Source organism: Hymenobacter sediminis (assembly GCF_003231285.1).
In the GTDB taxonomy this organism is placed as follows: domain Bacteria; phylum Bacteroidota; class Bacteroidia; order Cytophagales; family Hymenobacteraceae; genus Hymenobacter; species Hymenobacter sediminis.
This window is the reverse complement of the sequence record NZ_QKNS01000001.1, coordinates 400,962-455,279: the sequence shown is the minus strand read 5'-3', so window position 1 is coordinate 455,279 and position 54,318 is coordinate 400,962. Positions and strand designations below refer to the sequence as shown.

Here is a 54,318-nt window from a genome sequence, read left to right as displayed (position 1 = left end):
CCCGGAAGCAGGCAGGCTCGCCTCCAGGCTGCTGATTGTTTGGCGGGCTATAATCTTCTCCGTGGCTGTATGGATGATTACATAGTTTTGAAGACCTTCCAAGTAGAGCACCTCCGCCAAATCAACCCGCTGCATGCGATGTTCCGTCTTGACGAACAGGTAAGGGCGAGGGGTAGCAGCCGGCGCCGGACGTAGGCGGCGCTGTGCCTTTTGGGCCGCCTGGTAGAAGCGCTCGAAAGAAATGGGCTTCAGCAAGTAATCAATTACATCGTGCTCGAAACCTGCCAGAGCGTGCTCAGGGTAAGCAGTCGTCAGTACTACCTGCGCGCGCCGGTCCAAGGCCTGCAGGAACTGCAGGCCCGTTAGCTGCGGCATCTGGATATCCAAAAAAATCAAATCGACCTGCCGCTCTCCTACCCAATTCAGGGCCTCCACTGGATTTTCGCTGCGGCCGGCTAACTGCAGGAAAGGCACCTTCGATACGTAGTCGGTTAGCAGATCGAGGGCCAGGGGTTTATCATCTACTACCAGGCATTGGATAGGATCGGTCATAAGTCGAGGTGAAGCGTAACCTGAAAGTCGGTAGGCGTATCGTTCACAGCTAGTGTGTGCCGGGATGGGTAAAGCAGCTCTAACCGGCGCCGCACATTGGCAAGCCCAATTCCGCCGAGCTGGTCCTTTTGCTGGTGGTTCTTGGCATTGTGCAGGCAAAAGTCCAGGGTGGTGGCCGTCAGGTCGAGCTGGAGGGTAACCGGCTGGGCGGGGTCGGTGAGCACCCCGTGCTTGAACGCGTTTTCGACAAACGACACCAACAAGAGTGGCGCAATCACCTGCCCGTTAAGCCTACCCCGGAGTTGGTAGTTGAAGTGTAGATTGTCTTTGGCACCTAAGCGCTGTAACTCGATTAGTCCGCCCAGGTAGTCTAGTTCACGGGTTAGCAACACCCGGTCGTGGTGCGCTTCGCGCAGCATATACCGCAGCAGCTCCGAGAGTTTCAGCAGCGCCCCCGGAGCTGCATCCGACTTCTGATATACCAGCGCATAGATATCGTTGATGGTGTTAAAGAGGAAATGCGGATTCAGTTGGGAGCGTAAGAACGTCAGCTCGGCAGTGGTGTTGGCCTGCTGAGTCTCGCGTTGCCGCCGTTCGGCCAGCAGATGATGCCGGATAAATGCGTAAAGCAGCCCGTAGAGCACGTAATCAAAGTAATACCGGACGCTGTTCTCGACAAACCACTGCGCCGTGAAGGCTTTGTTTAACTGGTAGTTGTCGAAGCCGAGAAACGGCTTGAACACATGAAACTCCAGCCCATAGCGTAGGGTCGTAATCAGCAGTAGGGTCAGCACCAATCCCATGGTTGCCCGCCCAACAAGTGGCCAACTCAGCGCGCTCCCCAGCACCGGACCGGCCACCAGCCCTACGGGTAGGTAAAAAGCCGTTGCATTGATGAGCAGGTAGCCCAGCCCGAGCAGCCAGTACGCAGTTGCTGCTGTGCCGGGCGCCAAGTACGTGGTCGGGCCGTACATGGAAACGACGTCTTTAACCAGAAGCAGCGCCCAGATCAGCAAGTGAACGGGCCATTCGGGAAAGGAGCGCGGCCGGGCAGCAGTCATTAATTTGTCGAGGCGGCGGTGGGATACTTGCGGGCCAAGTACGTTAGAATTTCGGGGAAGAACTCTCTGAAATCCTGATAGGCATGCTGGCCACTATACTTCGTCGAAATCACGTCGGCAATGTCGCCGGCATACTGAAAATCACTGACTACTTCCTGGGCGGCCTGTTTACGGGCTTCTTTCGGCAGCTGATACTGTCGGAATAAGGCAATGACAATGCCGCGCACCAGATTCTCGTCGAAGCAATGCGCCCAGTCCTGGATATTATTGCGCTTCATGCCCGCGTCAGCCCCGTTGAACAGATACGCCAGCTTACTGATATCGGCTCGGTATTGCTGCTGAAGGGCGTGCGTATATAGATGACTACCTTCGTGCCAAACCATCATCACCGATTCAGCGCCGAGGCTGAAGGTAGGCACGCTCAAATCAGTCGACTCGTGGTTAAGAAAGCCTACATTGTACACAACCCGGTCGGCGTAGCGCGGATTGAGTTTTTGGGACATAATTGCATGCGCGCCCCAGCTATTCAGCGGGTCCAGATAAATGGTCCAATGGGCGGCTTTCGTGCGGAAGCGGTACAAGGAATCAAGCTTATCGATCAGGCCTTCACGGGCTAGCCGGGCGTGTACGGGTTCGGCCCAGGCAGCATAGTCAACCTGATGCTGCTGATAAAAAGCCCAGAAATGGCTATCCTCGGAGAACTGCCTGCAGAGCCGGATGTAGGTCTGTACCGAGTCTTTGCCGTTCAGAGTGTACCAGTCCGTGTGCGACGGGTAGTGAATGCGCACAGCAGGAAAGTTATCAAGGCAGTAGCCTAATTCTGGTAAGTCAGTGTATACCTTCTTGAGTTTCCGGGCGTATTCCACTGCTGGATGATTGGCGCACGGCGCAAAATAGGTCTCTGTTTCTTTCGCGTAACGTGACTTATTAGGCAGAGGATACTTCCCCGCCAGCAGTTGCACAATCGTCAAGAGCTCTATGCCTGGGTGCACTGTAACCGTTACCCGGTTAGTGGGCGGTGGAGCAGTTGCAGCGCGGAATTGAGGTTGAGCGACCATTTCTTTAACAGTCAGTAGAACAAGCAGCAGGGTAAGAAGCCTTTTCATAAAGTGAGGGGGTAGGAATATGAAACCTCAGTGGCATCATCAATCAGATTGATGACTCGAAAGAAGCTCCTATGCTCGGGTTACCTCACTTAGATTGACCAACCCTCCATTTTCGTTGACCAACGCCTAGTTGACTGGTTAAGCAATGCTCTAGCGGCTGGACGATTGATAAGTATGCGTAAAAGCGCCTTTAACGAAGGTCATGGCTGCATAATGGAGTAATTATATACCCTCTAGCTATGCCCCGATGGACCGTACGTCAAGAAGTAGAATGAATAACTTATCACCTAGCCTTAAGTAAGATGGGGTAATACTGAAACACCAATTGGCACATATCCTCTGTGAGCATAAGTACATTGAAACACCACAGATAAACTCAGGAGGGTGCTGCTCCAAAACGCCGCCTATCTGATAGCAGGCGGCGTTTTTTGTTTATCAGCTTGCTCAATTATCAACTTTTTCCGGCTGGAGTAGTACATACCACAAGAGCTGTATTGTGTGGCTCGTGTTCCACCTTCTCTCCCTGCTTGCTATGACTACCTTCCGCTTTCCCCTCGCTTTGTTTTTCTTAGTGCTGCTTACCTTTTCGCTGAGCAGTTGTGATGCCATTGGCACCATTTTCAAAGCCGGTGCCTGGACGGGGCTGATTGGGGTATTCCTGATTGTCTTGCTGATTTGGTTTGTTGTGAACCGCTTCCGCCGCTCTTAATAGCTGCGGCAAACGTAAGAACATAAAAAAGGCCTCCCTGTGTAAGGGAGGCCTTTTCATTGCTGCTAGTTCATTTATTCCTTAACAACTCGGATGCTTTGCGTGCCTTGGGTCGTGCTAACCCGAACGATGTAGATACCGGCTGGTTGGCGCTCCAGCGTGAAGCTACCATCGGGGTTCACAACAGCGACCTGCGTGCCAAGGATGTTAAATACCTGAGCTTGCAGAACGGAAGCTTCGGTGGGCAGTAGCACGCGGAAGTTTTGTGCACCCGGGTTAGGCGTTACCTGAGCCACTGCGGCTTTGCCCATGCTCACTACAACCACTCCCGATAAAGCCTCCGTGCCATCAACATCTATCTGGCGCAGACGGTAGTAGTTCAGGCCAGCGGCAGGGGTAGCATCCGTGAACTGGTACTGCTGGCCGGTGCTGGTAGTGCCTTTACCTACTACTGTTCCTATAGCCGCGAAGTGCTGTCCCGTAGCACTCCGCTCGACTACAAAACGAGCGTTGTTCAACTCGGCAGCCGTTTGCCAGACGCACTGTACTGCGCTACCCATTGGGTTAGCCGTGAAGGCTACTAACTGCACCGGCAAAGGTGCTGCCACGCGCGAGGAAACACTGAAGGGAGAGAAAGTGGTGATACCGCTGCGGTTTGCGCGGAAGATGGCAGTTGTGTTGGTAGTAGCAGCCCCGTCACTCGATACGCGCGAAGCAGCAGTTGCTGCTCCTTTATCGAAATAGGGCTGAGCGCTATTGGTCAGGTAATGCGCAACATAAGCCTTTGAGCGGTCGAATGCAGTAGTAGCATCTCCTCTCACCTCATCCACCTCATTCCATTGCAAACCCATGGTGATGTCGGAGTTGCCTTTAACTTCCTCGCTGATCAACCAGGTTTTCTTGACGTTCTGGTTGGAAACGGCAGCACCCGCCCCGTTTTCGGCAGAATCGTAGCGGCTGTACATTCCGTCAATAACCCGAACAGCGTATACATCTTGGTTGCGGGCGGTGGTGCTGTTCGGCTGCCGCAAATAAGCAGGTGTGTAGCTACCCGCAGAAGTACCTACTGGGTACACAACGTCAACACCCGTATTAGCTACCGTTTGGCGCAGGGCTCCTTTTCCGTTGGTTACAACGAAGGCTGAAGCTGTAGTTCCTTGTACCGTGCCCCCGCGCTGGATCGTAAGGCTATAATCGCCTAAGAATAGATTGGACAAACTAGACGATGCACCGGCGAACAATAGGTTGCCATTCACCAGGGTATTGCCCGACAGGAACTTGTTGCCTCCACCACTTAGCTGCAAATTTCCATAAGCAACTGGTGCCACACGGATCTGAGCAGTTGGAGTATAGTACTCCACAGTACTGGCGTTATCCAGCTGGCCTAACGTGAATGTGTAATTAGGCTGCTCAATGGCTAGGGCTGCATTGCTGCTAAGATCAACTCGGCCAACAATATTGTCGTTGCCAGCGATATACAGCCGACTTGCCATAGTAGCACCGGGTAGGCCTACAACTATCCGGGAATTCAAGCCATTCACTGTCCAGACGGCATCATCAGTGGCTGAACCTATGCGGCTGGCTGCATTATCTCCAGTAGTAGTGGTGTTGCCTTGCACGTAGTACGTTGCGTTGGGCAGAGAGAAGCTGAAGTCGCCTGGTAATGAGCCGGTGCCGTCACTACTGGAACTCCAGTTTGCTACGTCATCTAGGTTACCGGTAGCCCTGGAATAGAAGACGTTTGTAAATGGAGCAATTACAACATCATCAATGGAAAGGCCATTGCCGTTGGTGGTGTTATTCAGGACATAGCTCCACCGAATCATAATTTCCTCGCCTGGAGCCAGGTCAATCCCACTGAGAGTAGTTTGCCGCACCCGACGGTTAGAAGTGGAGTTGCCATCACGGCTGGCAATAACCGTAGCGGTGGAAGGCGCATCAACCCCCAAATCAGTGATAATCGTCCAATTCCCGGCGGTACTGAGCAAACTGTTTGACTCAACCCCTACTGGCGTTTTTCGATATGCCACATCTACACGGGCCTTGTCGACCTTTCCTGAGTTGTACCAATGCTCCATAGCATACACAACATCCAGGCTACGGATTACAGAGTTGCTACCATTTTTAAGCCGAATTCCGACGTGGCCTATTCCGTCGCCGGTGGTGGTGGCAGCAATACCTCCGAAAGAACGGTCCGACGCCATATCACCAGTAGCATCACCGAAATGATAGTAGCTAGCCGTGGTGGTAGAGCCATTATTCGCATAAAATATGCCGGGGGTATAAGGGCCCGTTGCAAATTCTGCTTGGGCATAGACGCCAGGCAGCGTAGCATTGTTGCTAAAGGCCTGATTTCCGGTAAGCGTATTAAAGTCTTGAACGTATGGAGCCAGATCAGCATCTGTAAACACATGCTGGGCTACACTAGGCACAGAACAAAATGAAGCCAGCACTATGCTGGCTAGAGCAGGGTAGGATTTTCTCATAGCGGGACGAAAGGAAGGAACTACGAACACTTCAGCTTCAACCCACTCTACCTATAGTACAAATGGATGTGGCTGATTTGGAAAGTTAGTTCGCCACCTTCCCTATGCAAGGCAAATCATTTCCTATTTCGGTACAAGCCGCAATTAGACATGATTTATCCAAATCAATCCTGCTTATATCTTAAAAAACTAATGAATTGAACTAGCTTTTATAATGCAAAAAGGCTCGTCAGGGAACAGACGAGCCTTTCTAAAATTGGGATTACGTTGTCTTAAGCAGACTTTTTAGGTGTCTTGCTAGGCATGGTACCTACAATGTGGTCCCAGAGGGTAGTACTCACCCCGAAGGCAATTTCATCTTGGCGGTAGTGGTGCTGGGCGTGGTGGTGCCACCAGAACTTCAGGAAGTTCTTTGGTGGGGCATATACGTGAATGGCATAGTGTACAAACAGGTACAGGGCATACCCAAACACGAAACCCGCCAGAACACCCAAGCCAGCGTAGCCAAACGTGAAGCGGAAGATGAAAAACAGCAGCGAAGTCACGAACACCGTCAGGATGGGAGGCATAGCCAACCGGGTTTCGTCCTTCGGAAACTCGTGGTGCACTCCGTGCATGGTGTATTGAAACTTGGCCTTCCGGGGCGTATCCGTATCCATGTGATACACGAAGCGGTGCATCAGATACTCGGCCAGGGTAAAGAGCAGCCAACCGAACAGAAACAGACCGAACGCCGAAAGGCCCGTCATGAGGCCGCGGCTAAGGCCGTAGTACAGGCTAACAGCCGCTACGGAGAAGAATATAGTCAGCGGGGCTGCAATGTGTGTGTGGGTAAGCCGCTCCAGTACAGGATTCTCGAACAGGCGGGCCGAGCCCTTATGTTTGGGCTTAATGGCATCGGGGGTTTTAGCAGGTGTTACTACACTGCTGATTTCCGGGGCTTCGGGGGTAGTATTCATACCAATACAGGAATGATGAAGGCGCAAAAGTACGTAGGGCAGCGCAAATGCCGGACCAATACTAGCTTATGCTGTAGCATTGTAGCGCGCCACCAACTGCTGCACAGCCTCCAAAGAGCAGGTAGGCGCTGTGCAGCGCAGCGGCGCGCGGTCGTAAAACTGTTGGCGGGCCGCTAAGGTTTCGTGCAGGCGTGTTTCAAGGGCTTTGGCATCCAGATGGCCCGCCAGCAGTGGCCTGCTTGCGGCGGCAACCATCAGGCGCCGTACTAATTCCTCCACCGGTACAGCCAAGTACAGCGTCAGGCCGGCTGCGAGCAGCACTTCCAGGTTGTGATGAAAGCAGGGAGTACCACCGCCGGTTGCGAGTACCAGTTGGGGGTAGGCGGCTACTACCTCCCGTAGCACATCGGCTTCGCGCTGCCGAAAGTATTCCTCACCGTCCTGGGCAAAGATTTCGGATACGCTCCGCTGCTCGCGCCGCACAATTTCCTCGTCCAGATCAAGAAACGGGACCTGATACGCTGCAGCCAGCCCCCGACCCAGGGTAGTTTTGCCCGCTCCTGGCATGCCGATGAGGTAAAGACGCATAATAAGTGGTGGGAGGCATGTTGTGGATGCCACCGGGGCAAAGGTGCAACATGTTGCGCTAGCACCACATGAGCAAGATCAGCAGCAGGCCGCTGGCGCTTGCTACCCCAGCTTCACGCGTGGGTCAAGCACGGCGTAGAGCACATCGACTACAATGTTGACGAGTACAAACAAGGCCGCAATAAAAATGGTAGCACCCATGACCACGGGAAAATCGAGGTTCTCGACGGCCCGCAGCGTAACGGTGCCCAGGCCCTTCCAGTTGAAAATGTACTCGATAAAAAATGCCCCCGCCATCAGGGAAGCCAGCCAGCCCGACACGGCCGTAATTACCGGGTTCAAGGCGTTTTTGAGAGCATGGCCTACCACCGTGCGGTAGCCCGAAAGCCCTTTGGCGCGGGCCGTCCGGATATAATCTTGGCTCATCACATCGAGCATCGAGGAGCGGGTAAGCTGCACAATAACAGCCAGGGGCCGAATGCCCAGGGCTAAGGCTGGTAACAACAGGTTTTTCAGCACCAGATGACGCCCTGAGAAAGGGTCCGTTTCGTAGAGCTGCCCCGTCAGGTTAAGACCCGTCCAGGAGCTCCAGTAGAACCCGAACGTCATAGCAATGAGGATGGCCGCTACGAAGGAAGGGACCGAAATGCCCAGTACCGAAGTAGACACTAACGCCCGATCAAGCCAAGAGTGCGGCTTGAGGGCAGCTACTACCCCCAGCCCAATACCCAACACCGCCGCCAGCAGCATAGCGGCCAGGGCCAGCCAGAGCGTGCCGGTAAAGTGGTCGAGCAGAATACTCAGCACCTCTTTGTTGCTTTGGAAGGAGCGCCGCAGGTAGGGAGTTTTCAGCACCAGGCCTTGCTTACTTCCGAGGGGTAGTACCTGCACGCCGCCGTATTTCGCTACCCCCGCTGAGTCGCGCGGGTGCACGCCCACCGGCGACACATCGTTGAGGTAGCCCAGCAGCTGGCCCGGCAGGGGCTGGTCAAGGCCTAAGTCGGCGGCAATGGCGGCGCGGGTAGCGGCGTCGGAGCGCTGGCCGGCCAGCAAAGCCACCGGGTCGCCGGGCAGCACCTGAAACAGGAAGAATACCGTGAGGGCTACCCCTACCAGTACCAGCACACCCTGCCACAAACGGCTCAGAATAAAACCTAGCATCTTGTTCAGTTGCCAATTGCCGGTTACCGGTTGTCAGTGAGCAACAGAACAAGCTGGCCCCTGGCAACCGGCAACCGGCAACTGATTTATAGCAGCGTTTCGAGCTTGCTGGCGTCGGGAATGTCGTGGTAGTGGAACTTGCCTTTTACTACCCCGTTCTGCAATACAATAAAGCCGGGGTTCGAGCGAATCATTGACTTCAGCACGGTAGCATCGGCGAAGTAGTAGGTACCCGGCAGGTTTACATCGTGGCGGAAAGCGTCGAAATCCTGCGGGCTGCTGCTCGTGATGATAAGCGGCCGGATTTGCTTGCGCGACTTGGCGGCGTCCTCCATCAGTTGCGTGATGTCCTTGAACCGGTCCCGGTCGGCGGTGGTGGCGCTCTGCACAATCAGCAGCAGCTTGTTACCCGTCAGCACCTCCTGGGTATGGTCTTTTCCTTCAGCATCGAAAATGGCAAAGTCCGTAATGACAGGCTTAGACGTCAGGGGGTTTAGCACCTCCATGCTCTTGTACTTCCAGGTCGAGTCAGTAGGGTACTCCGTGAAGGTCTTGGTTTCGCCGTTGCGCTCCATCACGTACTGATACTTGGCCTGCTCCTGGGGCTTCATCAGCTTGGCAATGTCGTTGCCCTCCTTGTAAGGCAGGAAATCGAAGTAGGGCAGGTGGCCCAGGGCGCGTACCCCAATGCCAATAGCCACGGCCGAAGCCAGCGTAATGTACATCACGCCCAGCGTGCCCTTGGCAAACACCCGGCGCAGGTAGCGCTGGTTATAAAACACCACGGCCCAGAGTAGCAGCAGGAACAGGTCCTTGGCAAACGAGGTCCAGGGCGTGAGCTTGATGAAGTCGCCGAAGCAGCCGCAGTCGGTTACCTTGTTGAAGGCGGCCGAGTAAAAGGTCAGGAACCCGAAGAACACCAGCAGGGCCAGCAGTACCCACAGGGTTTGCCGCAGCATCCAGCGCAACAGCACGGCTACCCCCAGCACTACCTCCAAGGAACTCAGAAAGATGCTCAGCGTGCGGGAATACGGGATAAAGATTTCAAAGAAAGAGCCGAAGTCCTTCGAGAAAACCTCGAAATATTCTTCCAGCTTCAGGGCCGTCCCAACGGGGTCGTTGAGCTTGACCAGCCCCGAGAAGATAAACACGACGCCCAGCAGCAGCCAGCAAATACGGGTAAGTTGTTTCATGAACTACGGGGAGTAGCAGAGTAAGTGAGTAGCGAAGTAACCGCGCTACCGCTGATGCAGTTGCTTTGCAAGCAAGGTTTCAACACAAGCGGCTGAGGCTGATACGCAAATGTAGGCTCAGGAGCTGTTTACCCAACTATTCTGCTACCCCATCAGCCTCAGCAAACCCCATCTTAATTAGCACAAACACGGCGTAGTTCAGCATGTCGCGGTAGTTGGCCTCCACGCCTTCCGATACGCGGGTCAGGCCACCCAGGTCCTCAATCTGCTTGGTGCGGTGCAGCTTCATCAGAATAATGTCGGTAATGCTTTCAATGCGCATCTGGCGCCAGGCTTCGCCGTAGTCGTGGTTTTTAGCGAACAGCAAGCGGCGGTTTTCGGCTACCTGCTCATCGTAGGCCAGGGCCACGGCGGCCGGTTCCAGTTCCAGCGGAGCTTCAGCGGGCAGCCCAAGCTGCATGAGGGCAATGATACAGTAGTTGATGATGGCCACGAACTCCTCCTCTACCCCATCGGCAACCAGCTGCGTGCCTTTTTCCTGAATGCTGCGAATGCGCTGGGCCTTAATATAGATTTGGTCGGTAACGGAGGGTAGGCGCATAATGCGCCAGGCCGTGCCATAGTCGTGAGTTTTAGCCAGAAACAGCTTGCGGCACCGCGCAATGACCCGGTCGTATTCGTGCTGGGTTTGATTCTCCAAGTTTTTCAGCCTATTTTGTTGCAATCCGCCCATTGTCATGCTGACAGAGAAAGCCGCTCGCGGGAAGGTGTTCAACGCCTTGCTCCGGCAGCTCGCGCCGGGCCTCGGCCGCGCAGGTACTACCGTCAGCATGACGCCCTCTTTCCGCTCCCACCATGCTCCTCCAGGCCCCGCAAGATACGTGCTTTTCCCCGAGGCTAACCCTGCGCTGCCCCGGTGGGCGGGTGCTGGATCTGCGCCAGCCCCATGTCATGGGCATCCTGAACCTAACGCCCGATTCGTTCTTTGCGGGCAACCGCATGGGTAGCGAAGACGAACTGTTGCGCCGGGCCGGGCAGATGCTGCAAGCCGGAGCTGTTGTGCTGGATTTAGGCGGTTACTCCTCCCGCCCCGGTGCGGAGCATATTTCCGCCGACGAGGAAAAGCGCCGCCTGCTGCCCGCCATAGAGGCCGTGCGCCGGGAGTTTCCGGAAGCCTTTCTCTCTGTGGACACCTTCCGAGCCGACGTAGCCACCGAGGCCGTAGCTGCCGGCGCCGACATCCTCAACGACATCAGCGGGGGCTCCCTCGACGAGGATATGCTGCCCACCGCCGGCCGTCTGGGCGTACCCTACATCCTGATGCACATGCGCGGCACCCCCCAGACTATGACTCAGCTCACCCATTATGAGGGCGATATTGTGCTGGAGCTGGTGCGCTACTTCCGCGACAAGCTGGCCTTGCTGCGCCAGCATGGGGTAGCGGATGTGGTGCTGGACCCCGGCTTCGGGTTTGCCAAAACGGCTGCTCAAAGCCATGAACTGCTGCGTCGCCTACCGGAGCTGCAGGTGCTGGGCCTGCCCATTCTGGCCGGCCTTTCCCGGAAAAGTATGGTATATAAGCCGCTGGGCTTAACGCCTGATGCCGCGCTGGCCGGTACCATTGCCGTGAACACGCTGGCTGTGCTCAACGGGGCCCGGCTGCTGCGCGTACATGACGTAGCAGAAGCAGTCCAGACCATTCGGCTCGTTTCAAACACCTACTCCCTACCCCCTGCTTCGTGATTGGCGCTTTCACCATCGGCTTCCTGCGCATTGGCTGGATAGACGTCGTGGACGTGCTACTGGTCACGGCGTTGTTTTATCAGCTCTACAAGCTGCTGACGGGTAGCGTGGCCCTGAAAGTGTTTCTGGGCTTTATGTCGCTCTACCTGTTCTATCTGGTAGTGAAGGCCCTGGGCATGGAACTGCTCACCAGCATTCTGGGGCAGTTTATGAGCGTGGGCGTGCTGGCGGGTATTATTCTCTTTCAGCAGGAAATCAGGCGGTTTTTGCTGAATGTGGGCAAGGCTACCTCTTTTGGCAACCGCCTGCGCGTGTTTCCGTGGCGGCGCGAGCAAACCCAGGAGCGCATGAACGTCACGCCGTTTATTGAGGCGGCCAAAAGCTTGGCCGGCAAGCAGACGGGCGCCCTCATTGCCTTCAGCATGGCCTCTGACCTGAAGTTCTTCGCCGACTCCGGCGACCTGATTGACGCCACCGTGAGCAAGCGCCTGCTCATGAGCATCTTCAACAAAACTAGCCCCTTGCACGACGGGGCAGTTATCATCAGCAACGGCCGCATCAAGGCCGCCCGCTGTATTCTGCCCGTCAGCGAAAACCCCGATGTACCCGCTTCCATGGGTCTGCGCCACCGCGCTGCCATTGGCCTTACCGAGGTTACCGATGCCATTGTGCTGGTAGTCAGCGAGGAAACCAGCCAGATTTCTCTGGTACGTGGCGGCGAAGTATTCCGCAACCTCGCCCCCGCCGACCTGCGCGCCCGCCTCAATGAGTTTCTGTTTGACGCCGCTCCCCGCCCTACCCCCTCGGCTGGGTCAAAGGCTGAGGTAGCGGCGTAATTTTTGCTTACCCAGACATGTCTCGCACTGCGCCTGAGCAATGTCCAGTATGTAAAGGTGAGTTGGAGGTGCGCCTATGTGCTCCTTGTGATGAATGCGGCGGTGATGTTCCAACGGAATTGGAACATATGCGAGCGGGTAGACACAACTATATTACCTATTCTATCTACCAAGGGCTACACCTCACCCTGTGCGATTTTTGCACAGTAGATTTCGGCAGTCACGCTCCTGAATACTTTGGCTTGCAGAAAGGGGAAAAGCTATATCCTAGCAGCTTTAGCTATATAGCAAGGATTGAGCAGCCAGTTGCCACCCTCGACAAGTTTTGTTTAAGCTGTAACCTTAAGCTGAAATTTCTCCGATTCGTGCAAGCTATTCGAGTACTCAATCAATAGCAACAGGGCCCGCACTCATCGGTACGGGCCCTGTTGCGGCTACTCTCTTTCTAATAATTACGGCGTGTTCTGCACTACTTGGCCGGCTTCCGGCTGCTGAGCCGAGGGCTCCTTAATGGTGCCTAGCTCGCGGCCTACCTCAATGAAAGCGTTGATGGCCTTGTCGAGATGTTCGCGGGTGTGGGCGGCGGAGAGCTGCACCCGGATGCGGGCCTGACCCTGAGGAACCACAGGGTAGTAGAAACCTACCACGTAAATGCCTTTTTCCAGCATTTTAGCCGCAAATTCCTGGCTGAGCTTGGCATCGTATAGCATAACGGGCACGATGGGGTGCTCACCGGGCTTGATGTCGAAGCCGGCTTCCGTCATGCGCTGGCGGAAGTATTTAGTGTTTTCCTCCAGCCGGTCGCGCAGCTCGGTGCTTTCCGTGAGCAGTTCCAGTACCCGTAGCGAGGCGCCTACAATGGCCGGGGCCAGAGTGTTGCTGAACAGGTAAGGGCGGCTGCGCTGACGCAGCATATCAATGATTTCTTTGCGGCCCGAGGTAAAGCCACCCATGGCGCCGCCGAGGGCTTTGCCGAGCGTGCCGGTAATGATATCAACGCGGCCCATGGCATTGCGGTACTCGTGGGTGCCGCGGCCGGTTTTGCCGAGGAAGCCCATGGAGTGGCACTCGTCAATCATCACCAGGGCCTCGTACTTATCGGCCAGGTCGCAGATTTTGTCGAGCTGGGCGATGGTGCCGTCCATGCTGAACGAGCCATCGGTAACAATGATGCGGTGACGGGTGCCTTTAGCTACAGCGTCCTGGAGCTGCTTTTCCAAGTCCTGCATGTCGTTGTGGGCGTAGCGGTAGCGCTGAGCCTTGCACAGGCGTACGCCATCAATAATGGAAGCGTGGTTCAGAGCATCGGAAATAATGGCATCCTGCTCGTTGAACAGGGGCTCGAATACGCCGCCGTTGGCATCAAAAGCCGCTGCGTACAGGATGGTATCCTCGGTGCCCAGAAACTCGGCCAGCTTCTGCTCCAGTTGCTTGTGGATATCTTGAGTGCCGCAGATAAAGCGCACCGATGACATGCCGTAACCGTGGGTATCAATGGCCTCTTTGGCTGCCTGTACTACCTCCGGGTGCGACGACAAGCCCAGGTAGTTGTTGGCGCAGAAGTTCAGCACTTCGCCGGCCTCAGTGGTTTCAATTTCGGCGCCCTGGGGCGAGGTAATCACGCGCTCCTTCTTGTAGAGGCCCGCATCCTTAATTTCCTGAAGCTGCTTTTCGAGGTCCGGCTGGAGGGTGGTGTACATCGGTGAATGAGTAAGTGAATGACTGCGTGAGTGGGATTTGCTATACGAGCGAGGGTAGCAAAGGTAAGCGTTTGCCAGGCAGGGAAGCTGCCCGGCTTGCTGCCAATATCTGCTTTCCAAAGCATGCTGCTCTTTACTTCTTCCGCTCGAAAAACGCTTGTGCTCCCACCCTCCCACTTTCCATCAACTGCTGCTTCTGCGCCTCCGACATTCGCTTGATTTTCGGGTTGAAGCCGAGCGTATTGATGCTGATGGTGCGGGGCCAGTCGGCGGGTTGGGTGGGGTTCAGGTTTTCCAGCGCCAGCGTGTACAGGGCTCCCACGTAGGATCCGAAGTCGCGGATGGGGTAGGGCGCCAGCTGCTGACGGCCGCCGGGCTGAGTGTCGTAGGCAATCTGCTCGGCCCGGTCGAGGCGCAAGCCCAGGGTTTCGGGGTTCACGAACGGAGTGGGGGTAGCGCCCATAGCGGCTGTGGCTGCGCCAGCCGCTAGGTAGCGTGGGTGATCAAACAAATCAATAGGGTAATTCGCCAGCAGCCCCCCATCTACCAGCACCTCTACCTCTTGGCCTTTGGCGGGGCGACGCACTATGTGGCCCTGCTTATCGAGCAGTACGGCCCGGAAGTAGAGCGGTATACTCATGCTGATGCGCACGGCATCGGCTACGCGCAGATCAGGATGGGTTTCGTAGCTAAACACCTGCACGCGCTGCGTAGTCAGGTTAGTGCCGGTGGTGTACAAGTCGCGGTAGCGGGTAGGCTCCTGCTGGGTTAGGGCGTGCAGCTGGCCCAGCGTGAGGTCGGGCCGCTGGGTTTTCCGGCCAATTAGCTCGCTTAGGTAGCGCGCAAACTCGTCGCCGCGGTACCAGCCAAACTGCTTGATCAGGCGGGTGCTGCCCCCGAAAAACATCAGTCGTCCATCATTCAGGCGCTGCACCGGCGTGTTATTCACTATCTCCCTGATTTCCTGAGCCGAGTAACCTACCGCCAGCAGGGCCGCCTGAATGGCCCCGGCCGAGGTGCCGCCTACCCGCTGTAGCCCCGCCAACACGCCGCGTTGCTCCAGCTCCTGCAGCGCCCCACCGTACGCAATGCCCCGAATACCGCCCCCCTCCATCACCAGATTGCGGTACACGACGGGGGTAGGCGACTGGGCCCAGGCAGCCGAAACCAGGATCAGGCAGAGCAAAACAGTAAGCAGAAGGCAGCGGCGCATAACCAGAAGAGGAGTTGGGCAGAAGATACTGAAAGTGGCCAGCGGGTTGTATGGGCTACTTTCCTTGCCGCACCATCGATAACCGTCCGGCTCAGTTATCTTTGTAGCCCCATCCACCCCTAGCCTTCAATCACCCCCGAATGGACACATCCAGCACTTCGGCTGCTACCCCCAGCGGCGACACCATCCTAGTTATCGGCGCCGGCGGACAGCTGGGCCTGGAGCTTACCCACGAGCTGCGTCAGATCTATGGCGCCTCCAACGTAGTAGCCGCCGATGTGCGGCCGCCCCAGGATGCAGAAACCTCTGAGGGTGGCCCGTTTGAGCTGCTGGATGTGCTGGATAAAAACCGACTGGAAGAAGTAATTCGGCAGTACAAGCCCAAGCAGGTGTACCACCTGGCGGCCCTGCTGTCGGCTACGGCCGAGAAAAACCCCAAGTTTGGCTGGCAGCTAAACATGGACGGTCTGTTTCATGTGTTGGACGCGGCCGTGGATTTGGGCGTGCAGCAGGTGTACTGGCCAAGCTCCATTGCCGTGTTCGGGCCCGATACGCCCCGCCAGAACACGCCTCAGCTTACCGTCATGAACCCCAACACGGTATACGGCATCAGCAAGCTGGCCGGCGAGCAGTGGTGCGAGTGGTATTTCCGCAAGCATGGCCTGGATGTGCGCAGCTTGCGCTACCCCGGCCTCATCGGCTATAAGAGCCTGCCCGGCGGCGGTACTACTGATTATGCCGTGGACATCTACCACAAAGCCGTGGCGGGTCAGCACTACGAGTGCTTCCTTTCCGAGGAAACCTATCTGCCCATGATGTACATGCCCGACGCGCTGAAGGCTACCCTCGACCTGATGCACGCCCCCGCCGAGGCCATCAAAGTGCGCAGCTCCTATAATCTGGGCGCCATGAGCTTCTGCCCCCGGGAAATAACGACCAGCATTCAGCGCCATTACCCCGAGTTCCAGGTGAGCTACCAGCCCGATGCTCGCCAGCAAATAGCCGATTCCTGGCCCGCCAGCATCGACGATGCCAAGGCTCGCCAGGATTGGGGCTGGCAGCCTCAGTTCGACTTGCACCGCATGACCGACGACATGCTCCTGCACCTGAAAGAAGCCTTGGTGCTGAAGTAAACCTGTATGTTTCTGAGCATCGGCGCCGTATTTGGCTCAGTGGTTTCACTGGCTCTCAATGCTGGAGCATTATATATATTTTACTGGTTCGTACGCACAATCATCCGGCGCTATTATGGCAGTCTGCGGTCTGCTAATCCGTTCCAGGCAGGCTGGTCACAGCTACGTGACCAATATGATAGTTCGCATGGAGTACTGCGCATGACTCAGTTTTCGGCCCGCATCGGAGGGATATGGTACCGCGACGTGCTGCAAATCGGCTTCGACGCACAGGATGTAGTCATCCGCAACAACATGGGCTTTTCTTCCTTAGTTAGAATTCCTTACAACCACATCGAACTACTTCAGCAACCAGAATCATTCCAGGCGACGCGCATGAGCGAAACGGAATACACTCCTGCATTATTTAGGGCAGGTGGCGTTGAAATTGGGTTGGATACGCACTGGTCGGCCCAATTCCTGCAGCACATGGCGGCTAACTCATTAGCTACCTCGTGAAAGACCAGAACTTAGCAAGCAAAACGCCTTACCTCTCCCGGTAAGGCGTTTTGCTTGCTACCCCTGTAAGAAGCCACCAACCTGCGCGCCTACCCTACGTTTCTCTTCGGAAACCCCGGTAGCCTCATGATTGTAAACCACGTTCCAGCCGGCTGGCAAATTATCTACCAGCAAGCTCATGCCCTGCTAGCGGCCCAACTGCTACACCAGTGGCCCGCCTTCCTACCCTGCGACCAGTGGGTAGGGCTGCTAGCCGCCGCGGCCCAGCACGATGACGAGCAGCAAAGCTGGGACGGGCACTACGGCCTTACCCCTGCCGGGGCGCCGGCCAACTTCACCATGAAGGAATTCTCGCTGGAGCAGGCTACTGGCGTCATGAAAGCGGCCCGCTTCCAGGGGCGGTGGCGCAGCCTACTCACCAGCATGCACCTGAGTACCCTGTACGAGAGCCTACGAGGGCAAAAACCAGAGTTAGATGCGTTTCTGGATGAGCAGCAGGCCTGCCAGAAGCGCTGGCTGCGGGAGTTAAAGGTCAAAAAGGCCGATGCCCAACGAGCGTATACCCTCCTGCACTGGTGTGACCGGCTCAGCCTGATTCTGTGCCGCCATGAGTTACCAGAAATGGGTCGGGCTCTGGAAATATATCAGGGGCCTGATGGAGAAAACTATCAGGTGCTACGGCCGGAGCCAGAAGGACCAGTTCGAGTACAGCCTTGGCCTTTCCGCGACAAGCATTTCAGTGTCAGTGTGGAAGCCAGTGTACTTCATCAGCTACAGTTTAAGGACGACGCGGAGCTAGCCACAGCCCTGCGGGAAGCTCCCATTGAGATGTTGGCCTGGGAACTCGTGAAGGGGTAAAAACTACTTTTCAGAAACTGAAGAACGGCCGAAAATCAAGCACAGCACTCGATAATTCGATTGGAAATACTGGGTAACCCGAACGCAGCCCCTACCCGGCGCGTACTACCTGCAGCTTTTTCCTTCCGAAACCTCCGCCTCATGGCCACGCACTACCGTCTCTCCGACATTCTTAATATCCTCAAGACCACGGCCAGCGAGTTCATGGTGAACAACTCGTTCCGGCACGCGGCGGCGCTATCATACTACACTATCTTCTCCCTGCCGCCGCTGCTTCTGATCGTTATTACGGTAGCCAGCTCTATTTATGGGGCTGAGGCCGTAACAGGCCAGATTTACGGACAAATGCGCGGGTTTCTGGGCGCCGATTCGGCCAAGTTCCTGCAGGATTCTATTGCTGAGTTCACCAAACAGCAGAAGACCGGCGTGGCATCCATCATTGGCATTGGTACGCTGGTGTTTGCGGCTACCACTTTCTTCGTGACCCTGCAGGAGAGCATCAACGACATCTGGAACCTCAAGGTGAAGCCGCGCAATGGCATCTGGCAGTTTGTCCGCGACCGGCTATTGTCATTTGGTCTGATTCTTAGTGTGGCCTTGCTCCTGCTTATTTCCTTCGTGATTAGCGCCCTGCTTAGCGTATTCACCGATCAGCTGCAGGAGTGGTTCCCAGAGGTGGCCGTCATCGTCATTCACGCCGTTGATTTCATTCTTTCGCTCTTCATCACCTCTCTGCTGTTTGCCCTGATCTACCGTTTTCTGCCTGACGCCATTATCCGCTGGCGCGACGTGGGCATTGGCGCAGTCATTACAGCCCTGCTGTTCCTGGTAGGAAAATATCTGATTGCCTTCTACATCGCTCAGTCGAACCCCGGTTCAGCTTTTGGGGCCGCCGGCTCAGCCATTGTGCTGCTGCTGTGGGTAAACTATTCCTCGCTCATTATCTTTTTCGGGGCTGAGTTCACTCAGGAGTTTGCCGATGCTTTCGGGCAGAAAGTGCAGCCCAAAGCCCACGCCGTGCGCATTGAAACCCGCGAAGTACCCGAGGGTGAAACCAAGGAAGAAATCAGCACTGGTCGCCCCCGCTCCGAAGGCCGCTGGAAAGGCTAAGCCAGCTGCAGCAGGCCGCTTTCCCCGCCACCACCACGACAGCTGTACCTTGTGCAGCTGTCATTTTTTATCCCGGCTTATCTTGCTACCTCCTCAGTGCAGGCCCGCTGCTGGCAGGGCAAGCAGAGAGGTGCCTACCCGAGGAAAATACGCCGAAGCTCCACCCCAGCCAAGAAATTTATTGTACTTTTCGGCCAATATGAAACGTATTATTCTTTTGTTAGTGAGCAGTTTGGGCCTGGGTACCGCTGCTCAGGCAGCCGCGCCTTTGGCCGGCGATACGCTGCGAGGGCAGCACCAGTTTATTCAGCAGGTATCGGCTACCATGTGCGAGCGGCTGCAGGCGGAAGGGCAGAAACGGCCCCTCACTTCCCTATCGGAGGTAGATGCTCAGAGCATCATGGCAGCTATGGTTGAAAGCAGCTTTCTAGGCGCATGCCGATGAGATGAGCGCCCTGATGACGGCCAATAAAGTCAGCAATCCGCACAAAGCCGGGGAAGCTCTGGGAGCAACCATGATTTTGCACTTAGTGGAGAATTGCCCGGCGGGTCAGCAGCTGATGGCGGGAGTTATTCAGTCGAAGTTCAAGTCTAAGCTGCCCATTACGGAGGCTGAGCGGCCGGTACTTATGCTGGTTACCCAGGACGTTTGCCAGCGCCTTGACGCCGAAAATGCTACACGCCCCATAAGCAGCCGCTCGCAGGCGGAACGCAGTTCCGTTATCACGGCGGCTATGCAGGGTAGCATACTCAAGCACATGGAGCCCCTGGCTAATTTCTATGGGCTCGACAAGATGAAGAACAACAAGCTGATGGAAGGCGTGGGACAGAAGATTGCTCTGCTTATTTTCCAGCAGTGCCCTTCCTACCTGCTTCAGCTTGGCATTGATGAGTACATGAAGCGCAAGTAAGCCCCTTATCTCCCGTTTCCTCTTAAAAACAGAATCGCCGCAACGAACAGGTTGCGGCGATTCTGTTTTTAAGAGGAAACGGGAGCCTACGCTACAACGTCAGCCTTTTCCTTCACGGCCAGCTGACCGCAGGCGGCGTCGATGTCTTTACCGCGGGAGCGGCGCACGTTGGTTTGTACGCCCCGGTCGGCCAGGTACTTGTGGAAGGCCATCAGCTTATCGTCGGCAGTGTTTACGTAGTCGGCGTTTTCGATGGGGTTGTACTCGATGAGGTTCACCTTGCAGGGAATCCACTTCGAAATCTGGTACAGCTCCTCGGCGTCCTGCAGGGTGTCGTTGAAGCTCTCGAACACGATGTACTCGTAGGTGACCTTGCGGCCGGTTTTCTGGTGGTAGTGCTTAAGGGCATCCTTCAACGAAGCAAGAGAGTTGGCTTCGTTGATGGGCATAATTTCGTTGCGCTTCGTGTCGTTGGGCGCGTGCAACGAGAGGGCCAGATTGGCCTTTACGTCGTCGTCGGCCAGCTTCTTGATCATCTTGGCAATGCCGGCGGTGCTGACGGTGATGCGGCGCGGAGCCATGTTCAGGCCGTCGGGGGCCGTGATGCGCTCAATGCTTTTCACTACGTTGGCGTAGTTCAGCAGGGGCTCGCCCATGCCCATGTACACGATGTTGGTGAGCGGGGTACCGTACTGCTTTTCGCACTGCTCCCGGATGCGGACTACCTGGTCATAAATTTCTGCCGCATCGAGGTTGCGCTTGCGCTCCATGTAGCCGGTAGCGCAGAACTTGCAGGTCAGGGAGCAGCCTACCTGCGAGCTGATGCAGGCTGTCATGCGCGTATCGTGCGGGATGAGCACGCCTTCCACGATGTTGCCGTCGTGCAGGCGGAAGGCCGATTTGATGGTGCCGTCGTTGGAGAGCTGGGAGTTTTGCACCTGCACGCCATTGATGACAAAGTGCCGGGCCAGCAGCTCGCGCGTAGCTAAAGAGATGTTGTTCATCTCCTCAAACGACGAAGCTGTGTTTTTCCACAGCCACTCCAGCACCTGCTTGGCGCGGAAAGGCTTCTCGCCGTGCTCCACCATAAAGGCCTTGAGCTCGTCGGGGGTAAGTTTGCGGATATCGCGCTTCGAAACTACGGGCAGGTCAATCATCATAACTGCAAAGATACAAGGCGGAAAGTCGAACCCCTAGGTCTTCTTTTCCAGAACATCCCTCAACCCGCTGAACCTGAAAAAAGTGCCGGCCAGCGAGGCGGTTAATCAGAGAAGAAGTTTTTCTTACTTGTGCATTTCGCCGCCTTACCATTTGACAATTTCCCTTACCTTGGCAGCGTAAACTTTAGGGGTGTTCTGCCGCGCAGGACTGAGAAATACCCTTTGAACCTGATCCGGGTAATGCTGGCGAAGGGAAAAGTGACTGAACCGGGCCAACCTGTGCCCGTGGCGTGCGCCCCTAAAAGTTTATTGTTTTGACACTCAACCAGCTAACCGCTTGTTGCATGACCCTTTTTGTCAACGATAAACCGCACGAAGCCCCCGACGCCCCTACCCTCTTCACCACCCTCGAAGCCCTGGCTCTCACGCCACTGCGGGGCATTGCCGTGGCCGTGAACGACGAGGTAGTAGCCCGCCCCGACTGGCCCGACTTCCAGCTCCGCCCCCAGGACCGCATCACCGTCATTCGGGCTACCCAAGGGGGGTAGGCTGGCCCTACCCCAACCAGCGGCTACCCCCTCCCTACCCTGCGAGCAGCCGCTGTTCACTTCAGCTTCCTTTCCTTCTTCTGATGAAAAAAGACCACGCCCCCCAGCAGACGCTGGTGGAACGCGCACCCCTGACCGGCTCGCGCAAGATTTACGTACCGGGCCAGCTCTACCCCAATCTGCGGGTAGCCATGCGCGAAATCACGCTCAGCGACACCCAGCGCAAGTTCGATTTCACTAACCCCACGGAGCAAAATCCGCCCGTGACGGTGTACGACACCAGCGGCCCCTACACCGATCCGGCCGTGGAAATCGACCTGAAGAAGGGACTGCCGCGCCTGCGCGAGGAGTGGATTCTGGAGCGCGGCGACGTGGAGCAGTTGCCCGGCACTTCGTCGGAATACGGGCAGCAGCGCGCCGCCGACCCGAAGCTGGACCACCTGCGCTTCGAGCACATCCGGCGGCCCTACCGCGCCAAGGCGGGCCACACCGTGACCCAGCTCCACTACGCCAAGCAGGGCATCATCACCCCGGAAATGGAATACATTGCCATCCGGGAAAACCAGCGGATTGATATGCTGGCCGCCGATGACGCTTTGAAAGTCCAGCACCAGGGCCACAGCTTCGGGGCCAACACACCCCAGGGCCGTATTACGCCGGAGTTTGTGCGCGAGGAAGTAGCGGCGGGCCGGGCGGTTATTCCGTCCAACATCAACCACCCGGAGGCCGAGCCCATGATTATCGGGCGCAACTTCCTGGTGAAAATCAACACCAATATCGGCAACTCGGCCGTCACGTCGAGCATTGAGGAGGAGGTAGATAAGGCCGTGTGGAGCTGCCGCTGGGGCGGCGATACGCTAATGGATTTGAGCACGGGCAAGAACATCCACGAAACGCGGGAGTGGATTATCCGCAACTGCCCGGTGCCGGTGGGTACGGTGCCGATTTATCAGGCCCTGGAAAAAGTGAACGGTAAGGCCGAGGACCTGACCTGGGAACTGTTCCGCGACACCCTGATTGAGCAGGCCGAGCAGGGCGTGGACTACTTCACGATTCACGCTGGGGTACGCCTGCCCTACATTCCGCTCACGGCCAAGCGCGTGACGGGCATCGTCTCACGCGGGGGCTCCATCATGGCGAAGTGGTGCTTGGCTCACCACAAGGAGAACTTCCTGTACACCCACTTCGAGGAAATCTGCCAGATCATGAAGGCCTATGACGTGGCCTTTTCCCTGGGCGACGGTCTGCGTCCCGGCTCCATTGCCGACGCCAACGACGAGGCCCAGTTCGCCGAGCTGGAAACCCTGGGCGAGCTGACCAAAATTGCCTGGGCCCACGATGTGCAGGTGATGATTGAAGGTCCTGGCCACGTACCCATGCACCTGATTAAGCAGAACATGGAGAAGCAGCTGAAGGAGTGCCACGAGGCCCCCTTCTACACCCTCGGCCCCCTGACCACCGACATTGCGCCCGGCTACGACCACATCACTTCGGCCATTGGAGCGGCCATGATTGGCTGGTTTGGCACGGCTATGCTCTGCTACGTGACGCCCAAGGAGCACCTCGGCCTACCTAATAAACAGGACGTGAAGGACGGCGTCATTGCCTACAAAATTGCCGCCCACGCCGCCGACCTCGCCAAGGGCCACCCCGGCGCCCAGTACCGCGACAACGCCCTGAGCAAGGCCCGCTTCGAGTTCCGCTGGGAAGACCAGTTCAACCTCTCACTGGACCCCGACACCGCCCGCGAGTACCACGACGAAACCCTTCCCGCCGAAGGCGCCAAGGTGGCCCACTTCTGCTCCATGTGCGGCCCGCATTTCTGCTCCATGAAAATCACCCAGGAAGTGCGCGACTTCGCTGCTAAGCAGGAAGTGCAGCCCGACGAGGCCTTGGCCCACGGCCTAGCCGAAAAAGCCCGGGAATTCGTGGAGAAAGGCAGCGAAATCTATCTGTAGACGAAACGACTGCCTGTCATCCTGAGCGTAGCGAAGGACCTCTACTGCTTCGTTGTAATCTCTAGTGAATTAGCCAGAGGTAGAGGTCCTTCGTGCTGCTCAGGATGACAAGCGTTTCTACCTCAATGTCAACCTCTGCCCCTACCCTCTAACTCGATGTCCAACCTCCGCCCTTACGCTCTGAGTATGGCCGGCTTCGACCCTAGTGGTGGGGCCGGCCTGCTGGCCGACTGCAAAACCATGGAGGCCCTGGGCGTCTACGGGCTAGGCGTGTGCACGGCCCTCACGGTGCAGAACGACGTGGAGTTTGAGCGGATCATAGGGGTAGCAACTGCCGACGTGCGGGACCAGGTGCAGGTGCTGCTACGGCGCTTCCCAGTGGAGTGGGCCAAGCTGGGACTGGTGGACAACCTACCGGAGCTACCAGGCCTGCTGGCCTGGCTGCGAGAGTTGCGCCCTACCCTGAGTTTGGTATGGGACCCGGTGCTGAAAGCCAGTGCCGGCTACGACTTCCATACCACGCCGACCCCGCAGTTGGTGTCCCAGCTGTGCCGGCAGTTGGCCTTGCTTACGCCCAACCAACCCGAGATGCTACGCCTGTGGCCCGCTGCTACTCCTGAGTTGGCGGCGGCGGCAGTCAGTATGTTTTGCCCGGTGCTGCTGAAAGGCGGCCACACCACCGGCCCCGAAGCTACCGACCTGCTGTTCAGCGACGGGCAGGAAGTAGCCCGGTTCACTACCCCTCGTCTGTCCCACGGCGAGAAACACGGCAGCGGCTGCGTGCTGTCGGCGGCCATTACGGCGGAGCTGGCAAAAGGGCAGCCGCTGCTGGAAGCCTGCCGCCGCGGGAAAGACTACACCACCCAGGTTCTGGCCAGCAACGACACGCTGCTGGGCTACCATTTTCAAGACCACTAACCTATGCGCATCAGCACCCTTCAGTTTATTACGGACTCCCCCACCCAGGCCGAGCAGGCCTGCGCCGGCGGAGTGCGCTGGGTACAGTTGCGGGTGAAAAACACGCCCCACACTGCCTGGAAGCAGCTGGCCCTGGACACCCAACAGGTCTGCCGCCGCTACGGCGCTACCCTCCTCATCAACGACAACCCGCAGATTGCGCAGGAAATCGGGGCCGAAGGGGTGCACCTGGGCCAGCAGGACATGCCGCCGGATGATGCCCGTGCTATTCTGGGTCCTGATTTCATCATCGGCGGCACGGCCAACACATTTGCGGATATCGAGCGGCTGGCCGCCGCGGGCGTGGACTACATCGGGCTAGGGCCGTTCCGGTTTACGGTTACGAAAGAACGCCTCAGCCCGATTCTGGGGCTGGAAGGCTACGCAACCATCATGGCCCAGTGCCGCGCGGCGGGCATCACGGTGCCGGTGGTGAGCATTGGCGGCATCACGCCGGCCGATGTACCCGGTTTGCTGGCCATGGGCCTGCACGGGGTAGCCGTGTCCGGGGCCATTTCGGCGGCCCCGGAGCCACAACTGGCAGCCGCCACTTTCCTCACGCTTCTTCCCACCTCACTCCCTACCCCCCAATGATGGCCCAACCCCTTGTAGTAGCAGGGCGCACCTTTACCTCGCGCCTGTTCACCGGCACCGGCAAGTTCAGCTCGGCGGCGCTGATGGAGGAAACTCTGCTGGCTTCGGGCTCGGAGCTAGTGACGGTGGCCTTGAAGCGGGTGGACGTCGGCAATGACCAGGACGATATTCTGCGCCACCTGCAGCACCCGCAGTTTAGCCTACTGCCCAACACCTCCGGGGTTCGCACGGCCCGTGAGGCGGTATTTGCCGCCCAACTCGCCCGCGAAGCCCTGGAAACCAATTGGCTCAAGCTCGAGATTCACCCCGACCCCAAGTACCTGCTGCCCGACCCCATTGAAACCCTGAAAGCCGCCGAGGAGCTGGTGAAGCTAGGGTTCGTGGTGCTGCCCTACATCCACGCCGACCCGGTGCTGTGCAAGCGCCTGGAGGAGGTAGGCGTGGCGGCCGTTATGCCCCTGGGCGCGCCCATTGGCAGCAATCAAGGCCTGCGTACCCGCGACTTCCTCGAAATCATCATTGGGCAAAGCAAGGTGCCGGTGGTGGTAGATGCCGGTCTGGGCGCGCCCTCGCACGCCGCCGAGGCCATGGAGTTGGGGGCCGATGCCGTGCTGGTCAACACGGCCCTGGCCGTGGCCGGCAACCCGGTGCAGATGGCCCACGCCTTCCGCCTGGCCGTGGAAGCCGGCCGCCTCGCCTACGAAGCCAAGCTGGCCGCCCCCGTGCGCAACGCCGCCGTAGCCAGCAGCCCGCTCACGTCTTTCTTAGGGGAGAACTGAAACTAGCAGTTGCTGCCCCAGACTATGGTCATGCAGAGGCGCAGCCGAAGCATCTGGCGTGCTTTCTAAGACCGTCATGCTGAGCATGTGGCGCATCAAGCCAGGGATCGAAGCATCTCTACTGCTTCGTTGCTATGTCAGTTGATTAGCCAGAGGTAGAGATGCTTCGATCCCTGGCTTGATGCGCCACATGCTCAGCATGACGGACTGACGTCAACCAACAGGCTAGCGACTTTCCTACCCCTACTACCACCCCCAACCCCTACCCCGCTCATGTCCTTCCGTCCTGTTTTCGAGGCCTACCCCTGGGATGAGGTGAAAGCCGGCATCTACGCCAAAACGGCCGCCGATGTGGAGCGGGCCCTGGCCGCGCCGCGCCGCACCCTCGACGACTTTCAGGCCCTGATTTCGCCGGCTGCCGCGCCCTACCTCGAGCAGATGGCTCAACTCAGCCAGCACCTGACGCGGCAGCGGTTCGGGCGTACCATGCAGTTGTTCGCCCCGCTGTACCTGAGCAACGAGTGCCAGAACATCTGCACTTACTGCGGCTTCAGCATGGACAACAAGCTGCGCCGCCGCACCCTGAGCAGCGTAGAAATTCTGCAGGAAGCGGCCGTACTCAAGGACTGGGGCTACGAACATGTGCTGCTGGTAACCGGCGAGGCCAACCAAACCGTGGGGGTAGAGTACCTGCGTAACGCCCTGCGCACCCTGCGTCCGCACTTCGCCCACTTGGCCATGGAAGTGCAGCCCCTGGACCAGACCGATTACGAGCAGCTGATTCCGGAAGGCCTGAACACGGTGCTGGTGTACCAGGAAACCTACCACCAGCACGACTACCGCAAGCACCACCCGAAGGGCCGCAAGTCGAACTTCTACTACCGCCTCGATACGCCCGACCGCCTGGGCCGCGCCGGCATTCATAAGATGGGGCTGGGCGTGCTGTTTGGCCTGGAAGACTGGCGCACCGATTCCTTTTTCACGGCCCTACACCTCGACTACCTGGAGCGTACCTACTGGCAGACCAAGTACAGCCTGTCGTTCCCGCGCCTGCGCCCCGCCGAAGGGCTGCTGCAACCCAAAGTAGAAATGACGGACCGGGAGCTGGTGCAGCTGATTTGCGCCTACCGCCTCCTGAATCAGGAAGTGGAGCTTTCCCTCTCCACCCGCGAAACGCCCTTGTTCCGCGACCATGTGAGCCAGCTGGGCATCACGACCATGAGCGCGGGCTCCAAAACCAACCCCGGTGGCTACGCCGTGGAGCCGGAATCCTTGGAGCAGTTCGAAATCAGCGACGAGCGTAGCCCCCGGGAAATAGCCGCCATGCTTCGCTGCCAGGGTTACGAGCCCGTCTGGAAAGATTGGGACTTGGCGCTCCAGAGCTGAGGTTGGCGGCTGGCTAGGGGGTAGGCGTCTGCTCCCGACTGAGGTAGTAGCCACCCAACGCGGCGCCTACCCCGGCGCACAGCATCAGAAACTCATTGGTGCCATCCTGGCCCCGGCTAGCCTGCATAGAGCCGAGCAGGAACATAGAGCCCCACCAGCCCAGAAAGGCGCAGACTAGAGTCATCGTCCTACTGGCCGTATATTCTCCCCGGTCGCTCATCTGCAAGAAGGCATACACACCCAGCCCAATGCCAAGCGGCGCACCCAGCAGCAGCAGCAGCACACCCCACAGAAACTCTCCCAAATCCTGCCCCTTAAAAGCCTCGCCCATAACTGGCGCGCTTATCAGCAGTAGCACGGGTAAGAGCGCCGAATATTTCCTTCTTGATACCATATAGCGGGCAGTAGCTTACTTCACTGTTGAGTAAATAGAACGTCATGTGATTGAATAGAACTGTCTTGTCGAGACATCTCGCGTGCTGACGCTTGGTTACTAATTCCAACGTCAGCACGCGAGATGTCTCGACAAGCTCGACATGACAACGTGCTAAGGTGGGATGACGGGCTAGGACAAATTGATGTGCTGAAACAGATGGATGTGCTGGGAAAACGCCCGAAATGTTTCGTGCGCTCTGCCTGTCAGGTTCTTGCTTGGCTTACAACTGCTTTCCGTACGCCAGATCGGCCAACTCTCTGAAGGCCGCTACCGGGTCCGGCGCTTCCCAGACGGCGCCCAGCACGGCGGCACCCGCAAAGCCGGTCTGCTGGGCCAACGGGAGCGTGCCGGCCTGGATGCCGCCCAGGGCCAGCACCCGGGCTTCGGGCACTGCTTGCAGGGTAGCAGCTACTTCTGGCAACTCGAAAGCACTGGGGTAGCCGACCTTACTGATGCTGTTAAAGATGGGGCTAAGAAACACGTAGTCGAACGCCGGGCCCAGGGCCTGTACCTCGGCCAGAGAATGCAGGGCGGTAGAAACGGTGCCGCTGGCGGGCCGAACCTGGTGCTGACCCGCCGCGCGGGCGCTGGCCGTGAAATGCACGCCGCCTACCCTGAACTCCGCCGCCAACACGTGGTGGTTATGCAGCACGAGGTGGGGTAGCCACTCTGGCGGAGCGGCGCGCAGCCAAGCGGCGGTTTCGGCTGGGGTCCAGGCGGGGCGGCGCAGGTGCAGGCGCGGGGGCGTGGGGCTGGCCATAATGGCGGCCAGCACCTTTATTTCGGCGGGATGCGGCTCCGGGGCCGTTAGCAGAACTAGCTGAAAGCCGGGGCCTGAGCTCATGCGGTTTCGCCGCGCAGGCGGGCGGTGTACTCTTCCGTGAGGGGTAGGAGCTGGCGAGTGTTGTAGTTGAAGCCGAGCATGCCGGTTTTGGCGCGGGCAATTTCGCGGCCGTCCTGGTTTTTTACCCAGTACACCAAATCGAAACCGTACTTGCTCAGGTCGGTGGCCGCCATCTGAATGTGCAGCACGTCGCCGTAAAATCCTTCGCCCTTGTACTCAATGGCCACATCAGCCATAATGTGGCCCAGGCCGGTGGCGGGGTCGAACTCGGCGTGGCCGAGGTGGCGCAGAAACTGCACCCGCGCCTCGTGCAGAATGCTCAGTAGGGCATCGTTGCCGAGGTGGGCGCCGTAGTTGAGGTCAGTGATGCGCACCGGAATTTCCGTGGTGAGCAGGTAGGTTTCGGGCAGCTGGACTTTAACGCGGGGCATGGGGTAGGCCGGTGGAGGAGCCGATAAAGTACGGCGGATTTTTGGTGCCCGCACAACCCAAGTGCGCCAACCCCGGCGTTCTGAACAGTGCCTGCCGCCCTACCCCCGGCTACCGCCGAAACCTCAAACGCAGTATATTAGCCAAGTTCTGCCCCCGCGCCGCGCGGCTTTGGTGGCAGATTTTTCTTTTTCCGCTCCCCTTCCATGTCTACACCTCACGTTGAAGTTCGCGCCACCGCCGACGGCTCCAGCACCCTGTACGTGCCGGCGCTCAACGAGCATTACCACAGCACCCACGGCGCCCTGCAGGAGGCCCGACACGTGTACCTGGCCGCCGGCCTGGAGCCAGCCCTAACCGAGGAAAACCCCGTGGTGTGGGTGCTGGAAGTAGGCTTTGGTACCGGCCTGAATGCCCTGCTGACCCTGGAGCGTAGCCTCACCGCCGGGCAGAAAATTTTCTACGATACCATCGAGAAGTTTCCGCTGCCCTGGGAGGTAGTCAGCCAGATGCACCCCGACGGCCACCTAGCCAGCCCCGAGCTGCTGGACTACCAGCACCAGCTGCACGCCGCCGCCTGGAACCGCCCCGTACCGCTGACTCCCAACTTCGAGCTGCTGAAGCGCGCCGGCGAGCTGCAAGCCACCGCCCTACCCCACAACACCTACCAGGTTATCTACTTCGACGCCTTCGCCCCGGAAAAGCAGCCCGATATGTGGACCGATGAGGTGTTCGCGCAACTCTACCACGCCGCCGCGCCTGGTGGGGTGCTGGTCAGCTACTGCGCCAAGGGCTCGTTCAAGCGCAGCCTGAAGGCCGCCGGCTGGCTGGTGGAAAAGATTCCCGGCCCGCCCGGCAAGCGCGAAATGACCCGGGCGCGGAAGCAGGACTAACTACATACATTCGCTATGAAGCTTAATCGTCGTCTGAATCAACTTACGGAAGCTGATTATCACCATCTGCTTGTTCACTACCGGCGCTATACTGATTTTAACTCGCTGGGGCTATTCCGCAGTTTACTTGAGAATGAGAAGCTGAATCTGGAGCAGCAGCTGCGCCTGCGGGATGCGGCGGCGGCAGCGTTTCCTAAGTTCTACGAGTTTCTACAGCTGAAAGACCCCAGCACCTACCTCCGTCTCAGCACCCTGGGGCAAGAGTTAACCGTGGCCGATAAGCGGGCGGTGTGGACTGAAATCCGCCGGACGCAGCAGCGCATCCTAACTGAGAAGCGCATCCGGCACCGCGGGTTTGGCACGTATTCCAAGCATAACTGCGGGTATGATAACTGCCCACTTAACGGCCTAATGATCCGGCAAGGAACACGCATTGTAGAAGATTTTATGCGCTTTGACACCGACAAGCGAATTTGCTATGGAGGTCACGTTGACCACCGCGCTGAGCAGCGTCGCCGGGAGCGGAAAGCCTGGCCCAGCCGACGGAATTATCTGGAAGAATAACTAAGCCCCTTCCCACTTCCCGCATCCTGCGTAAGTTGCCGGTATTATGAGTCGTAAGCTATTAGAAACCGACGGGCGCGAGTGGGTACAGAAGGGGATTATCTCGGAGGCGCAGCGCGAGCAGCTGCTGGACCTTTATCCTACTGATGCCACCGCCATTGGCCTACTGCCATTGCTGGGTTCCTTGCTGGTAGGCCTGAGCGCCCTGAGCGTGGTAGCGGCCAATTGGCAGGGCTTGCCCGAGGTGGTGCGCCTGGCCCTACTGCTGGGCTCTTTGTGTGGTGCCTACGCCGGTGGCGAGTATTTCCGGCGCCGCGGCAACCTCAATCTGGGCATGGGCCTGATTGCCCTGGGCCTGATCTTGTTCGGGGCCAGCATTGTGCTGACCAGCCAGCTTTACCAGCTCATCGGCTACGACCTCACGGGGCTGCTGGCCTGGGCCGTGGCCGGCATGGCCCTAACGTGGCTGTACCGCAGCCGCTTGCTGTTCCTGATGACGGCCGTTATCAGCGGCATCGTGCAGGGCTACAATACCGGGCAACTGGGCGCGTTCAGCTACCTCACGGCCATCGGCACGGCCCTGGGGTTGGGCTATTACTGGTGGCGCCGCCCCGATGCCTTGCTGGGTGGAGTGCTGGCTACCGGTCTGCTCTGGCAGGCGGCGTTGCTGATCAACCACCTGCACGTTAAAATCACGTGGTTTTTCATTCCGGCCATGCTGGTGTACGCTTTCGGCGACTGGCAACCCGACCGGCCGGCTGGTCGGGCCTTGCAGGGGCCGCCGCTGGTAGCGGCCTTCCTGTTTACGCTGGGGCTGGCTTTGTTTGGGGAGTCTGACCTCTATGCCGGCCAGCTACGGGCGCCCCTGCTGCCCTACCTGGCTTCTTTGGCCGGGGTGCTGGCGGTGTCAGTACTTGGCAAGCGGCAGCGCGGCCGCCTCGGCAGCCTCACCGACTGGCTCCTGCTGCTACCGGGCTTTTATTTCACGGGCGGCCTGCCCCTGGCCATCGCCACGCTGGTGGTGTTGTATGCCTACTCGGGTGCCGTGTTGCTTCGAGCCCACCAGGAGCAAAACCAGGACCGCGTGACGCTGGGCACGGTGCTGTTCATTATCACCACGGCCGTGGCGTACTTCAAGCTGACCTGGGGTTTCCTGGATAAGTCGTTGTTTTTCCTGCTGGGGGGCTTGCTGCTGCTGGGCCTAAGCTGGTGGCTCCGGCGCCGGGCCGCGCATACGTTTTCCTCATCAACCACGCCTAAGCCATGAGCACGCCCCTCGCTGATCCTCTGACGCCGGTTTCGGGCCCGGCCGGGGGTAGCCCCTCCACATTGCCTGAACTGCCCGAGCCCACCCGCCGACGGTGGATGCAATGGCTGGTGCTGGCACAGGTGCTGTTTGTGCTGGGGGTGGCCGCCGCCGGATATGCTACCGCCGCCCTGGGCCGCACCATCACGCTCCGCACCCGCCCCGTTGACCCGCGCGACCTGCTCTACGGCGACTACGTGAACCTACGCTACCAGGTCAGTGAGCTGCCAGGCCGGCTGTGGCGGGGTACTACCCTGCCGCGCCGTCACCAACCGGCCTACGTGCTGCTCGAGCCCCAACCTGATGGCACCTATGAGGCCGTGGCTGCTTTCCCCGAAAAGCCTGCTACCACGGGCAACCAGGCAGTGCTGCGCGGCTCAGTACAGGACGTATGGCGGCGCGGATTGCGGTTGCGCTACGGCCTGGAGCGCTACTACGTGCCCGAAGGCGCGGGCCGGCAGCTAGAGCGGCGACAGAGCCTGCGGGTGCAGGTGAGCGTGGCGCCCTGGGGCCAAGCGCGCATAACCAGCGTAGAGCCTAGTGCTGAATAGGGCGGAAAGCATAAAATATATATCTTGCTCTCACATTTTTCCCGTCCCTACCTATCCTATTGCATGATGTTTAATTTCCTACCTCTTCTATTTCATGAAAGCCAATTTATCCAACCTGGCTCAGGTGCTGGCAGCCCAGCGCCAGGCCGCTCAACCTTCTGCCAATCGTAAAAACTCTTCGGCCGCCAGCCCCAGCTCTGCCCTGCAGACGCCTGGCACTGACACTGCCAAGAAATAAAGCTCATGGGCCGCACCAGTTAGCTGATGCGGCCCATGAGCTTTTTGCTACAATAGAAAACAGGCTTACAGCTGCTGCCCCTTCAGCAATTCTTCGTCGGAACGGTTTAGCTCTACCAACGCATATTTCTTCTGGTCTGTGATGTTCATTTCATCCAAGGCGTCTACCAGATACTGGTACTTCGTGCCTGGCTGGGTTTTGATGAGCACCACGGGCGCTGGCTGCTGGCGCTGCCGCTGCAGCAATACTTGGCGTAACCCATCGGCGCTCAGGTCGGTGGTATGCAGGACAGGGCGCGGCGTGGCCGGATTGACGGCGGCCTCATTCAGGCCGAAGAAGTATCGGACTTTTCCATTTTCTCCCAGAATCAGTGTCATGGCCTGCTTTTCCGACACTTTGTTGTCTGGTTCGAGGGTAGGCTTTTTGCTGGGCATGCCAATTTCCATTACCGTGGGTTTGGCAAAGGTGGTTGTCAGCATGAAGAAGGTCAGGAGCAAAAAGGCCAGGTCCACCATGGGCGTCATGTCGAGGCGGAAGGCTTTCTTGGTGGCGCGGGGTTTACCCGAGCGAGGAGCGGAAGCAGCTTGAATTTCGGCCATAATGGGGTTGAGGTTAGGTGAATACAGGTGTATTCGGGCAACGCTATACTACCATTCTATATTGCTTACTCAACGGAAGGCAAGCTTCCTCTTGCCCCGACTTATTGTACTTTCTACCTCAAGCCCCTACTGCACATTTTATGCAACGTTATTGGTACTCACTCGCCACGGCGCTGGGCGTCTGGCTTGTGCTGTGGCTGTTGCTTGTCGGCACGCCCTTTCTCTGGCAGCCTACCCTCGATATACAGATGCATACCACTTACTTCGTTGTCGGTAGCTACCTGGGGCAACTTTCCACTTTTCTGTTCGTCCTGATTTTCGTTCTGCTGCTCGACGCTGTGCGTCGGCAGGCCGCCAAGAACTCAACGGCGGCTCTAGCTTGTGGTATTGGCAGCTTCCTCCTACTCTCCTGGAGTATAAAGCTCAACACCGCTTACTTTACTCCTTGGGCCACGCAAGATATTCTTACACCTGTTGCTTATCCTAACGCCTTGGTTAAGATTATGTGGGCGACGCAAGTGCTTCTGCTTATAGCAGTCATTTGGTCAGGAGTCACGCTTTGGCGGTTTCGCTCGACTCGTTCTCACTAATTACTTCGCCTCTGGAAACCACCACACCTGCTTGGGCGTGATGCACGCATGAAGCGGCACGTCGCCGGGCCACGCATCCTCGATGCGTAGCACTGGTGGTTCCAGGCTCAGACCGATACGCAAGGCATCAGGCCGACACTGCGCCAAAAACTGGTCGTAAAACCCTTTGCCGTAGCCTACACGGTGGCCCACTTCGTCGAAGGCCAGCAGAGGAACCAGGATGGCGTCGAGTTGGGGGGGTAGGATTTCCGCGGCTCCTACGGGCTCCGGAATGCCCCAGCGGTTATTCTCTAGCCTGGTTTCGGGTGTGAGGTGAAAGTGGCGCAGGGTATGTCCATCGGGCTGCACCACGGGCACAGCCAGTTGCAGCTCCGGCAACTCTGCCCAAAGCTGCTGAATCAGCGGCCACGTATCCGGCTCCTTCTGCCGAGCAATAGGCAGGAACAGGTGCAGCCACTGCCACTCCCGCAGCGGAAACAACTGATGCAATTGCAGCCACAACGCTTCGCTCCGGCGGGCCACTTCCTCTTCCGACAGGGCCCGGCGGCGAGCCAAGGCTTCCCGGCGCAGTTCGGCTTTCAGCATACCAAGGGGGTAGTAAAACGGCCCGCCTCAGGTGGAAGCAGGCCGTTGGGTTAATCAACAGAACTCCTGTTGCTATTACTCCTCTTCCAGCACCGTGAACTCCAGGGCCAGCGGGTCAAAGGCATCGAGGAGCTGCTGAATGAATTGAGGGTTGTTGATCAGGATGCTGAGCACGTTATCGGTGCGCTCCTGCAGATGGCCGCCGGGCATGAGCTTATCTTTAAGAGCCGTAAGCTGCGAGTAGGCCGTTTCGTGCTTGGCTTCGGCAGCTTTGCTCAGGCGCTTTTCTAGGCCCTGCACAATGCCTGTTACTTTCTGCTGCTCGGCCGCTACGGTTTTCACTAAGGTAGGGTCGAGGCGCTGGGCCAGGTCGGCAACAGCTTGGAAGGCGGCGGCTAGCTGCTGTTGCTGCTCCTGTAGGCTCACTTCTTCCTGGCCCAGCGTGGCGCCTACCTGCTTTTTCAGCTCCGGCAGCGGCCGGAAGATATCCAGGGAAGTAAGGCCCAGCTTGCGCAACTTGCCGGCGTTAGCCTTGCCCACGTATTGAGCCGAGTTGCGGGGTAGCAGAATCGGGAAGGGCACGTTATTTTCCTCGAACACGCCTTTCAACTGAAACCAGTAGGCCACTTCTGCTCCGCCGCCAATGTAGCAGAGGTTGGGCAGCAAGATTTCCTGGTACAACGGCCGTAGCACCACGTTGGGGCTGAACTGCTCGGGGTGTTGGCGGACGAGTTCCAGTAGCTCTTGCTGGCTGTGGCAGCGGCCCGTGTTGCGCACCGTAACCTGGGCGCAATCCTGGGCGGCATCGTACTCCAGCCGCTCCCGCTTGCCGGCATCAGTCAGGAAAAACAGGTTGAGCGGGCGCGAGTACACTTGAGGCTTGTAGCCGGCGGCTTCCAGCTGGGCATTGGCCTGCTGCACCGCTCGGTTCGAGGCCTGCTCCCGGATTTCCTTTTCCAGCACCGGCACCAGCGCCTGCTTAAGGGCGGGCGCATCGGCATCCAGGCTCACTAAGCCCAGCTCCCCAAACAGGTCGTGGGTGAGGCGACGGGTAGCGGCAGCCAGCGTATCAGCCTGCTCATAGGATTCGCGGAACAAGGCGGGCACATCGGCGGGCAGTTGGTCGAGCAGGGCTTCCTTCATACCATCCAGCTGCAGACGACCCACTGGCCCACCGGTTTCCGGGGCGTTCCACTCGTACTTCTTCCCGAACAGGTTAAAGTGGTTGATTTCCGCGAAATCGTGGTCTTCGGTGGCCATCCAGTACACCGGCACGAAATCAAACTCGGGGTACTTTTCCTTAAGCTGCCGGCTCAGCTTCACCGCCGATACAATCTTATAGATGAAGTACAGTGGCCCAGTAAGCAGGTTGAGCTGGTGGCCGGTGGTGATGGTGAAGGTGGTCTCCTTCTCCAATACCGCTAGGTTGGCCTCCACAGCGGGGTGCACCGTAGGCAGGGTAGCGTATTGCTCGCGTAGGGCCGCTACCAGCCGCTGCCGGGCTTCAGGCGTATAGGATGCGCGCTTTTCTTCTATTTGCTCGGCAAAGGCGTCGAGGGTAGGAAAGCGGTGATAAAACGAAGTCAGGGCGTCGTGCCGGGCCAAATAATCGGTCAGCAGAGAGGAAAACGCGCCGGTATCGGCGTAGCGTAGAGTCGTGACGGACATACGGTAAGAGAAATATTCGGCTATAACCGGCCAGCGCCTACAAAGTAACTGGCAATTTCCCGGACGTGTTGTCTGCTGAGTTTTCGCCTACCCCCTAAACGCTGTTTAAACCGCCCAGAAGCGCATTTCCAGCGAAATTCGGGTAGCCGCAGAATTTAAATTAAGCGCACCGCCGTGTAGTAGGTAGGGCGAGAAGAGCAGCACCTGTTCCGGGCCGGGGTTGGGGCGCACCAACTCCAGCGGCTCATTGCTACCTTTTAAGGCGGGCACACTGTAAGCCGTGCCGTTGTAGGTAGCCCCGCCAGCTGTGCGCTCCGTGCGGTCTTCCGGCCACCAATGGCTGCCCGGGACTAGTGTCAACGACGAATCAGGGGTGCTACCTGCTACTGGAAAGTAGATGTTTATACCGTCACGCAAGCGGTCCAGCCACACATCGCGGTGCAGAGGGTTATTATCGGTACGCCCAGGGCGCGCTAGGCGCAGGTGAAACGCCGCTGCCCGTTGTGGGGATTATGCGCGCACGGCGCGGCCACATAGTTCACTCACGCGCTGTTCCACCAATGCTATTGGCACCGGCAGATCCTAGTTGCCATTAACAACAAAGGTACCGTACTGCTACCGCTTCATACTGCCATAAAACCTCTATTATATAGTACTATCACCCATATAAAATTGTACATTATATATTCAATTCACTGAGTTGAGCAGCTTCCATCCTACCCTCTTCTATGATATGAACATAACAGCTACTCGCCCTTTCTTTCCGAACCTCGACGGCTTACGCACACTGGCTTGCGCGGGCGTATTTCTGTACCATACCCTGTTTATGTACGCCTTTCTCTGGACGCCGCACGAGGCGCCGGTGTATCATTATGGGTTACGGCTGCTGAGCTTGGGTACTATGGGTGTCAACTTCTTCTTTGTGCTCTCAGGCTTCCTGATTACCTACCTGTTGCTGCACGAAGAAGCTTATCAAGGTCACATTAACTTGCTTGGCTTTTACTGGCGACGGGTGCTACGCATCTGGCCGGTTTACTTTGCCTGCCTTGCTTTTGGCTTTTGGGTGGTGCCATGGTGGATGCACGCCGCCGGGCAACCCTGGCACGATACGGCCCGCCCTGAACTCTACCTTACGTTCCTGGCCAATCTGGATATGGTAGATCCGAAAGCATTCAGCTTGGGCGTTTTGTGGTCGGTGGCTGTTGAGGAGCAATTCTATGTACTGTGGCCACTGCTCCTCCTGCTGTTCACCCGATGGCGCCCCGGCGCGGTAATACTGGTTTTGCTGGCCTCACTGCTATTTCGCTACGCACACGCCACCGACCCAGTGGTGCTGTACCAGCACACCTTGGCCGTGGTGTCAGATATGGCGCTGGGCGGGGGAGCAGCCTGGCTAGCCTTTTCGCGGCCTAGTTTTCGCGAATGGGTAAGCCGCTGGCCTCGGGCCGTTATTGTAGTAGGGTACTTGGCAGGCTTCTGCCTGCTGGTCGGACAGAAATACTTCGCCGATGGCACCTTGGGAATTACGTTTCAGCGCTCGCTGCGCGGAATGTTTTTTGTGTTTGTGGTACTGGAACAAAATTATGCTACTCACTCGTGGTTCAAGGCGGGCCGAAGCAGGAGCCTGACGTATTGGGGCAAGTTTACGTACGGTTTTTACTGTCTGCATCCTGTCAGCATCTTTGTGGTCGTGTTTTGCTTTGATCGGCTTCATTTGCCTCACACGCTGCCTACGGTACTGGCCCTCACGGCGCTGTGCTTACCTTTTAGTCTTGCCCTTGCGTGGGTAAGCTACTATTACTGGGAACGGCCCTTCCTGCGCCTTAAATACCGATATACAGCCGAGCCTGAACCTGCTCCATCTTATAAATAAGAAACGGCGCCCCCATTTGGAGGCGCCGTTGCGCACTAATTAGCATGTAATACCGAAACTAGATCAGCTTGCCGTACAGGTCGAAGTCCGAAGCTTCTGTTACCTGTACTTGGGCGAAGTCGCCGAGGCGCACATAAGTATCTTTTGTGGCGGGCACCAGCACTTCGTTATCTACCTCAGGCGAGTCGTACTGGGTGCGACCCACGAAGTAACCGCTTTCCTTGCGGTCGAAGAGCACTTTGTAGGTTTGGCCTACGCGCTCCTCGTTCAGCTCCATCGAAATGCCCTGCTGCAGCTCCATAATCTGGTCGGCACGGTCCTGCTTTACCTCGGCGGGCACGTTGTCTTCCAGGGTGTAGGAGTGGGTATTGTCTTCGTGCGAATAAGTGAAAATGCCCAGGCGGTCGAAGCGCGTGTCCTCCACGAAGCGGTACAGTTCCTCGAAATCCTGCTGGGTTTCGCCGGGGTGGCCGGCAATCAGCGTTGTGCGCAGGGCAATGTCGGGTACGCGCTGGCGGATGGTATCTACTAGCTCTACGGTGCGGCGCTTACTGATGCCACGGCGCATGGTTTTCAACATGTTATCCGAAATATGCTGCAGGGGCATATCCAGGTACTTGCAGATGTTTTCCCGCTCGTTCATCACGTCCAGGGCATCCATGGGGAACTGCGAGGGGTAGGCATACTGCAAACGGATCCAGTCGATGCCGTTCACATCGGAGAGGTGGCGCATCAGGTCGGCCAGCTTCCGCTCACCGTAGTGCTGCAGGCCGTAGTAGGTCAGGTCCTGGGCAATCAGAATCAGTTCCTTGGTGCCCATGGAGGCCAGGCGCTTGGCTTCCTTCACCAAATCCTCAATGGGGCGGTCCTGGTGTTTGCCACGCATGAGCGGGATGGCGCAGAACGAGCAGGGGCGGTTGCAGCCCTCGGCAATCTTGAAGTAGGCGTAGTGCGCGGGGGTAGTCAGCAGCCGCTCGCCCACCAGTTCGTGCTTGTAGTCGGCTTCCAGCTTCTTCATCAGCTGGGGCAGCTCCAGGGTGCCGAAGTAAGCATCCACCTGCGGAATTTCCTGCTCCAGGTCGTCCTTGTAGCGTTGGGAAAGACAACCCGTCACATAGAGCTTTTCGAGGCGGCCGGCTTCCTTCTCGTCGGCGTAGCGCAGAATGGTATCAATGCTTTCCTGCTTGGCGTTGTCAATAAAGCCGCAAGTGTTGATGATAACGATGTTGGCGTCGCTGGTGTCGGCTTCGTGGGTTACCTGGAAGTCGTTGGCGCGGAGCTGGCCCATCATCACCTCCGAATCGACGAGGTTTTTGGAGCAGCCCAGGGTAATGACGTTGACTTTATTGGCCTGTTGGCTTCTGACTTTCATGCTGGGGTAGTAAGCAGGCGGCCGGGCAATTTCTTAGCAGTGAGAAAGTTGTCCGCTACGGCCCGCGGCGAATTGAGGACCGCAAAGGTACGAACTCGGCAACGCCTTTTCCTACTCTGAATGTTCCATTTGCCGGATACCCCTGTTCCCTACCCCTCCTATTTAGCTTAACCTGCTACAGGCCCCTACCCCCCGTGAGTAGCTCATACACCGGCGGCGCTACCCGGCGCAGCAAAGCGCCTACCCCTATGGAGAAGGCAAACATAACCAGGGGCAGCAACATGAACACCAGCAACTGCTGCCTCGGCCAGAAGTACAGCGCGGCCTCCGTGGCGTAGCTCAGCAGCGGTACGTGCACTACATAAATGATAAAGGAAAAGCTGGCAATCCAGGTAAACCACCGTTGCCGCATAGCTACCCGCACCAGACCATCGGCCCCGTACCACATCACCAGCATGCCCAGCAGTTCGGAGGCCCGGTGCAGCAACGACATCACGCTGAACGAAGGTCGCTCAAGATGAAAAGCCAGCCAGGTTTTCACAGTCACGATAACCAGCCACACTACCGCAAACAGCCACCAGTTAAACCAGCGCGGCGGCGCTTGCACTTCTATATCCCGTCGGCGCAGCCACACGCCCAGCCCGAAAAAGCACAGGCCGGTTCCTTCTATCATGGGCAGTCCCAGGCCCAACATCCACATGGCCCCGGTTACAGCAAAATACACTAACGGTGCCCGGTCAATGGCTTTGCGCAGCCACGGGTATCCGAGGTTGTAGAAGAACAGGCTTCGGATAAACCACAGCTGAAACGGCAGCGGAATCAGGAGCCACGCCGCCAGCAACTGCCCGGGCGAGTAGTTACTGACCAACGGGTTATCAACTCCGAATGGACTTAGCGCCGCCGAGAGCACCAGTTGCCGGGTAGCCGGAAATTGCTCTAAGGCCCAGGTAAGCACTAACCCCAGCGCGCTCCACACTATGTAAGGCACCAAGAGAGTACGAATCCGACGCTTTACCCGCACGCCGTGGGGCTCCCTACCCTCGTGGTGAGCGAAGAGGTAACCGGATATGGCAAACAGAATCGGAATTCGAAAGCGCAGCAGCCCATTGGCCAGGAAGTACTGCAGCCAGGTACCGCCGGCCAGCGGCTCATCTACGGGCGTCCAGGGCTGCAGGTAGCGCGGGTGCAGGTTGTAGGCGTGCACGTACACCAATAACAACATAGCCACCAACGACCAGAACCGGAGCTTCTGGCTTAGAAATGCATCGAGGCGGGCGGGTGCTGTTGATGAAATAGCCGGTGCGTCGGCGGCAAAGGGTAGCGAAGCAAGCATAAGCAGTGGCATAAGGGCAACCAAGTGCTGAATTTTGCCGGCGCATAGTCTGTGAAGCAATGCCACAAAAAGCCCGGCCCACCGAAACTACACGTTTTCGGCGGGCCGGGTTGGAATATTAAAAGAGTTATTTGTTATTTTTTAAAAAGAGAGTTCACAAATGTGTGCCGATCAAAGAGTTGCAAGTCGGTCATTTTTTCGCCTACCCCAATGTAGCGTACTGGTACCTGCAACTGGTCTGAAATACCGATAACTACACCACCCTTTGCGGTGCCGTCGAGCTTAGTGATGGCCAACGCAGACACTTCGGTAGCCTTGGTAAACTCCTTGGCCTGCAGAAATGCATTCTGCCCGGTGCTGCCATCCAGTACCAGCAGAACCTCATGGGGCGCATCTGGAATAACCTTCTGCATCACTCGCTTGATCTTGCTGAGCTCGTTCATCAGGTTCACCTTGTTGTGCAGACGGCCGGCCGTATCAATAATTACCACGTCGGCCTGCATTTCCACACCTTTCTTTACCGCGTCGTACGCCACGGAAGCGGGGTCCGTGTTCATGCCGTGTGAAATAACCGGCACGCCCACTCGCTCACCCCAAATAATGAGCTGATCCACGGCCGCTGCCCGGAAGGTATCGGCTGCACCCAGCACCACCTTCTTGCCCGCCGAGTGAAAGCGGTGAGCCAGCTTGCCAATCGTTGTGGTTTTGCCTACCCCATTCACGCCAACTACCATAATCACAAAGGGTGAACCGGTGTTGTCGGGGCGGTCGAGGATGGCGCGGGAGCCGGTGGCGCCGCTGTTGCGGTCCAGCAGGTCGGCAATTTCTTCGCGAAGAATACGGTCCAGTTCCGAAGTGCTCACATACTTGTCGCGGGCTACACGCTTCTCAATCCGGTCAATGACCTTCACAGTGGTGTCAATCCCTACGTCGGCGTGTACGAGCAACGTTTCAAGGTCGTCCAGGACGGCCTCATCCACGGTGCTTTTGCCCACTACGGCTTTACTGAGCTGGTCGAAGAAGCTGGTTTTGGTTTTCTGCAGGCCCTCATCAAGCGCCTGCTGTTGCTCCTTGCTTTCCTTATCCTTCTTGAAAAAATCGAAAAGTCCCATGCGGTCAGGATGTAGCGCGAAGCTCCAGCTTCGCGCATCGTTGCTGAGGTTGAACTCCTTTGCTTAAGCTAAGTTGCCCAACGAGGCACGAAGCTGGAGCTCCGTGCTACAACGCAAAAAAGTCCCACGGTGGCGGGACTTCTTCACTTCGGTAGGAATGCCACGGGGGCGCCGAATTACTTAACGCCGGTGGCGATGTAATCCTGCACTTTATCAACAGGCACCATCTCCTCTTTGAAGGTGTAAGCGCCGGTTTTCTCCGATTTCACCGCACGGATGACCTTAGCCCAGTCCTTGCCGGTAGCGGTTTTCAGGGTTGCTACTACTTTCTTAGCCATTGCTCAATTACTTGATTTCCTTGTGAACGGTCATCTTCTTGAGCACGGGGTTGAACTTCTTCAGCTCGATGCGCTCAGGAGTGTTCTTACGGTTCTTGGTGGTGATGTAGCGCGAGGTGCCCGGCTGCCCCGAGTTCTTATGCTCAGTGCATTCAAGGATTACCTGCACCCGGTTGCCTTTTTTAGCCATCTCGACGGGGTTTTGGGATTAAGGACTGCAAAGGTACAAGGGTTTTCGATAATGTCAAATAGAATATGGCTAATTAGTTGATGTGCTGAGGAGTTGGGGACTTTAAGCATTGTTTCAAGCGTCTTCTGTCCTGCTTTTCAGCACCCCACCCTGATTAGGACAGTTGCTTATTTCAGTTCTGGCAGCTTGAAATCATCGAGGGCACTAGGTTTCGCCATCATGCTTTCCACTTCCGCTACTGTGCGTGGCGCCTCCCGCGAGAGGTTTTCGTAGCCTTGCTGGGTAATCAAAATATCGTCTTCGATACGCACCCCAATATTCCACCACTTCTTATCGCAAGGGCTACCCTCCGGGATATAAATGCCGGGCTCCACGGTCAGCACGTTGCCAGCCTGCAACGGCGCATAGGTACCGGGGTCGTGCACATCGAGGCCAAGGTAGTGGCTGGTACCGTGGGGAAAGTAAGTGCGGACCTCCTCGGGCTTGTTAATGATTCCCAGCTTTAGCAAACCGTCGGTAATTACTTTCTGGGCGGCTTTGTGAGGTGCCTGGAATTCGTTGCCGGGCTTGCACGCTGCGAAGCCGGCATCCTGGGCAGCCAGTACCAGTTCATAAATCTGGCGCTGAGCCGGGCTGAACTTACCAGACGGCGGGATGGTACGGGTTACATCGGCGGAATAGCCGTGGTATTCGGCCCCACAATCCATGAGCAGCAGGTCGTTTTTAACCTGCGTCTTGTCGTTTTCGGTGTAGTGCAGAATGCAGGCGTTGTTGCCGGCTCCCACAATGCTGGGATAACCCTCAAACTCGGCGCCGTATTTTTTATAAACGTACTCGTGCAGGCCTTGTAGCTCCATTTCGCCCATATCGGGACGGGTAGCCTTCATTACTTCCTGCTGCCCAATGGCGCTGATACGCACAGCCCGGCGCAGTAAGGCTATTTCCTCAGGCGTTTTTACTTCGCGCAGTTGAGCCAAAGCAGCCTCCAAAGCCTGCGAATTGTAGCGGCTGACGGGTTTGTTGGCTATGGCTTTTTGCCGCTCAGCTTCTGTTTTTGCTCCCAAATACGCCTGCACGTAAGCATCCTGCGCTATAGCGGGCTGGGTTTGACTGAGCCGCAAGAGGTTGGGCTGCAAGCGCTCCGCTCCAGAGATGCCTCGTTGTTGAATAAGCTGCTGAGCCTCTGCAACAGCCGGGTTAAAATCAGAGGGAATGGCGGCCTGCTGGCGGAACGTAGCTACCAGATTGTACAAGTCGGCCGGGTCGTCGGCGTTGTCGCGCACATCAGTAGGCAAGGCTTGGAAAGCTATCTGCGAAAAGCTCGACCACTTGATGCCGGCGTCGGCAAACTCTTTGTTATCAGCCACAAACTGTAGTTGCAGCTGCTGCTTCGCTCCCTCTGTGCCTAGTCGGCGGCCGGTCCACTGCTCGGCGCGGGCATTGCGAGGCTGCACAAACAGAGCTTCTGTAACTCCGCTTTGCCCTTTAATGGTCTGGGGCTCTTTGAACAGCACCAGCACGGCTTCCGGCTCGGTGTAGCCAGTGAGGTAGTAAAAGTCGGGGCTTTGATGGTAGATAAAATCTACGTCGTTGGCGCGGTTGCGCACCGGAGCGGCAAATAGCACCGCCACCGCACCGGCCGGAAGTGCTTGGCGTATTAACTCCCGCCGTCGCTTATGGAAAGACGCAGACAGCAAATCCATCGGTCGGTCGGGACCGGCAGCACGCTGGGCTTGAGCAGCAGGTGCGGCCAAGAGGCAGCCTGCCAGGAGCAACAGGCCACTTGATTTTCTGAGCGAAGGCAGGGAGTAAGGCATAGCGCAAGAAAGACTATTTCCGGCATTCGACGTTGCAGCGGGGGTAGGGCGCTGCCTGCCCTAATCTCCCTCCAAAGCACGCTACCCTGCTTGCTGTGTACCGCCCCAAACAACAGCGCGAAGCTTCCGCTACCCACAGAACTCAGACCTCCAAACAAGAAGTTTCTGATATTCTGCGCGTGGCGGAAGCTTCGCGCTCTGGCAAAAAGGCTTGCTACCTAGCTGAAAGCTAGTAAACGATGAAGCCCTGCTCTTTAGCCTTCTTCAGGACCGACATGATGCCGTTCTTGTTGATGGTGCGGATGGTGCTGGCAGCAACTTTCAGCGTAACCCAAGCATCCTGCTCAGGGATGTAGAAACGCTTCTTCTGCAGGTTCGGGTAGAACTTGCGCTTAGTCTTGTTGTTGGCGTGCGAAACGTTGTTGCCTACGCGGGTACGCTTGCCGGTCAGATCACAAACTCGGGCCATGATATCAGGAGCTTAGAGGTTTCAATGCTAGAAAAAGGGACGCAAATATCCGAAGTATTTTGACAGAAGCAAACCCAATGCTTGAAAAATAGCAGGTTAGCCCATTTACGAGCCAGAACGGGGCTTCTTTTTGTCGCGCTCCAACTGCCAGGGACAGTGTCGGCAACCGCTGCCGCAGCAAGTGCCTCGCCGTAAATGGTACTGTTCCGTGAAAACCATGAAGCCTTCCGGGGTCAGGTAGTAGTCGCCGGGCTGAAGCGGCTGAGGGGTAATACGAGCCACAAAAAGTTGAAACGGATGAAGTGCTAAGATACCAAAGCTTCGGCGGAATCATTTCTAAAACCTGTGCGGGCCCTTGCTTGTATATAGCTGTCCTACGGTATTTCCTCGGTCTTAGCTTTTCCCTTATGCGCCCCATCCTACCCCTTCTGCTAGCTGCCTTGCTTACTGGGGTAGCACAGGCGCAACAACCCGTAGCGCCCGGCATCTCGCTGTTGGTACGGCAGTTAGCTCAGGCCCCGGAACCCCTACCTGCCCTGCCCCTGAAAGAAGCCCGCCGAACTTTACCTCAAGCTCGCCAGCGCTACCAAGGGGGCCTGCCTACCGGAGCCAGCTTTTACTTAACAGCTCGTGTACTCAACGAAGCCGCGACTCCCGAGCCGGTGGTATTAGCGGTAGATTCCTGGCAGGGCAACCACATCAGTGGCCGAATTATGCGGCCTGGGCCTAACGGATTCCCTACCCCCGGCGCAACCGTCAACCTCGACGAATCGGCGGTGTTGGACTGGATTGTGTTGCGGCCGAATGGAGCTGAGGAGGGTAATTTTCTGGGCAAGTTCCTGGACCTAGAGGAGCGGTTGGCAGTTCTGAAGGACTAAGCAGCCAGCTCCAATAGCTGCCTACTCTCCTTTCTTCGGAATATCCTTTAGATCCTGCAATGTGCCCGTGCTGTTGAAGCGCATGGTCATGTCTTTCGGGTTGTGCTGGCCAGCGGCTACCACTGCAGAGCCATTCAGCTTGTAATCGGTTTTTTTGGCTTTGAACAGGGTTTTGAAAGCTACCTTGGGTAAGCCTTTTGGCTCGAACCGGACGTGAATGGGCATCAGCTCCGTACCTTTTTTCCGAAACGAGACATCTTTCTCTTCCACCCCTTGCACCTGCATATCGTCGCTGATGCTGAAGTTATAAGAAACGCGACGCACCGTAACTGGGAAGGGGTTGTAGTTAGTCACCCGCAGGTTAACAATAGCCTCTCCGTTTTTTAGGCCTAGGTCCTTAATGTCCACATCCGCCACCTCAATTTTAGGCAGCTTCGGGATGTAAACACGCTTGGTCAGTTCCACCGGTATTTTTTGCGCTCCAGCTACTGGTAGTCGGGTGTAAAGCGTCATGGCCATCTGCACATCTACGCAGTCTTGCTGGCTATTTTTTACAGTTTCTTTCACGTTGCTCAAATCCACCGACATCGGAATCTGCAGGTGGTTTACATCATTCCCTTTCAGCACCAGCGGCTTGTCTTTGCTGCCTTCTGCCAGCAGTTTGCCATCAACGCGCGTCTGATAACTCATGCTGTCTACTTTTAGCGTTACAGGCATGTGGTTGCGCAGGTCGGCTTTCATCTGGGCCTGCAGGCGAGAAGCCGTAATGTTGTTCACGGCCAGGGAAGTATTTTCCAGAGTTGGCAACAGTTCTTTTCCCTTATCGGTTGAAAAGTAAGCCCATCCTCCCCCAATTAGCAGTAGCACTACCGCTACTGCTACAAAGGTCCAGGCAGGGTGACGACGCGCAAAAGCAGCAGCCATAGCATTAGAAGCCACTTTGGATAAGATATCAGGAATGCCGCCACGCAGTACACATGGTTGAGCTTCAATTATTTACAAAGCAGCTTCTTTTCTTTACTCCCTTATACAGCACAAGGGTTATAGCCGAGCTGCCCCCTACTGGCACTCTACCGATGGAGGCTTTTTCCGTAGTTTTGATTTAGTTGATTCGCTCCTTTCTCCAAACCACCCTCCCATTATGCACGCTCCTACCCAGCCAACTTCCGATATCTTAACCCGACCCACCCGCAGCCAAGAGCTGATGGCGTTGGAAGACCAGTACGGTGCCCATAACTACCACCCCCTACCCGTGGTGCTGAGCCGGGGAGAAGGCGTGCACCTCTGGGATGTGGAAGGCAAGCACTACTACGACTTTCTTTCGGCTTACTCGGCTGTCAACCAGGGCCACTGCCACCCGCGCATTATTGGGGCCCTAACCGAGCAGGCCCAGAAGCTGACTCTCACGAGCCGGGCTTTCTTCAACGACCAACTGGGCCTAGCCGAAAAGCAGCTTTGTGAGCTGTTCAACTACGACAAAGCCCTGCTGATGAACTCCGGGGCCGAAGCTGTGGAAACGGCCCTGAAGCTGGCTCGCAAATGGGGGTACCAGGAGAAAGGCATTGCTCCGAACCAGGCGCGCATTGTGGTGGCCGAGCACAACTTCCATGGCCGCACTACGGGCATAATCTCTTTCAGCACTGACCCTGACTCGACGGGGGGCTTCGGGCCTTATGTGCCGGGCTACCAGGTAGTACCTTACGACGACCTGGAGGCGCTGGAAGAAGCCGTGAAAGATCCGCATGTATGTGGTTTCCTGGTGGAGCCCATTCAGGGAGAAGCAGGCGTGATGGTGCCCTCGGAAGGCTATCTGGCGAAGGCGGCGGCTATTTGCAAGGCGCACAATGTGCTGTTTATAGCAGATGAGATTCAGACGGGCCTAGGCCGCACCGGCGAACTACTGGCCGTGTGCTACGAGGCTGTGCACGCTGATATTCTGATTCTGGGGAAAGCGCTGAGTGGCGGTGTGCTACCCGTGTCAGCGGTGCTAGCCCGCAACGAAATCATGCTGACCATTCAGCCGGGGCAGCACGGCTCTACGTTCGGGGGGAACCCGCTGGCCTCAGTGGTGCTAAGAGCCGCCCTCGACGTGCTGCTAGACGAAAAGCTGACCGACAATGCCCGCATTCTGGGCGAGGTATTCCGGGAACGGATGCGCCGGGTGCAACAGCAGCGCCCCGAGGTAGTGGAACTGGTGCGCGGTAAGGGCCTGCTCAACGCTGTGGTTATCAAGCCCCACCCCGACGGCCGTACCGCCTGGGACGTGTGCGTAAGCCTGATGGAGCGCGGCGTGCTGGCCAAACCTACTCACGGCGACATTATTCGTTTCGCACCGCCGCTGGTCATTACAGAGGAGCAAATCCACGAAGTTTGCGACATTATTGAACAGGTAATCCGGGAGTTTTAGACCACGTTTCCCTGTCGTTATCATCAGCGGACGGCCCCCAAGGGGAGCCGTCCGCTGGTCGTTTATTCCCCTACGTTCACCGGAGCTGAGAACCTCCCACCGACGAAACTGATAAGCTGGCAGCGCAGGCTAGAAGCTTGGTCGAGGAGACCTGTGAGGGCACGCTGGGGGTAGTAATTTTGACTCATTACTACTTCGAAATCTACTTGTTATGCGCGCTCTTCGTTTGCTCTTGATCTGTGGTGTAGTATCTGTAATGGCCAGCTGCCAGACTAGCCGCTCGGCTTTCCAGCGCCAAAATTCGGGACCGGTAATGTCGTTTTCCGCTGATACGGCTACCACGGTTCTGCTACTGCACGACTCACAAGGCCCGCAGGCTACCCGCGTGCAGATGACGGCCGCCGAAGCCGCCGCGTTCCGTCAGCAATAAGTTGTAGTACGCTTTTTCGCCCCCTGATTTTCACACACCACGCCGCCGTAGCTGCTCTTTCCTAGGAGCAGTTGCGGCGGTGGTGTTTTAGCGGTTCCTTTCGCGGAGCTTTACATGCGCGGGCTGCCTTCAGTTTGACTTACTTTGGGGCATGCAAATATTCCGATGGAGCCGCAGCTGGGCGGTGACTGGGCTGCTGCTTTGCGGCTGCCGAAGCGAAAAAATAGCCTTCCAATTTATACCGGTGCGGTCGTCGGCTCCGGTTGTAGCAGCTGCTTTACCCCCCCCATCGGCTTCTGCTCCTATGCTTCCTGCGGAGCCCATGGCCCGGCCTACCCCCTCCGTAGCAGCCAACCCAACTTTGGTAAAAAAGCCGCAGCAAGTTATTTCCAGCAGGAAGCCCCGGCAGGTTGCTTCCACTCACAGACGGCCGTTGCAAGCTCACAGGCGACAAGAAGCCGCGGCGCGGCGCGCACCCCGGCAGACCTTTAAGCGGGATACATTCCATTTGGTGCTGGGTGGGTTGCTGGTTGCGGCAGGGGTAGCAGCCGGGTTTGTGCTGGGTGGCTGGCTGGGCCTAGGAGTGGGGGCCGTCATCGTGATTTTAGGATACTACTTTCTAGTACTAGGTATGGGCGGGCAGCACGCTTGGCTGGAAATCTTCCAGGAGTTCTTCAATATGTAACTCACCTTGTAGCGGTTAGCTACCCCCAGCAGATGGCTTATCAAATGGCCTGATTGCCTTGATGAAGGAGGGTTTACTACTCTGTTTTCTTTCGGCTCAGGCCAAGCGGAGGCCTACGCTATCCGTTGTCTGAATGATAGTAGCCGCACCAATACAAAGGCCCCGCATTACCAAGTGGCAGTGCGGGGCCTTTGTGTTATTTTCTGATGACCAGCTGACTTAGGAATTAGAGCCGCCGGCCTGCGAAGTGCTATCGTTGGGCTGGTTGTTGCGGAACTCCTTATCAGAGCTGTCGGCGCCCCGTTCGTCAGAGGGAGCGGCATGGGAGCCTTGTGGGCTGTGGGTTTCCGGGTCGAACTTGCCTTTTTTGGCACCGCCACTGTGGCCTTCGCGGCTGGGCACATTTTCGCCGCGGGTGTTATCGGCGCCACCAGCTACTGGGCCTTCGTGCGGGCCCGAGGGTTGGCCACTTACTCCTGGGGCGTGCTTACCGGTTTCGGCGCTATTGGGCGAGGACTCTGTTTTCTTATTATCCATGGTGATTGGGTTAAGTTAGGTGGAGGCTTATCCGAAATGGCTGGTGCGGGTAAGCTACCCTAGTGTACGACTAGCAGTCGGAATAGGATAAGGCTCAGCTTGATAAGCCGAAGCTGGGAGGCGGTATTGCCAGACGTAGCCGGCCGTGGGCAAGGTAACCAGTCTACCTGCGCCCAGCCAGAATATACTCCCGTCCGCAACCTTACCTTTGCCGCAGTTGTTCTACCCCGTCTTACCAACTGAAAGCAATCCATGCCTATTCTGCCCACGCACCGCCCGCGCCGCAACCGTAAGTCACAGGTTATCCGCGACATGGTGCAGGAAACCCGCCTCACCACTCACGATTTTATCTACCCGATTTTTATCACCGAAGGCCAGAATCAACAGGTTGAGATTAAGTCGATGCCGGGTATCCATCGGTTTTCGGCTGACCGGGTTATCGATGAAATCGGACGTTGCGTGGAGTTGGGTATCAAGAGCTTCGCGCCTTTCCCGCAGGTGAATGAGGTGCTGAAAGACCGGCTGGCGCGCGAGTCGGCCAACATGGAAGGGCTCTACCTTAAGACGGTGGCCGACATTAAGCGGCAGTTTCCGGAGGTGGTTCTGATGACCGACGTGGCCATGGACCCCTACTCCAGCGACGGGCACGACGGCATTGTAGACCCCGATTCGGGCGAGATTCTTAACGATGCGTCTTTGGAAGTACTGGGCCAGATGGCCCTGGCCCAGGCCCGCGCCGGCGCCGACATCATCGGGCCTTCTGATATGATGGACGGCCGCGTGGCCTGGATTCGGGAGGTGCTGGATAGCAATGGCTTCTCGGGCGTGAGCATCATGAGCTACACGGCCAAGTATGCTTCGGCCTTCTACGGCCCCTTCCGCGATGCGCTGGACTCTGCCCCGAAGAAAGGCGACAAGAAAACCTATCAGATGAACTACGCCAACCGTCGCGAAGCCTTGCTGGAACTGGCTCTCGATGAGCAAGAAGGCGCTGATATGGTCATGATTAAGCCCGCCCTGAGCTACCTCGACGTCATTCGGGAAGTGCGCGACAACACCCAGCTGCCAGTAACGGCCTATAACGTGTCGGGTGAGTACGCCATGGTGAAGGCCGCCGCTCAGCAGGGCTGGCTTGATGGCGAGAAAACCATGATGGAAGTGCTGACCAGCATCAAGCGGGCCGGCGCCGACGCCATTCTGACGTACTTCGCCAAGGAAGCCGCCGAGGTGTTGCGCCGGGGTTAATTGCCGAATTGTCTCAGAAAAGCGGGATCGGCCTCGGCTGGTTCCGCTTTTTTTGTGGAGTTTTCCGACTCAAACCTCTTCTATATGGCAACCCTGCTGCGCCTTGCTACCCCTTCCGATGTTCCCGCTATTCTGGCCCTTATTCGACGGGTAGTGCCCCTGATGCAGGCCAGCGGCAACCAACAATGGAGCCTCGATTATCCGAATGAAGAAGTGTTTCAGCAGGATATAGCCAAGGGCCATTTGTGGGTAGCGGAACTGGATGGCGCGGTAGCGGCCGTGGCGGCCCTCACACACAACGACCAAGACGCCGAGTACGCCCAGGCCGACTGGGACTTCGCGGAGCCGGCCCTGGTAACCCACCGGCTGGCCGTGGACCCGGCCGCTCAGGGCCACGGCTTGGCCCAGGCACTGCTGGAGCAGGCCGAGCACTTGGCCCGTGAGCAGGGCCTGCGCATATTGCGCGTGGATACCAACTCCGAAAACCAGGCCACTCAGCGGCTATTCCCGAAGCTGGGCTACCGCTACGCCGGCGAAATCACGCTGGCGTTCCGGCCGGGGCTGCGGTTTTTCTGCTACGAGAAGCGGCTGGGGTAATGCCGCCCGCCTAGCACTGGAATCCAGCCGGGCGGATAGGGCTGTTAGCTATAGTATTAGGCCGTGTCTATCTACCATGAATGATATGAACAAGCATCTAGTACGCCTCCTACTTCTCACAGGACTGACCGCAGCCGCCTTCCGGGGCTACGGGCAGCATCCCGTTGCGGGTAGTAGCCCCGGATATGCGGTAGCCGAGCCGCTGTATCTGCTGAACTCAAATAGCATTGGGAGCAGCGGATTTCTACCCCAGCTTACTCCTGCTGATATAGCGAACATTCATATTTATAAGCGCGACACTGTACCCCCACGCTTGGCAGGGTTAGCTTTGACGGGCATTGTAGCCATCGACTACAAAAAGCAGATTCACAGCCAATCATTCGCACAGCTAAGCCGCCAGCAGGGCGTGAGCGGACCATTTCAGGTAACTATTGACGGGCGGCCGCTCAGCGCCGAGCAGGTTGCGGCTCTGCGCATTATGCCGGCGGCCATTGCGCAAGTACACGTTACGCCGGCTACTCCCGCAGTGCCCGAGGCCGTTATTACCATTGCGCTTACCAAGGCCAAGCCCGTAGAGTATCCGCCCGGCACCATCCTGATTCGGTAAGCTCCCCGAAGTAGCGCCGGTGCACGCTGTTTTGGGACCATTTACTTTTCAAATGGCCAGCGCTTCAGGCGGTGGCTCCAGAGCAAGAATACGCCTACCCCCAACACCATCATCAGCAGAGCTCCTACTTGGAAAGGCAAAAACAGCGTCACGGTTTCGGAAAGGCTGAGTTTGACCCCATCCTGAATGCTGAAAAACACCCAAAGCCACACGGCTACCGCTACTACCACGGGCAGGGGGTAGAGCGGCATCCGGAACGGCAGGCCCTGGGTACCGCGCCGGCGGCGCAGCAGCACCAGCCCCACGGCCTGGCCCACGAACTGCACCAGAATGCGCATGGCCAGAATGGCGCTGATGACTTCGCCGAGCTTAAAGAGCAAGCTGAACACAAACCCTACCCCACCCAGCAGCAGTAACGATACATGCGGGAAGTGCTTGGTAGGGTGCGTGCGGGCAAAAACGGGCAGGAACTCCCCATCAGCGGCGGCCGCGTAGGGGATGCGCGAGTAGCCCAGCAGCACGGCAAACAAGGAGGCAAAGGCTACCCAGAGCACCAGGGCCGTGGCCGCTTTGGCCGCCGTTGCACCGTAAATTCGCTCCACAAAGGTGCTAACGATAAACTCGGAGCGGCTGGCTTCGGCCCACGGAATAACAGAGCCCACGCTCCAGTTAAGCAGCAGGTAGAGGGCCATGATGCCCAGAATGCTCAGGAAAATGCTGCGCGGAATGATTTTGTGAGGCGCCTGCACCTCGCCGCCCAGATGGCACACATTGTAGTAGCCCAGGTAGCTATAGATGGTCTTAACAGTAGCCTGCCCCATTGCTGCCGACAGCAGTACGCCGGGCAAGGCTCCTACCCCTCCGGCAGGCAGCCAAGCCACCGGATGCGTGGCGTGGGTCACACCGCCCAGAATCAGCCAGCCCATCAGGCCCAGCACACCTAGCCACAGCAAGACTCCAAGCCGCCCGATGTCCTCGATTTTGCGGTAGAGCAGGGCCAGCAGCAGCAAAACCACCGTGCCGGACACCAGCTTGGGTTGCCACCACTCCGTGAGGGGCACCAGGTAGCCAAAATACTGCGCGAAGCCAATGGCTCCGGAGGCTACTACCAGCGGAGCCTGCACCAGCGTTTGCCACACGTACAGAAACGACATCAGCCGGCCCCACTTCTGCTCGCCGTAGGCCAGCTTCAGGAAGCGGTACGAGCCGCCGGCCTCGGGGTAGGCTGCGCCTAGCTCGCTCCAGATCAGGCCATCTACCAAACTCAGGGCCGCGCCTACCACCCAGGCCAGCAGAAAGTTTGGCCCCATAAACCCCATCACCAGCGGCAAGGTCACGAAGGGCCCAATGCCCACCATGTCAATCATGTTGAGAGCTGTGGCTTGCACCAGGCCCAGGCGACGTTTGAGGGGAGCAGTAGGGGTAGTAGTTGGGGTCATAGAGGCGTAAAAGCCAGATCAGGGCAGATTGTTCAGCCGGTCGTTCCAACCCCACCCTACCCCGGTGCGTACCACCAGGGTTTAACCGTTGAACTGTATGGCCGGAAGCTCTTCTAAAATTGCCATCTACGGCGCTATTGGGGCCAACGTCGCCATTGCCATCAGCAAATTTGTGGCAGCTTTCTTCACGGGTAGCTCGGCCATGCTTTCGGAGGGGATTCACTCCTTGGTAGACAGCGGCAACGGTCTGCTGATTTTGTTTGGGGTGCACCAAGCCGAAAAGCCCGCCGATGCTCGCTACCCCTTCGGGCGAAGCAAGGAGCTGTATTTCTGGTCCCTGATTGTGGCCATTCTGGTGTTTTCGGTGGGCGGCGGCATGTCGTTCTACGAGGGGGTAGAGCACCTGAAAAACCCGGCCCCTATCACCGATGCCACCTGGAACTACTGGGTGCTGGGGCTTTCGATGCTGTTTGAGGGCATTTCCTTTTTTCTGGCTTTCCGGGAGTTCAACAAGAGTCGCGGCGACGCAGGTTTCTGGGCTACCCTCCGCCGCAGCAAAGACCCCTCAGTATTCGCCATTATGATGGAAGACTTGGCCGCCCTGCTAGGCCTCGTTATTGCCCTGGCCGGCGTGTACTTCGGGCACATGTTCAACAACCCTTACTTCGATGGCGGAGCCTCCATCTGCATTGGCTTGCTGCTGGTATCGGTAGCCATCTTCTTGATTTATAAAACCAAGGGTTTGCTGGTAGGTGAGGGGGTAGACGATGAAACCCTTGATGCTCTTGAAGTACTGGCCCGGCAGCAGCGCGGGGTGGAGCAGGTGCGCCGCCCCATTACCATGTACATGGGCCCTCAGGATGTAGTGCTGGCCCTGGATGTGGAGTTTCACGACCACTTATCGGCCAACGAAGTGGAGAAAACCGTAGACGAGCTTCAGGATGCCATCCGGGCTAAGTTTCCGGAGTTTAAGCGCATCTTTATTGAGGCCAAAGGCCTATCGGGTAAGCAGCGCCAGGCCTCGGGGCCGGCTCCTGTTTCGCCCCAGATTTAACTTTATTTACGCGCCGGGCAGTTCTTACCTGGC

Annotated in this window: 60 protein-coding genes and 1 riboswitch (1 of these 61 cut by a window edge); of the genes, 30 read left to right on the top strand and 30 right to left on the bottom strand. The window is 57.5% G+C overall.

Features of this window, described 5'->3' with window-relative positions:
- The 3 genes in view from DNI29_RS01920 to DNI29_RS01910 are tightly spaced (each overlapping or abutting the next) and all read right to left on the bottom strand, a layout consistent with a single transcriptional unit that may run on beyond the window.
- Positions 1-552, bottom strand: partial view of a LytR/AlgR family response regulator transcription factor gene (locus tag DNI29_RS01920; RefSeq protein ID WP_110976378.1) — the 5' portion only. It extends 144 nt beyond the left edge of the window; 552 of the gene's 696 nt are visible here — the first part of the coding sequence; its start codon is at positions 550-552; its stop codon lies off the left edge, out of view.
- The gene (locus tag DNI29_RS01915; protein WP_110976377.1) at positions 549-1,613 is read right to left on the bottom strand and encodes a sensor histidine kinase; all 1,065 of its coding nucleotides are present in this window, start codon (positions 1,611-1,613) and stop codon (positions 549-551) included. The genes DNI29_RS01920 and DNI29_RS01915 overlap by 4 nt, the downstream gene beginning before the upstream one ends.
- The gene (locus DNI29_RS01910; RefSeq protein ID WP_110976376.1) at positions 1,613-2,719 is read right to left on the bottom strand and encodes a DUF4932 domain-containing protein; all 1,107 of its coding nucleotides are present in this window, start codon (positions 2,717-2,719) and stop codon (positions 1,613-1,615) included. The genes DNI29_RS01915 and DNI29_RS01910 overlap by 1 nt, the downstream gene beginning before the upstream one ends.
- Before the next feature lie 532 nt (positions 2,720-3,251).
- On the opposite strand from DNI29_RS01910, the gene DNI29_RS24710 reads away from it, so the two are divergent.
- The gene (locus tag DNI29_RS24710; protein ID WP_202910357.1) at positions 3,252-3,428 is read left to right on the top strand and encodes a hypothetical protein; all 177 of its coding nucleotides are present in this window, start codon (positions 3,252-3,254) and stop codon (positions 3,426-3,428) included.
- Positions 3,429-3,502: 74 nt separating this feature from the next.
- On the opposite strand, the gene DNI29_RS01905 is transcribed toward DNI29_RS24710, so the two are convergent.
- The 6 genes from DNI29_RS01905 to DNI29_RS01880 all read right to left on the bottom strand — a co-directional run bounded on the left by DNI29_RS01905 (position 3,503) and on the right by DNI29_RS01880 (position 10,515).
- Positions 3,503-5,914: a T9SS type A sorting domain-containing protein gene (locus tag DNI29_RS01905; RefSeq protein WP_110976375.1), complete on the bottom strand. Its 2,412-nt coding sequence runs from the start codon at positions 5,912-5,914 to the stop codon at positions 3,503-3,505.
- 272 nt (positions 5,915-6,186) lie between these two features.
- Positions 6,187-6,873 carry a sterol desaturase family protein gene (locus tag DNI29_RS01900; RefSeq protein WP_110976374.1) on the bottom strand — a complete coding sequence of 229 codons (687 nt, stop codon included), beginning with the start codon at positions 6,871-6,873 and terminating at the stop codon, positions 6,187-6,189.
- Between the two features lie 66 nt (positions 6,874-6,939).
- The gene (locus DNI29_RS01895) at positions 6,940-7,461 is read right to left on the bottom strand and encodes a shikimate kinase (RefSeq protein WP_110976373.1); all 522 of its coding nucleotides are present in this window, start codon (positions 7,459-7,461) and stop codon (positions 6,940-6,942) included.
- Between the two features lie 102 nt (positions 7,462-7,563).
- A complete protein-coding gene (locus DNI29_RS01890; protein WP_110976372.1) occupies positions 7,564-8,622 on the bottom strand; it encodes an ABC transporter permease in 1,059 nt (352 codons plus the stop codon).
- A gap of 86 nt (positions 8,623-8,708) precedes the next feature.
- Positions 8,709-9,815 (bottom strand): BT_3928 family protein, encoded by a 1,107-nt coding sequence (locus DNI29_RS01885; RefSeq protein ID WP_110976371.1) that lies wholly within the window; start codon positions 9,813-9,815, stop codon positions 8,709-8,711.
- A 136-nt stretch (positions 9,816-9,951) separates the two neighbouring features.
- Entirely contained in the window at positions 9,952-10,515 is a 564-nt protein-coding gene (locus tag DNI29_RS01880; RefSeq protein ID WP_110977261.1) for a DUF1599 domain-containing protein, read from the bottom strand.
- Between the two features lie 155 nt (positions 10,516-10,670).
- On the opposite strand from DNI29_RS01880, the gene folP reads away from it, so the two are divergent.
- A complete protein-coding gene (gene folP / locus DNI29_RS01875) occupies positions 10,671-11,558 on the top strand; it encodes a dihydropteroate synthase (protein WP_110976370.1) in 888 nt (295 codons plus the stop codon).
- Positions 11,555-12,394, top strand: coding sequence for a diadenylate cyclase CdaA (gene cdaA, locus DNI29_RS01870; RefSeq protein WP_110976369.1), 840 nt, complete (start codon positions 11,555-11,557; stop codon positions 12,392-12,394). Before folP ends, cdaA begins: the two co-directional genes overlap by 4 nt.
- A 452-nt stretch (positions 12,395-12,846) precedes the next feature.
- Here the strand turns inward: cdaA and kbl are convergent, their stop codons facing one another.
- Both kbl and DNI29_RS01860 read right to left on the bottom strand, forming a co-directional pair.
- Positions 12,847-14,094: a glycine C-acetyltransferase gene (gene kbl, locus DNI29_RS01865; RefSeq protein ID WP_110976368.1), complete on the bottom strand. Its 1,248-nt coding sequence runs from the start codon at positions 14,092-14,094 to the stop codon at positions 12,847-12,849.
- Between the two features lie 133 nt (positions 14,095-14,227).
- The gene (locus DNI29_RS01860) at positions 14,228-15,307 is read right to left on the bottom strand and encodes a patatin-like phospholipase family protein (RefSeq protein WP_110976367.1); all 1,080 of its coding nucleotides are present in this window, start codon (positions 15,305-15,307) and stop codon (positions 14,228-14,230) included.
- Between the two features lie 140 nt (positions 15,308-15,447).
- On the opposite strand from DNI29_RS01860, the gene DNI29_RS01855 reads away from it, so the two are divergent.
- The 6 genes from DNI29_RS01855 (at position 15,448) to DNI29_RS01830 (ending at position 19,817) form a co-directional block, all read left to right on the top strand.
- Entirely contained in the window at positions 15,448-16,440 is a 993-nt protein-coding gene (locus DNI29_RS01855) for an NAD-dependent epimerase/dehydratase family protein (protein ID WP_110976366.1), read from the top strand.
- A gap of 201 nt (positions 16,441-16,641) precedes the next feature.
- Positions 16,642-16,938, top strand: a complete 297-nt coding sequence (locus DNI29_RS24020) for a hypothetical protein (protein ID WP_123823031.1) — start codon at positions 16,642-16,644, stop codon at positions 16,936-16,938.
- A gap of 126 nt (positions 16,939-17,064) precedes the next feature.
- A complete protein-coding gene (locus DNI29_RS01845; RefSeq protein WP_110976364.1) occupies positions 17,065-17,796 on the top strand; it encodes a DUF3891 family protein in 732 nt (243 codons plus the stop codon).
- A 141-nt stretch (positions 17,797-17,937) separates the two neighbouring features.
- Entirely contained in the window at positions 17,938-18,906 is a 969-nt protein-coding gene (locus tag DNI29_RS01840; RefSeq protein ID WP_110976363.1) for a YihY/virulence factor BrkB family protein, read from the top strand.
- A 199-nt stretch (positions 18,907-19,105) separates the two neighbouring features.
- Positions 19,106-19,351 (top strand): hypothetical protein, encoded by a 246-nt coding sequence (locus DNI29_RS01835; RefSeq protein WP_123823030.1) that lies wholly within the window; start codon positions 19,106-19,108, stop codon positions 19,349-19,351.
- 1 nt (position 19,352) lies between these two features.
- Positions 19,353-19,817: a hypothetical protein gene (locus DNI29_RS01830; protein ID WP_110976361.1), complete on the top strand. Its 465-nt coding sequence runs from the start codon at positions 19,353-19,355 to the stop codon at positions 19,815-19,817.
- A gap of 86 nt (positions 19,818-19,903) precedes the next feature.
- On the opposite strand, the gene rlmN is transcribed toward DNI29_RS01830, so the two are convergent.
- The gene (rlmN, locus tag DNI29_RS01825; protein ID WP_438834625.1) at positions 19,904-20,974 is read right to left on the bottom strand and encodes a dual-specificity RNA methyltransferase RlmN; all 1,071 of its coding nucleotides are present in this window, start codon (positions 20,972-20,974) and stop codon (positions 19,904-19,906) included.
- 179 nt (positions 20,975-21,153) lie between these two features.
- Positions 21,154-21,249: riboswitch (TPP riboswitch) on the top strand.
- A gap of 72 nt (positions 21,250-21,321) precedes the next feature.
- Here rlmN and thiS point away from each other — a divergent pair.
- The 6 genes from thiS (at position 21,322) to thiH (ending at position 27,199) form a co-directional block, all read left to right on the top strand.
- On the top strand, positions 21,322-21,525 hold the full coding sequence (thiS, locus tag DNI29_RS01820; RefSeq protein WP_110976359.1) for a sulfur carrier protein ThiS: 204 nt from the start codon (positions 21,322-21,324) through the stop codon (positions 21,523-21,525).
- Positions 21,526-21,608: 83 nt separating this feature from the next.
- Complete coding sequence (thiC, locus tag DNI29_RS01815) at positions 21,609-23,483, top strand: phosphomethylpyrimidine synthase ThiC (RefSeq protein ID WP_110976358.1); 1,875 nt, start codon at positions 21,609-21,611, stop codon at positions 23,481-23,483.
- A gap of 156 nt (positions 23,484-23,639) precedes the next feature.
- Positions 23,640-24,401: a hydroxymethylpyrimidine/phosphomethylpyrimidine kinase gene (locus DNI29_RS01810; RefSeq protein WP_110976357.1), complete on the top strand. Its 762-nt coding sequence runs from the start codon at positions 23,640-23,642 to the stop codon at positions 24,399-24,401.
- A 3-nt stretch (positions 24,402-24,404) separates the two neighbouring features.
- Positions 24,405-25,034 carry a thiamine phosphate synthase gene (locus DNI29_RS01805; RefSeq protein WP_110976356.1) on the top strand — a complete coding sequence of 210 codons (630 nt, stop codon included), beginning with the start codon at positions 24,405-24,407 and terminating at the stop codon, positions 25,032-25,034.
- Positions 25,034-25,813 (top strand): thiazole synthase, encoded by a 780-nt coding sequence (locus tag DNI29_RS01800; RefSeq protein ID WP_110976355.1) that lies wholly within the window; start codon positions 25,034-25,036, stop codon positions 25,811-25,813. The genes DNI29_RS01805 and DNI29_RS01800 overlap by 1 nt, the downstream gene beginning before the upstream one ends.
- Before the next feature lie 273 nt (positions 25,814-26,086).
- Positions 26,087-27,199 carry a 2-iminoacetate synthase ThiH gene (gene thiH / locus DNI29_RS01795; protein ID WP_110976354.1) on the top strand — a complete coding sequence of 371 codons (1,113 nt, stop codon included), beginning with the start codon at positions 26,087-26,089 and terminating at the stop codon, positions 27,197-27,199.
- 13 nt (positions 27,200-27,212) lie between these two features.
- On the opposite strand, the gene DNI29_RS01790 is transcribed toward thiH, so the two are convergent.
- From DNI29_RS01790 to DNI29_RS01780, 3 genes are all read right to left on the bottom strand, one after another.
- Positions 27,213-27,557, bottom strand: a complete 345-nt coding sequence (locus DNI29_RS01790; protein ID WP_162303474.1) for a hypothetical protein — start codon at positions 27,555-27,557, stop codon at positions 27,213-27,215.
- Between the two features lie 298 nt (positions 27,558-27,855).
- The gene (locus DNI29_RS01785; RefSeq protein WP_110976352.1) at positions 27,856-28,479 is read right to left on the bottom strand and encodes a thiamine phosphate synthase; all 624 of its coding nucleotides are present in this window, start codon (positions 28,477-28,479) and stop codon (positions 27,856-27,858) included.
- Complete coding sequence (locus DNI29_RS01780) at positions 28,476-28,910, bottom strand: thioesterase family protein (protein ID WP_110976351.1); 435 nt, start codon at positions 28,908-28,910, stop codon at positions 28,476-28,478. The genes DNI29_RS01785 and DNI29_RS01780 overlap by 4 nt, the downstream gene beginning before the upstream one ends.
- 204 nt (positions 28,911-29,114) lie before the next feature.
- Between DNI29_RS01780 and mnmC2 the strand changes: the two genes are divergently transcribed.
- From mnmC2 to DNI29_RS24395, 5 genes are all read left to right on the top strand, one after another.
- Complete coding sequence (gene mnmC2, locus DNI29_RS01775) at positions 29,115-29,801, top strand: tRNA (5-methylaminomethyl-2-thiouridine)(34)-methyltransferase MnmC2 (protein ID WP_110976350.1); 687 nt, start codon at positions 29,115-29,117, stop codon at positions 29,799-29,801.
- A 15-nt stretch (positions 29,802-29,816) separates the two neighbouring features.
- The gene (locus DNI29_RS01770) at positions 29,817-30,365 is read left to right on the top strand and encodes a hypothetical protein (protein WP_110976349.1); all 549 of its coding nucleotides are present in this window, start codon (positions 29,817-29,819) and stop codon (positions 30,363-30,365) included.
- A gap of 46 nt (positions 30,366-30,411) precedes the next feature.
- On the top strand, positions 30,412-31,632 hold the full coding sequence (locus DNI29_RS01765) for a DUF2157 domain-containing protein (protein ID WP_110976348.1): 1,221 nt from the start codon (positions 30,412-30,414) through the stop codon (positions 31,630-31,632).
- Positions 31,629-32,222: a GDYXXLXY domain-containing protein gene (locus tag DNI29_RS01760; RefSeq protein ID WP_110976347.1), complete on the top strand. Its 594-nt coding sequence runs from the start codon at positions 31,629-31,631 to the stop codon at positions 32,220-32,222. Before DNI29_RS01765 ends, DNI29_RS01760 begins: the two co-directional genes overlap by 4 nt.
- Positions 32,223-32,316: 94 nt before the next feature.
- Positions 32,317-32,460, top strand: coding sequence for a hypothetical protein (locus DNI29_RS24395; protein ID WP_162303473.1), 144 nt, complete (start codon positions 32,317-32,319; stop codon positions 32,458-32,460).
- A 65-nt stretch (positions 32,461-32,525) separates the two neighbouring features.
- On the opposite strand, the gene DNI29_RS01755 is transcribed toward DNI29_RS24395, so the two are convergent.
- A complete protein-coding gene (locus tag DNI29_RS01755; protein ID WP_110976346.1) occupies positions 32,526-33,059 on the bottom strand; it encodes an ExbD/TolR family protein in 534 nt (177 codons plus the stop codon).
- A 140-nt stretch (positions 33,060-33,199) separates the two neighbouring features.
- On the opposite strand from DNI29_RS01755, the gene DNI29_RS01750 reads away from it, so the two are divergent.
- Positions 33,200-33,649, top strand: a complete 450-nt coding sequence (locus DNI29_RS01750; protein WP_110976345.1) for a hypothetical protein — start codon at positions 33,200-33,202, stop codon at positions 33,647-33,649.
- Here DNI29_RS01750 and DNI29_RS01745 read toward each other — a convergent pair whose 3' ends face one another.
- From DNI29_RS01745 to DNI29_RS01735, 3 genes are all read right to left on the bottom strand, one after another.
- Positions 33,650-34,234, bottom strand: a complete 585-nt coding sequence (locus DNI29_RS01745; RefSeq protein ID WP_110976344.1) for a 5-formyltetrahydrofolate cyclo-ligase — start codon at positions 34,232-34,234, stop codon at positions 33,650-33,652.
- 75 nt (positions 34,235-34,309) lie between these two features.
- Positions 34,310-35,902 (bottom strand): bacillithiol biosynthesis cysteine-adding enzyme BshC, encoded by a 1,593-nt coding sequence (gene bshC, locus DNI29_RS01740; protein ID WP_110976343.1) that lies wholly within the window; start codon positions 35,900-35,902, stop codon positions 34,310-34,312.
- Positions 35,903-36,007: 105 nt separating this feature from the next.
- Entirely contained in the window at positions 36,008-36,346 is a 339-nt protein-coding gene (locus DNI29_RS01735; protein ID WP_369073968.1) for a 2OG-Fe(II) oxygenase family protein, read from the bottom strand.
- A 289-nt stretch (positions 36,347-36,635) separates the two neighbouring features.
- Here DNI29_RS01735 and DNI29_RS01730 point away from each other — a divergent pair, with 289 nt between their 5' ends.
- On the top strand, positions 36,636-37,775 hold the full coding sequence (locus DNI29_RS01730) for an acyltransferase family protein (protein WP_110976341.1): 1,140 nt from the start codon (positions 36,636-36,638) through the stop codon (positions 37,773-37,775).
- Positions 37,776-37,833: 58 nt separating this feature from the next.
- Here DNI29_RS01730 and rimO read toward each other — a convergent pair whose 3' ends face one another.
- From rimO to DNI29_RS24390, 8 genes are all read right to left on the bottom strand, one after another.
- Entirely contained in the window at positions 37,834-39,147 is a 1,314-nt protein-coding gene (rimO, locus tag DNI29_RS01725) for a 30S ribosomal protein S12 methylthiotransferase RimO (RefSeq protein ID WP_110976340.1), read from the bottom strand.
- Between the two features lie 175 nt (positions 39,148-39,322).
- Positions 39,323-40,480, bottom strand: coding sequence for an acyltransferase family protein (locus DNI29_RS01720; RefSeq protein WP_162303472.1), 1,158 nt, complete (start codon positions 40,478-40,480; stop codon positions 39,323-39,325).
- A 134-nt stretch (positions 40,481-40,614) separates the two neighbouring features.
- Complete coding sequence (gene ftsY, locus DNI29_RS01715; protein WP_110976338.1) at positions 40,615-41,592, bottom strand: signal recognition particle-docking protein FtsY; 978 nt, start codon at positions 41,590-41,592, stop codon at positions 40,615-40,617.
- A gap of 176 nt (positions 41,593-41,768) precedes the next feature.
- Positions 41,769-41,930 carry a DUF4295 domain-containing protein gene (locus DNI29_RS01710; RefSeq protein WP_110976337.1) on the bottom strand — a complete coding sequence of 54 codons (162 nt, stop codon included), beginning with the start codon at positions 41,928-41,930 and terminating at the stop codon, positions 41,769-41,771.
- A gap of 7 nt (positions 41,931-41,937) precedes the next feature.
- Positions 41,938-42,120 carry a 50S ribosomal protein L33 gene (gene rpmG / locus DNI29_RS01705; protein ID WP_045689232.1) on the bottom strand — a complete coding sequence of 61 codons (183 nt, stop codon included), beginning with the start codon at positions 42,118-42,120 and terminating at the stop codon, positions 41,938-41,940.
- A gap of 167 nt (positions 42,121-42,287) precedes the next feature.
- Positions 42,288-43,937 (bottom strand): aminopeptidase P family protein, encoded by a 1,650-nt coding sequence (locus DNI29_RS01700; RefSeq protein WP_238387977.1) that lies wholly within the window; start codon positions 43,935-43,937, stop codon positions 42,288-42,290.
- A gap of 229 nt (positions 43,938-44,166) precedes the next feature.
- Positions 44,167-44,406 (bottom strand): 50S ribosomal protein L28, encoded by a 240-nt coding sequence (gene rpmB, locus DNI29_RS01695; protein WP_110976335.1) that lies wholly within the window; start codon positions 44,404-44,406, stop codon positions 44,167-44,169.
- 105 nt (positions 44,407-44,511) lie between these two features.
- The gene (locus DNI29_RS24390) at positions 44,512-44,688 is read right to left on the bottom strand and encodes a C1orf53 family protein (protein WP_238387976.1); all 177 of its coding nucleotides are present in this window, start codon (positions 44,686-44,688) and stop codon (positions 44,512-44,514) included.
- A gap of 125 nt (positions 44,689-44,813) precedes the next feature.
- Between DNI29_RS24390 and DNI29_RS01690 the strand changes: the two genes are divergently transcribed.
- Positions 44,814-45,284, top strand: coding sequence for a hypothetical protein (locus tag DNI29_RS01690; protein WP_110976334.1), 471 nt, complete (start codon positions 44,814-44,816; stop codon positions 45,282-45,284).
- A 21-nt stretch (positions 45,285-45,305) separates the two neighbouring features.
- Here DNI29_RS01690 and DNI29_RS01685 read toward each other — a convergent pair whose 3' ends face one another.
- A complete protein-coding gene (locus DNI29_RS01685; protein WP_110976333.1) occupies positions 45,306-46,208 on the bottom strand; it encodes an LEA/WHy family protein in 903 nt (300 codons plus the stop codon).
- A gap of 217 nt (positions 46,209-46,425) precedes the next feature.
- Between DNI29_RS01685 and rocD the strand changes: the two genes are divergently transcribed.
- The 3 genes from rocD to DNI29_RS01675 all read left to right on the top strand — a co-directional run bounded on the left by rocD (position 46,426) and on the right by DNI29_RS01675 (position 48,806).
- The gene (gene rocD / locus DNI29_RS01680; RefSeq protein ID WP_110976332.1) at positions 46,426-47,691 is read left to right on the top strand and encodes an ornithine--oxo-acid transaminase; all 1,266 of its coding nucleotides are present in this window, start codon (positions 46,426-46,428) and stop codon (positions 47,689-47,691) included.
- Positions 47,692-47,902: 211 nt separating this feature from the next.
- Entirely contained in the window at positions 47,903-48,121 is a 219-nt protein-coding gene (locus DNI29_RS24015; protein ID WP_123823028.1) for a hypothetical protein, read from the top strand.
- A gap of 433 nt (positions 48,122-48,554) precedes the next feature.
- Positions 48,555-48,806: a hypothetical protein gene (locus tag DNI29_RS01675; protein WP_123823027.1), complete on the top strand. Its 252-nt coding sequence runs from the start codon at positions 48,555-48,557 to the stop codon at positions 48,804-48,806.
- A gap of 219 nt (positions 48,807-49,025) precedes the next feature.
- On the opposite strand, the gene DNI29_RS01670 is transcribed toward DNI29_RS01675, so the two are convergent.
- Positions 49,026-49,343: a hypothetical protein gene (locus DNI29_RS01670; RefSeq protein ID WP_238387975.1), complete on the bottom strand. Its 318-nt coding sequence runs from the start codon at positions 49,341-49,343 to the stop codon at positions 49,026-49,028.
- 252 nt (positions 49,344-49,595) lie between these two features.
- Here DNI29_RS01670 and hemB point away from each other — a divergent pair, with 252 nt between their 5' ends.
- From hemB to DNI29_RS01655, 3 genes are all read left to right on the top strand, one after another.
- Complete coding sequence (hemB, locus tag DNI29_RS01665) at positions 49,596-50,588, top strand: porphobilinogen synthase (RefSeq protein ID WP_202910356.1); 993 nt, start codon at positions 49,596-49,598, stop codon at positions 50,586-50,588.
- Positions 50,589-50,672: 84 nt separating this feature from the next.
- Entirely contained in the window at positions 50,673-51,185 is a 513-nt protein-coding gene (locus DNI29_RS01660; protein WP_110976330.1) for a GNAT family N-acetyltransferase, read from the top strand.
- Positions 51,186-51,270: 85 nt separating this feature from the next.
- Positions 51,271-51,792, top strand: coding sequence for a hypothetical protein (locus DNI29_RS01655; protein ID WP_123823026.1), 522 nt, complete (start codon positions 51,271-51,273; stop codon positions 51,790-51,792).
- 41 nt (positions 51,793-51,833) lie between these two features.
- Here DNI29_RS01655 and DNI29_RS01650 read toward each other — a convergent pair whose 3' ends face one another.
- Positions 51,834-53,231: an APC family permease gene (locus tag DNI29_RS01650; protein ID WP_110976328.1), complete on the bottom strand. Its 1,398-nt coding sequence runs from the start codon at positions 53,229-53,231 to the stop codon at positions 51,834-51,836.
- A 97-nt stretch (positions 53,232-53,328) separates the two neighbouring features.
- Between DNI29_RS01650 and DNI29_RS01645 the strand changes: the two genes are divergently transcribed.
- Positions 53,329-54,285, top strand: coding sequence for a cation diffusion facilitator family transporter (locus DNI29_RS01645; RefSeq protein ID WP_110976327.1), 957 nt, complete (start codon positions 53,329-53,331; stop codon positions 54,283-54,285).
- Positions 54,286-54,318: the final 33 nt, after the last annotated feature.

Coding starts and splice junctions, on each gene's coding strand:
- DNI29_RS01890 (WP_110976372.1), bottom strand. CDS start 8,622: ATGCTAGGTTTTATTCTGAGCCGTTTGTGGCAGGGTGTGCTGGTACTG.
- bshC (WP_110976343.1), bottom strand. CDS start 35,902: ATGTCCGTCACGACTCTACGCTACGCCGATACCGGCGCGTTTTCCTCT.
- DNI29_RS01900 (WP_110976374.1), bottom strand. CDS start 6,873: ATGAATACTACCCCCGAAGCCCCGGAAATCAGCAGTGTAGTAACACCT.
- ftsY (WP_110976338.1), bottom strand. CDS start 41,592: ATGGGACTTTTCGATTTTTTCAAGAAGGATAAGGAAAGCAAGGAGCAA.
- thiH (WP_110976354.1), top strand. CDS start 26,087: ATGTCCTTCCGTCCTGTTTTCGAGGCCTACCCCTGGGATGAGGTGAAA.
- rlmN (WP_438834625.1), bottom strand. CDS start 20,974: ATGATTGACCTGCCCGTAGTTTCGAAGCGCGATATCCGCAAACTTACC.
- DNI29_RS01915 (WP_110976377.1), bottom strand. CDS start 1,613: ATGACTGCTGCCCGGCCGCGCTCCTTTCCCGAATGGCCCGTTCACTTG.
- DNI29_RS01730 (WP_110976341.1), top strand. CDS start 36,636: ATGAACATAACAGCTACTCGCCCTTTCTTTCCGAACCTCGACGGCTTA.
- DNI29_RS01655 (WP_123823026.1), top strand. CDS start 51,271: ATGAACAAGCATCTAGTACGCCTCCTACTTCTCACAGGACTGACCGCA.
- DNI29_RS01765 (WP_110976348.1), top strand. CDS start 30,412: ATGAGTCGTAAGCTATTAGAAACCGACGGGCGCGAGTGGGTACAGAAG.
- DNI29_RS01690 (WP_110976334.1), top strand. CDS start 44,814: ATGCGCCCCATCCTACCCCTTCTGCTAGCTGCCTTGCTTACTGGGGTA.
- DNI29_RS01885 (WP_110976371.1), bottom strand. CDS start 9,815: ATGAAACAACTTACCCGTATTTGCTGGCTGCTGCTGGGCGTCGTGTTT.
- DNI29_RS01685 (WP_110976333.1), bottom strand. CDS start 46,208: ATGGCTGCTGCTTTTGCGCGTCGTCACCCTGCCTGGACCTTTGTAGCA.
- DNI29_RS01650 (WP_110976328.1), bottom strand. CDS start 53,231: ATGACCCCAACTACTACCCCTACTGCTCCCCTCAAACGTCGCCTGGGC.
- DNI29_RS01855 (WP_110976366.1), top strand. CDS start 15,448: ATGGACACATCCAGCACTTCGGCTGCTACCCCCAGCGGCGACACCATC.
- DNI29_RS01835 (WP_123823030.1), top strand. CDS start 19,106: ATGAAACGTATTATTCTTTTGTTAGTGAGCAGTTTGGGCCTGGGTACC.
- DNI29_RS01645 (WP_110976327.1), top strand. CDS start 53,329: ATGGCCGGAAGCTCTTCTAAAATTGCCATCTACGGCGCTATTGGGGCC.
- DNI29_RS01760 (WP_110976347.1), top strand. CDS start 31,629: ATGAGCACGCCCCTCGCTGATCCTCTGACGCCGGTTTCGGGCCCGGCC.
- rimO (WP_110976340.1), bottom strand. CDS start 39,147: ATGAAAGTCAGAAGCCAACAGGCCAATAAAGTCAACGTCATTACCCTG.
- rpmB (WP_110976335.1), bottom strand. CDS start 44,406: ATGGCCCGAGTTTGTGATCTGACCGGCAAGCGTACCCGCGTAGGCAAC.
- thiC (WP_110976358.1), top strand. CDS start 21,609: ATGAAAAAAGACCACGCCCCCCAGCAGACGCTGGTGGAACGCGCACCC.
- kbl (WP_110976368.1), bottom strand. CDS start 14,094: ATGTACACCACCCTCCAGCCGGACCTCGAAAAGCAGCTTCAGGAAATT.
- DNI29_RS01805 (WP_110976356.1), top strand. CDS start 24,405: ATGCGCATCAGCACCCTTCAGTTTATTACGGACTCCCCCACCCAGGCC.
- DNI29_RS01710 (WP_110976337.1), bottom strand. CDS start 41,930: ATGGCTAAGAAAGTAGTAGCAACCCTGAAAACCGCTACCGGCAAGGAC.
- DNI29_RS01810 (WP_110976357.1), top strand. CDS start 23,640: ATGTCCAACCTCCGCCCTTACGCTCTGAGTATGGCCGGCTTCGACCCT.
- DNI29_RS01845 (WP_110976364.1), top strand. CDS start 17,065: ATGATTGTAAACCACGTTCCAGCCGGCTGGCAAATTATCTACCAGCAA.
- DNI29_RS24015 (WP_123823028.1), top strand. CDS start 47,903: ATGCGCGCTCTTCGTTTGCTCTTGATCTGTGGTGTAGTATCTGTAATG.
- DNI29_RS01830 (WP_110976361.1), top strand. CDS start 19,353: ATGAGCGCCCTGATGACGGCCAATAAAGTCAGCAATCCGCACAAAGCC.
- thiS (WP_110976359.1), top strand. CDS start 21,322: ATGACCCTTTTTGTCAACGATAAACCGCACGAAGCCCCCGACGCCCCT.
- DNI29_RS01660 (WP_110976330.1), top strand. CDS start 50,673: ATGGCAACCCTGCTGCGCCTTGCTACCCCTTCCGATGTTCCCGCTATT.
- DNI29_RS01840 (WP_110976363.1), top strand. CDS start 17,938: ATGGCCACGCACTACCGTCTCTCCGACATTCTTAATATCCTCAAGACC.
- DNI29_RS01910 (WP_110976376.1), bottom strand. CDS start 2,719: ATGAAAAGGCTTCTTACCCTGCTGCTTGTTCTACTGACTGTTAAAGAA.
- DNI29_RS24020 (WP_123823031.1), top strand. CDS start 16,642: ATGACTCAGTTTTCGGCCCGCATCGGAGGGATATGGTACCGCGACGTG.
- DNI29_RS01750 (WP_110976345.1), top strand. CDS start 33,200: ATGCAACGTTATTGGTACTCACTCGCCACGGCGCTGGGCGTCTGGCTT.
- DNI29_RS24710 (WP_202910357.1), top strand. CDS start 3,252: ATGACTACCTTCCGCTTTCCCCTCGCTTTGTTTTTCTTAGTGCTGCTT.
- DNI29_RS01745 (WP_110976344.1), bottom strand. CDS start 34,234: ATGCTGAAAGCCGAACTGCGCCGGGAAGCCTTGGCTCGCCGCCGGGCC.
- DNI29_RS01720 (WP_162303472.1), bottom strand. CDS start 40,480: ATGCTTGCTTCGCTACCCTTTGCCGCCGACGCACCGGCTATTTCATCA.
- rpmG (WP_045689232.1), bottom strand. CDS start 42,120: ATGGCTAAAAAAGGCAACCGGGTGCAGGTAATCCTTGAATGCACTGAG.
- DNI29_RS01860 (WP_110976367.1), bottom strand. CDS start 15,307: ATGCGCCGCTGCCTTCTGCTTACTGTTTTGCTCTGCCTGATCCTGGTT.
- DNI29_RS01895 (WP_110976373.1), bottom strand. CDS start 7,461: ATGCGTCTTTACCTCATCGGCATGCCAGGAGCGGGCAAAACTACCCTG.
- DNI29_RS01780 (WP_110976351.1), bottom strand. CDS start 28,910: ATGCCCCGCGTTAAAGTCCAGCTGCCCGAAACCTACCTGCTCACCACG.
- hemB (WP_202910356.1), top strand. CDS start 49,596: ATGCCTATTCTGCCCACGCACCGCCCGCGCCGCAACCGTAAGTCACAG.
- DNI29_RS24395 (WP_162303473.1), top strand. CDS start 32,317: ATGAAAGCCAATTTATCCAACCTGGCTCAGGTGCTGGCAGCCCAGCGC.
- mnmC2 (WP_110976350.1), top strand. CDS start 29,115: ATGTCTACACCTCACGTTGAAGTTCGCGCCACCGCCGACGGCTCCAGC.
- DNI29_RS01770 (WP_110976349.1), top strand. CDS start 29,817: ATGAAGCTTAATCGTCGTCTGAATCAACTTACGGAAGCTGATTATCAC.
- rocD (WP_110976332.1), top strand. CDS start 46,426: ATGCACGCTCCTACCCAGCCAACTTCCGATATCTTAACCCGACCCACC.
- DNI29_RS01670 (WP_238387975.1), bottom strand. CDS start 49,343: ATGGATAATAAGAAAACAGAGTCCTCGCCCAATAGCGCCGAAACCGGT.
- DNI29_RS01785 (WP_110976352.1), bottom strand. CDS start 28,479: ATGAGCTCAGGCCCCGGCTTTCAGCTAGTTCTGCTAACGGCCCCGGAG.
- DNI29_RS01905 (WP_110976375.1), bottom strand. CDS start 5,914: ATGAGAAAATCCTACCCTGCTCTAGCCAGCATAGTGCTGGCTTCATTT.
- DNI29_RS01700 (WP_238387977.1), bottom strand. CDS start 43,937: ATGCCTTACTCCCTGCCTTCGCTCAGAAAATCAAGTGGCCTGTTGCTC.
- folP (WP_110976370.1), top strand. CDS start 10,671: ATGCTCCTCCAGGCCCCGCAAGATACGTGCTTTTCCCCGAGGCTAACC.
- DNI29_RS01755 (WP_110976346.1), bottom strand. CDS start 33,059: ATGGCCGAAATTCAAGCTGCTTCCGCTCCTCGCTCGGGTAAACCCCGC.
- DNI29_RS01800 (WP_110976355.1), top strand. CDS start 25,034: ATGGCCCAACCCCTTGTAGTAGCAGGGCGCACCTTTACCTCGCGCCTG.